This is a genomic window from Burkholderia sp. MSHR3999 (assembly GCF_000833595.1).
GTDB classification, from domain to species: Bacteria; Pseudomonadota; Gammaproteobacteria; order Burkholderiales; family Burkholderiaceae; genus Burkholderia; species Burkholderia ubonensis.
In genome coordinates this window covers 956,935-1,012,283 of sequence record NZ_JRFO01000006.1, presented here as the reverse complement: position 1 = coordinate 1,012,283, position 55,349 = coordinate 956,935, and the positions used below count along the sequence as shown (strand labels likewise).

Genomic DNA, 55,349 nt, shown 5'->3' with positions numbered 1-55,349 from the left:
GCGAGCCGCGCGGTGATCAGCGAGCCGGAACGCGGCGCGGCCTCCACGACGAGCGCGCCGCTCGCCAGCGCGGCGATCAGCCGGTTGCGCTGCGGGAAGTGCGCGGCGCGGGCCGGCGTGCCGAGCGGCCACTCGGAGACGATGGCGCCGTGCGCGGCGATCTCGTGTGCAAGCGCGCGGTGCCGCGCCGGATAGACGAGATCGGCGCCGGTGCCGATCACCGCGATCGTGCTCGAGCGGCCGTCCAGCCCGCCCCGGTGCGCGGCGCCGTCGATGCCGAGCGCCAGCCCGGAGACGATCGCGAGCCCGGCGTCCGACAGGATGCGCGCGAAGCGCGTCGCATCCGCGAGGCCCTGAGGCGTCGCGTGCCGGCTGCCGATGATCGCGATCCCGCGCGCGTGCAGCAGCGCGACGCGCCCCTTTACATATAGCAGCGGCGGCGGGTCGTGCAGGTCGAGCAGCCGCGGCGGATACGCGGGATCGCCGAGCGGGACGATGCAGTTGCCGGGCGCGTCGCGCCACGCGAGCGCCGCGGCGGCCCGTGCGTCCAGGTCGGCGCGCTCGCTCGCGCGCACGGCCTGCGCCGCCGCCGGGCTGCTCGCGGCGGCGATCGCGTCGTCCGGCGCGTCGATGAGCGCGCGCGGCGAGCCGAACGCGTCGAGCAGCACGCGCAGCACCGCGGGCGTCAGTCCGGGCGCTTCGGCGAGCTGCAGCCAGGCGCGCAGCGCGGCGGCGCTCAGCGGGTGCGGCGACATGAGGAAACCGTCGAATGCGACGGCCAGCGAGACGCGTGTCGCCATGTTAAAATTTTCATCATCCGAAATAATCCGATGGGGCTGCGCGCAGGCGCGCGGCCGGTTGCAGGTCGCGTGATACGCGGGCGTTGATTCGCCGCGCATCCGCCTCATCTTCGTCGCATCCCCGCGGCTGGGCCAGTCGGCCGGATGGCCGACGCGAACCGCCGATTTACCGATTACCGAACGCCATGGCTTTGCTGAACATCATTCATTACCCCGACAAGCGGCTGCACAAGGTCGCCAAGCCCGTCGACAAGGTCGACGACCGGATCCGCAAGCTCGTCGCCGACATGGCCGAAACCATGTATGCCGCGCCGGGCATCGGCCTTGCCGCGACGCAGGTCGACGTGCACGAGCGCGTGATCGTGATCGACGTCTCGGAAGACAAGAGCGAGCTGCGCGCCTTCATCAATCCGGAGCTCGTGTGGTCGAGCGACGCGAAGCAGGTCTACGAGGAAGGCTGCCTGTCGGTGCCGGGCGTCTACGACGAAGTCGAGCGTCCGGATCGCGTGCGCGTGCGCGCGCTCGACGAAAAGGGCGAGACGTTCGAGCTCGACTGCGAGGGCCTGCTGGCCGTGTGCATCCAGCACGAGATGGATCACCTGATGGGCCGCGTGTTCGTCGAATACCTGTCGCCGCTCAAGCAAAGCCGCATCAAGTCGAAGATGAAGAAACTCGAACGCGCGATGTGACGCGTGTTCGCCCTGCCTGACCACGATCCGTTGTCATGACACATTCGTTGCGCGTCATTTTTGCCGGCACGCCGGAATTCGCCGCGGCCGCACTCGCCGCGATCCACGAGGCGGGGTTTCCGGTGCCGCTCGTCCTTACGCAGCCTGACCGCCCCGCCGGGCGCGGGATGAAGCTGCAGGCGAGCGCCGTGAAGCGCTATGCCGTCGAGCACGGCATCCCCGTCACGCAGCCGCCGTCGCTGCGCCGCGCGGGCAAGTACCCGGCCGAGGCGGCCGACGCGATCGAGCTGCTGCGCGCGACCCCGCACGACGTGATGGTGGTTGCCGCATACGGCCTGCTGCTGCCGCAGGAGGTGCTCGACATCCCGCGCCACGGCTGCATCAACATCCATGCGTCGCTGCTGCCGCGCTGGCGCGGCGCCGCGCCGATCCATCGCGCGATCGAGGCGGGCGACGCTCAGACGGGCGTCACGCTGATGCAGATGGATGCCGGGCTGGACACCGGCGCGATGCTGCACGACGCGCGCGTCGCGATCGCGCCCGACGACACGACCGCGACGCTGCACGACCGGCTCGCAGCGGAAGGCGCGCGCCTCATCGTCGACGCGCTGGCGCAGCTCGAGCGCACCGGCAGCCTGCCGGCCACGCCGCAGCCGGCCGACGGCGTGACGTACGCGGAGAAGATCGGCAAGCACGAGGCCGCGCTCGACTGGCGCGAGCCCGCGGACGTGCTGGCGCGCCGGGTGCGCGCGTTCGATCCGTTCCCGGGCGGCGTCGCGACGCTCGACGGCGCGGCGCTCAAGCTGTGGGCGGCGGCGCCCGTGGACGCGCGCGGCGACGCGGCGCCGGGGACGATCGTCGACGCGGGCCCGGAGGGCGTGATCGTTGCGTGCGGCAGCGGCGCATTGCGCGTCACGCAACTGCAGAAACCGGGCGGCAAGCGGCTGCCGGCGCGCGAATTCCTGGCCGGCGCGCCGCTGGCCGCGGGCCAGCGGTTCACGCTTCCCGACGCGTCCTGAGCGTCATTCGACACGGCTCGCCGGCGGCGCGCAATCGGCCGAACGGCCGAGTCGCAACGCACGGCGCGCGCGCGTAGAATTTCCCTGCGCTTTCCCGGCTCCGAGGTTTTCATGCTTGGCATCACCCATTTCGGCTTCTTTCTCCTGGCGGTGTTCCTGCTGAACGTCACGCCCGGTCCCGACACCGCGTACATCATCGGCCGCAGCGTCGCGCAAGGCCGCGGCGCCGGGCTGATGTCCGCGCTCGGCATCTCCGCCGGCTGCTGCGTGCACGCGCTCGCCTGCGCGTTCGGCCTGACTGCGCTGCTGGCCGCGTCGGCCACGGCGTTCACGGTGATCAAGCTGGTGGGCGCGGCCTACCTGATCTACCTGGGCGTGCGGATGATCCTCGCGAAGCCGGCGGCCGGGGCCGATACGGCGCGGGCTGCGCCGGTCGCGGCCGCCAAGCCGTTGCGCCAGCTGTTCATGCAGGGCTTCTGGACGAACGTGCTGAACCCCAAGGTCGTGCTGTTCTTCGTGTCGTTCTTCCCGCAGTTCGTGTCGGCCGGCAGCGCGCACAAGGCACTGGCGTTCCTGACCCTCGGCGCGGTGTTCGTCGTGATGAGCACGATCTGGAACAGCATGCTCGCGTGGGTCGCGGGCAGCGTGACGCGCCGTTTTTCCGGCAAGCCGGGCGTGAAGAAGTGGCTCGACCGCACGGTCGGCAGCGCGTTCGTCGGACTCGGCCTCAGGCTCGCAGCTTCGCAACGCTGAGATTGAATTTTTCTGATACGCCCTTATCTAACAGATCGCTTACAACCTTCCGCCGCGCCCCTCGAGGCATCCGGCGGGTGCTGCATTCGGACAAGGAGTGGACGTATGTTCAATTGGGTCAAAACCGCGATGCTGATGGCCGCGATCACGGCCCTGTTCATCGTGATCGGCGGGATGATCGGCGGCTCGCGCGGCATGACGATCGCGCTGCTGTTCGCGCTCGGCATGAATTTCTTCTCGTATTGGTTCTCCGACAAGATGGTGCTGCGCATGTACAACGCGCAGGAAGTCGACGAGAGCACGGCGCCGCAGTTCTACCGGATGGTGCGCGAACTGGCGACGCGCGCGAACCTGCCGATGCCGCGCGTGTACCTGATCAATGAAGACGCGCCGAACGCGTTCGCGACGGGCCGCAACCCCGAGCACGCAGCCGTCGCGGCGACGACGGGCATCCTGCGCGTGCTGTCGGAGCGCGAGATGCGCGGCGTGATGGCGCACGAGCTCGCGCACGTGAAGCACCGCGACATCCTGATCTCGACGATCACCGCGACGATGGCGGGCGCGATCTCGGCGCTCGCGAATTTCGCGATGTTCTTCGGCGGGCGTGACGAGAACGGCCGTCCGGCCAATCCGATCGCGGGCATCGCAGTCGCGCTGCTCGCGCCGATCGCCGGCGCGCTGATCCAGATGGCGATCTCGCGGGCGCGCGAGTTCGAGGCGGACCGCGGCGGCGCGCAGATTTCCGGCGATCCGCAGGCGCTCGCGTCGGCGCTCGACAAGATCCATCGCTACGCGGCGGGCATCCCGTTCCCGGCGGCCGAGGAGCATCCGGCCACCGCGCAGATGATGATCATGAATCCGCTGCACGGCGGCGGCCTGCAGAACCTGTTCTCGACGCACCCGGCCACCGAGGAGCGCATCGCGCGCCTGATGGAAATGGCGCGCACGGGCCGTTTCGACTAAGCGTCCCTGCCGCCTCGTGCGCGGCAATGGACGCACACGCTTTGCCTCACCCCGCATGCGCTGCGCTGCGGGGTGTTCCACTTGTGCGTCCCGAAAAGGGGCGCGTATGCGCCCACGCTACAATGCGCGGTTTGGGATCGCGGCGGCCACGCAGCCGCCGCGGCTCCCGTTGCTTGCCGACGCCTCGATCCGATGACACGAAACCGCACCTCCGCCAAACCTTCGTCCGGCCGCCCGGCTCGCCTGTCCGCACTGCATCTCGCGCCCGAATCGCTCGGCTTCGCGCTCGATGCGGCCGCGCAGGCGGTCGACGCGGTGCGCCGCGGCACTGCGTTGCCGGCCGTGCTGGCGACGGTGTTCGCGGGGATGGCGTCCGGCGCGCAGGCGCTTGCGCGCGGCGCGACGCAGGACGTCGCCTACCGGACGATGCGCCGCCTCGGCAGCGCCGACTGGCTGATCGGCCGGCTCGTCAGCAAGGCGCCGCCCGCGCATGTCCAGGCCGTCCTCGCGTGCGCGTTCGCCCTGCTGCTCGATGAAGGCGACGCCGCCGCGTATCCGGCGTTCACCGTCGTCGACCAGGCCGTGACCGCGATCGGCGCGCGTCGCGAGGTCGCGTTCGCGAAAGGGATGGTCAACGCGGTGCTGCGGCGCTTCCTGCGCGAGCGCGATGCGCAGGTCGCGGCGATGCAGGACGATCCGGTCGCGCGCTGGAACTACCGTGCGTGGTGGCGCGACGCAGTGCAGGCCGCGTGGCCCGACGGCTGGCAGGCGATGCTCGCGGCCGGCGACCGTCCCGGCCCGCTGACGCTGCGCGTGAATGCGCGCCGCACGACCGTCGACGCGTATCTCGATACGCTGCGCACGCACGGCATCGACGCGGCCGCGATCGGCAAGCATGCGGTGCGGCTCGCCTCGCCGCTGCCGGTCGAACGCATTCCAGGCTTCGCCGACGGCGTCGTCTCCGTTCAGGACGCGGGCGCGCAGCTTGCCGCCGAATGGCTCGGCGCGGCCGACGGGATGCGCGTGCTCGACGCCTGTGCAGCGCCCGGCGGCAAGACCGGGCATATCCTCGAGCTCGCCGACGCGGAAGTCGTTGCGCTCGAAAGCGACGCCACCCGCGCGACGCGCATCGGCGAGAATCTCGCGCGGCTGTCGCTGGTCGCGGACGTGCGCGTCGGCGACGCGGGCGCGCCCGGCGAATGGCACGACGGCCGGCCGTTCGACCGCATCCTCGCCGACGTGCCGTGCTCGGCCTCCGGCATCGTGCGCCGTCATCCCGACATTCGCTGGCTGCGCCGCGAGGCCGACATTCCGGCGCTCGTCGCCGAGCAGCGCCGCATCCTGTCGGCGCTGTGGCCGCTCGTGAAGCCGGGCGGCGAACTGCTGTACGTGACCTGTTCGATCTTTCCGGAAGAGGGCGAGCTGCAGGCGCGCTGGTTTGAAGCGGCTTGTGAAGATGCGGTACGATTGGACGCGCCCGGCCAGCTGCTGCCGCGCGCCGCCTCGGGCGGGGCGCAGGCAGGCGCGGCCGGTCCCGACCAGAACACCGATCACGACGGATTTTTCTACGCGCGGTTTCAGAAACGGTGACGATCAAACACCTTTTTCCACTTCGGCTCGCGGCCGTGCTGATGGTCGCATTGGCCCTGTGCCTCGCGGTCGCGAGGCCGGCGCGCGCCGAATCGATCGCCGTGCAGCGCGCGTCGCTGCAGTCCGACGGCAGCGGCTGGAGCCTCGACGCCCGCTTCGACTTCGAGCTGAATTCGAACCTCGAGGACGCCGTCAACAAGGGCATCCCGCTTTACTTCACGACCGATTTCGAGCTGAGCCGCGCGCGCTGGTACTGGTTCGACGAACAGCCGGTGTCGGTGTCGCAGACGATCCGCCTGTCGTTCCAGCCGCTCACGCGCGAATACCGCGTGTCGACGGGCGGCCTGCAGCTCGGCTTCGGCACGCTGAAGGACGCGCTCGCGGTCGTCAGGCACATCACGTCGTGGCACGTGATCGACCGGAACCAGGTGCGCCAGGGCGAAACCTATACGGCCTCGGTGCGGATGCAGCTCGATACGGCGCTGATGCCGAAGCCGTTCCAGGTCGACGCGGTGAACAACCGCGACTGGACGCTCGGGTCGGACTGGAAGCGCTTTACCTTCACGGTGACCGAACGTGCTAAATAGAGTGCGCCGCGCGGCCAGCGGGAAGAGCCTGCTCGTGCGCGTGATCGTTTCGACCGTTGCCCTTACCGCGCTGCTGCTGCTCGTGCTGCTGGCGGCCGCGAGCGCGAACACCGAATTCTTCGATCGCTACTACTCGTGGCTGTACGCGACCAACATCGTCGTCGCGCTGGTGTTCCTGCTCGTCGTGCTCGGCCTGATCGGCATGATCGTCGTGCGCCTGAGGAAGGGCAAGTTCGGCACGCGGCTGCTTGCGAAGCTCGCGGTGTTCTTCGCGCTCGTCGGCGTCGTGCCGGGCGGCATCATCTACATCGTGTCGTACCAGTTCGTGTCGCGCAGCATCGAATCGTGGTTCGACGTGAACGTCGAAACCGCCTTGACCGCCGGCCTGAACCTCGGCCGCGGGATGCTCGACGCATCGCTGTCCGACCTGCAGACGAAGGCGCGCCTGATGTCCGACCAGCTCGCGAGCGCCGATACGAACACGAACGGCACGACGCTCACGCTGCTGCGCCTGCGCGACCAGTTCGGCGTGCAGGACGCGACGATCGTCGAGCCCGGCCGCAGCGGCCCGGGCGCCGCGCCCGACCTGCACATCGTCGCGCAGGCGTCGGGCAATTTCGCGGCGCTGATCCCCGACGACCTGCCGACGCCGCTGATGCTGAACCAGGCGCGCGAACGCGGCGCGTACGCGGCGATCGAGGGCGAGGTCGACGGCGATCCGCATGCGCACGGCGCGAAGGGCGCGCTGCGGTTGCGCGTCGTGCGGCCCATCCCGGATGCGTCCACGTCGCTGCTGCAGCCGGCCGAACGCTTCCTGCAGCTCACGCAGCCGGTGCCGCCGACGCTCGCGCACAACGCGGACGCCGTGCAGCGCGCGTATCGCGAATACCAGGAAAAGGCGCTCGGCCGCACGGGCCTGCGCAAGATGTACATCGGCACGCTGACGCTCGCGCTGTTTCTCGCGACCTTCATCGCGATGATGCTCGCGCTCGCGCTCGGCCAGCAGCTCGCGCGGCCGCTGTTCCTGCTCGCGCAGGGGACGAAGGAAGTCGCGGAAGGCGACTACACGCCCAAGCGCGAGATCAAGTCGCGCGACGAGCTCGGCTTCCTCACGCAGGCGTTCAACGCGATGACGCGCCAGCTGTCCGAGGCGCGGCTCGCGGTCGAGAACAACCGCATCGCGCTCGAGCATTCGAAGGCCTATCTCGAGAGCATCCTCGCGAACCTGACCGCGGGCGTGTTCGTGCTCGACCGCCAGTTCAGGCTGACGACCGCGAACCGCGGCGCCGAGCGAATCTTCCGGCAGCCGTTCGATGCGCTGATCGGCGCGACGCTCGACCAGGTCGGCGTCGTCGCGGAATTCGGCGCGATGGTGCGCAAGGCGTTCGCCGATCGCGAGGCGGCGTCCGACGGCGGCAGCGGCGATCACGGCCATTGGCAGCAGCAGTTTGCGGTCGAAGTGCCGGGTGAAGCCGATCCGCTGACGCTGCTCGTGCGCGGCGCGCGTCTCGTGTCGACGGTGGAAGGACAGGCGGACGATCCGCAGACGTCCGGCTACGTCGTCGTGTTCGACGACATCTCCGACGTGATTTCCGCGCAGCGCTCGGTTGCGTGGGGCGAAGTCGCGCGGCGGCTCGCGCACGAGATCAAGAACCCGCTGACGCCGATCCAACTGTCGGCGGAGCGGCTGCAGATGAAGCTGTCCGACAAGCTCGCGCCGACGGATGCGGACGTGCTGAAGCGCGGCGCGACGATGATCGTCAACCAGGTCGCGGCGATGAAGCGGATGGTCGACGATTTCCGCGAATATGCGCGCACGCCGCCGGCGGTGCTCGCGAACCTGCAGCTCAACGAGCTGGTGAGCGAGGTGCTCGGGCTCTACGGCGTCGGCGAGGGCAAGAGCACGATCGTCGTCGAGCTCGCGCCGCTGCCGGTGATTCGCGGCGACGCGACGCAACTGCGCCAGGTGATCCACAACCTGCTGCAGAATGCGCAGGATTCGGTTGCGGAAGTCGCGCAGCCGCGTGTGTTGATCGAAACCAAGACAGTAGAATATGGCGATCCCGACACCGAGGGCAAAACGCGTGTCGCGGTTCGCCTGACCGTGTCCGACAACGGTCCGGGCTTTCCGGCGCGCATCCTGACCCGCGCGTTCGAGCCTTACGTGACGACGAAGGCGAAGGGCACGGGCCTCGGGCTGGCTACGGTGAAGAAAATCATCGACGAGCACGGCGCGCGGATCGACCTGCGCAATCGCATGCACGGCGAGGTCGTCGAGGGTGCGCAGGTGTCGATCCTGTTCCTCCAGCTGGCGAGCGATGCGCCGGACGCCGGGCATGGCGTGCAGGGCGTGCAGGGCGTGCAGGGCGTGCAGGGCGGGACGGCCCCCGCAAAGACAAAAGCAAGTGTGCAGACAAAGGCAGCGTAAATGGCAACCATCCTGGTGGTAGATGATGAAATGGGCATCCGGGAATTGCTCTCGGAGATCCTCAGCGACGAAGGACATGTCGTCGAGGCGGCGGAGAACGCGCAGGCCGCGCGTGACTACCGCCTGAATCAGACGCCCGATCTCGTGCTGCTCGATATCTGGATGCCCGATACCGACGGCGTCACGTTGCTCAAGGAATGGGCGGCGCAGGGGCTGCTGACGATGCCCGTGATCATGATGTCCGGGCATGCGACGATCGACACGGCCGTCGAGGCGACGAAGATCGGCGCACTCGATTTCCTCGAGAAGCCGATCGCGTTGCAGAAGCTGCTGAAGGCGGTCGAACACGGGCTCGCGCGCGGCGCGGCGCCGGCGACCGTCAACGCGGTGGCGAAGCCGGGGGCAGGGCCGGCCGCGGGGCCGGCGGCGATCGCGTCCGCGGCCGCGTTGCCGACGCTCGGCGACGACACGGTCGCGACGCTCGGCCTCGTGGGGCAGACGGCGGCGATTCCGTTCGACATCCCGTTGCGCGAGGCGCGCGACGCGTTCGAGCGCGCGTACTTCGAGTACCACCTCGCGCGCGAGAACGGCAGCATGACGCGCGTCGCGGAGAAGACGGGCCTCGAGCGCACGCACCTGTATCGCAAGCTCAAGCAGCTCGGCGTCGAGCTCGGCAAGAAGCCGCCGGAGGGCATCGCGTAAAAAACTTCACGAAAGTGCTTGCGCAACGCCAGATAACTCGATATACTTTCTCTTCTTCGTTGGCCCGGTAGCTCAGTTGGTAGAGCAGCGGATTGAAAATCCGCGTGTCGATGGTTCGATTCCGTCCCAGGCCACCAGCATTTCGAACCCCAAGAATCGCTAGATTCTTGGGGTTTTTCGTTTGTGGTGGCGTGCGCTGCCCGGCGGCATTTGCGGCGACGTGATAAAATCCGTGCCCGCTCAATGACTTAGCGCGTCGCTTCGTGTGCATCGCGAAGCGGGCGGTCCGGCATCGCGCCGCTTTGAGGCGCCGATGTCGCGCGATGGGCGGCATAAGCGTCCCGTCGTCTTTGAGGCAGGCGGCCCCGCCTATACTGGTCGAGCCGGCACGCGCCGGGCGGCCCTCGCGACAGCCGGTCGCCCGGGCGCGGCGCGAGCCTACACATTCACGGAGTATCACGGTGATTCGGACAGACGCTAAAGACGGCGCGCTCGTGTTGTTTTCCGGCGGGCAGGACTCGGCCACGTGCGTGGCGTGGGCCCTCGAACGCTATCAGACGGTCGAGACCCTCGGCTTCGACTACGGCCAGCGCCATCGCGTCGAGCTGGAGTGCCGCGAAGGCGTGCGCGACGCGCTGAAGCGCCAGTTTCCCGCGTGGGCCGGCCGGCTCGGCGACGATCACATGATCGACCTGTCGGTGCTCGGCGCGATCAGCGACACCGCGATGACGCGCGCGATCGAGATCGAGACGTCGGCGAACGGCCTGCCGAACACGTTCGTGCCGGGCCGCAACCTGCTGTTCATGACGATCGCCGCGGCGATCGCCTATCGCCGCGGGCTGCGCGTGCTGGTCGGCGGGATGTGCGAGACCGACTTCTCCGGCTATCCGGATTGCCGCGACGACACGATGAAGGCGCTGCAGGTCGCGCTGAACCTCGGCATGGACACGCGCATCGTGCTCGAGACGCCGCTGATGTGGCTCGACAAGGCGCAGACCTGGCAGCTCGCCGAGCAGCTCGGCGGCCAGGCGCTCGTCGAGCTGATCCGCGTCGAGACGCATACGTGCTACGTCGGCGAACGGGCGGAACTGCACGACTGGGGTTTCGGCTGCGGCGAATGCCCGGCGTGCAAGCTGCGCAAGCGCGGCTACGAGGCCTACCTGAAGGGCGAGCGCGTGACCGAAGCGCCGCTGTGACGCCCGCGCGCCGGCGGCGCACAATGATGAACTGATCGAGAACGAACGGCGCGAGCCGGATCCAGGACGATGACTTACGCGGTCAAGGAAATTTTCTACACGTTGCAGGGCGAGGGCGCGAACGCGGGCCGTCCGGCCGTGTTCTGCCGGTTCGCCGGCTGCAATCTGTGGTCGGGCCGCGAGGAAGACCGCGCGCAGGCGGCGTGCCGCTTCTGCGACACCGATTTCGTCGGCACCGACGGCGAGAACGGCGGCAAGTTCAAGGACGCGGCGGCGCTCGCCGCGCAGGTCGCGAGCCTGTGGCCGGACGGCGAGGCGCACCGCTTCGTCGTCTGCACGGGCGGCGAGCCGATGCTGCAGCTCGACCAGCCGCTCGTCGACGCGCTGCATGCGGCAGGCTTCGAGATCGCGATCGAAACCAACGGCTCGCTGCCGGTGCTCGAGTCGATCGACTGGATCTGCGTGAGCCCGAAGGCCGACGCGCCGCTCGTCGTCACGAAGGGCAACGAGCTGAAGGTCGTGATCCCGCAGGACAACCAGCGGCTCGCCGACTATGCGAAGCTCGACTTCGACTATTTCCTCGTGCAGCCGATGGACGGCCCGTCGCGCGACCTCAATACGAAGCTCGCGATCGACTGGTGCAAGCGCCATCCGCAGTGGCGCCTGTCGATGCAGACGCACAAATATCTGAACATTCCCTGATTCACCGGCTTTTGACATCGTGCTGATTACCCGAAAACTCGAATTCGACGCGGGACACCGCATTCCCGATCACCGCAGCCAGTGCAGGAACCTGCACGGCCATCGCTACGTGCTCGAAATCACGTTGCGCGGCGATCTCGTCGATACCGAGGGCGCGCCCGACCGCGGCATGGTGATGGATTTCGCCGACGTGAAGGCGCTCGCGATGGAGCATCTGGTCAGCAAGTGGGATCACGCGTTTCTCGTCTACGCGCGCGACGAGGTCGTGCGCTCGTTCCTCGAGCAGATGGCCGATCACAAGACCGTCGTGATCGACCGGATTCCGACCGTCGAGAACCTCGCGGCGATCGCGTTCGACATCCTCTCGAACGTCTACGACGCGCATTACGGGATCAACCTGCGCCTCGAGCGCGTGCGCCTGTACGAAACGCCGAACTGCTGGGCCGACGTCGAGCGCGAGCCCGGCCGCTGAGCTTCCCGGCGCGGCAGCTCCGCCCGGTCGGCGCGGACTGCCGCCGCGGTCCATGGCGGTAATCCCCTAGCCCCGCTCCTTCCCACATTCCGCCGCACGCCGCGCTATGATCGTTGCGTGGCGTCGCAGAACGCGTCGGCGTTTCTGCGCCGGCGCCGCCGCTGAACGGTTCCGCCGGCGCAGCCCGGCGTGTCGCGCCCCGTCCCGCCCGTTGCTTGTCCCTTTCGAATGCCCGTCCGTCTGGAGGCCGTTTCGATGAGCACGCTGACCAATTCCCTCAAACAACGCCTGCACGACGGCGACGACCCGCTGTACGGCCTGTGGCTGACGCTCGCGAGCGACGCCGCTGCCGAGGCGCTCGCTCACGCCGGCTACGACTGGCTCTGCATCGACATGGAGCATGCGCCGAACGACAGCCACGACGTCGCGTCGCAGCTGCGGGCGCTGGCCGCCGCCCATCTGCCGAGCGAACCGGTCGTGCGCGTGCCGGCGCGGGAGCCGTGGCTCGTCAAGCGCGCGCTCGATGCGGGCGCGCGCACGGTGATGTTTCCGAACATCGAAACCGTGGAAGACGCCGCGCACGCGGTGCGGCTCACCCGCTACCCGTCGCCGGAATCGCCGGACGGGCTGCGCGGCGTGGCGGGCATGGTGCGCGCGGCGGCGTTCGGAATGCGGCGCGATTACCTGCAGACGGCGAATGCGCAGGTTGCGGTGATGGTGCAGATCGAATCGGCGCGCGGCGTCGACGAAGTCGAGCGGATCGCCGCGATACCGGGCATCGACTGCCTGTTCATCGGTCCCGCCGATCTCGCGGCGAGCCTCGGGCATCTCGGCGACATCCGGCATCCGGCCGTCGAAGCCGCGATGGCGCGCGTGCTCGCGGCGGGCCGGCAAGCGGGCGTCGCGGTCGGCATCTACGCGGCCGATACGGCCGCGGCGCGGCAATACCGCGACGCCGGCTACCGGGTCATTTCGCTGTCCGCCGACGTCAGCTGGCTGCTGCGCGCGACGCGGCAGGCATTGCAGGAGGTGCGGTCATGAACGCAAGCGCCGGCGCGTGTCGCCGCAACTGCGCGCGCGCGCTGCGGGCGGGCGGCGCGGCGCTCGGCCTGTGGGCCGTCTGCGGCGCGGTGTTCGCGCAGGGCGCGCGAGCGCAGCCGGAGCCGGCGCGCGAGACGGAGTCCGCGATCGCCGATTACAACGCGGGCAATTTCCGGGCGGCGCTCGTGCAGTTTCACGATGCGGCCGAGCGCGGCAACCGTCTCGCGCAGTTCAATTACGCGATGATGCTGATCACGGGCGAGGGCGTGACGGCGAACGTCGACGAGGGGCTGCGCTGGCTGAGGCGCGCGGCCGACGCGAACATGTCGCACGCGCAGTACGTGTACGGCCGGATGCTGGACGACGGCGATTTCGTCTCGCGCAATCCGGCCGAGGCGCATCGCTGGTTCCTGAAGGCGGCGAAGCAGGGCCACGTGCAGGCCGCGCTGTCGCTCGCGAACCAGTTCCTCGACGGGCGCGGCACGCCGCGCGACAACCGTCAGGCGTTCGTCTGGTACAAGCAGGCCGCCGATGCGGGCGATCCGACCGCGCAATACGTGACCGCGTCGTTCTACGAGCGCGGCGGCGACGGCGTCGAGCAGAACCTGAACATCGCGCGCGCGTACTACGCGGCGGCCGCCGCGCAGGGCGACGAGACTGCGGGACTCAAATTCAAGGAACTCAGCGAACGCGTGAAGGCGCAGGGCCCGGCGAGCGGCGGCGGTGCCGGCGCGGCGCCGCCGCAATGATGAAGCGGCGCACGAGGCGCCGCCGCAATGACGAAGCGGCGCACGAGGCGCCGCCGCAATGACAAAGCGGCGCATCATGCGCCGCTTCGGATTGATTTTCCGCGCGGGTCAGGTCTTCATCAGCCGCCTTTGCCGGCCGACGCTCATGATCATCCCGATCGCGATGCCGAGCGTCGTGAGCGCGGTGCCGCCGTAGCTCATGAACGGCAGCGGCACGCCGACGACGGGCAGCACGCCGCTCACCATCCCGATGTTGACGAACGCATAGACGAAGAACGCCAGCGTGAGCGACCCGGCGAGCAGCCGGCCGAATTGCGTCGCGCCCTGCGCGGCGATGTACAGCCCGCGCGCGATCAGCGCCATGTACAGCGTGAGCAGCACGAGGCCGCCGGCGAGGCCCCATTCCTCGGAGAACACCGCGAAGATGAAGTCGGTGTGCTTTTCGGGAATGAATTCGAGGTGCGCCTGCGTGCCCTTCAGGTAGCCCTTGCCGAGCGCGCCGCCCGAGCCGATCGCGATCACCGCCTGGATCGTGTGGAAGCCCTTGCCGAGCGGGTCGGACGTCGGGTCGAGCAGCGTGCACACGCGGTGCTTCTGGTAGTCGTGCATCAGCGGCCATTGCACTTCCGGCTGGCAGATCCGCTCCTCGAACACCGCGATCGAGCCGACCGCGATCACGCCGGCGATCAGCACCGGCACGATCAGCTTGAACGACAGGCCCGCGAGATAGATCACGAAGAAGCCTGCCGCGAACACGAGCAGGCCGGTGCCGAGGTCCGGCTGCTTCGCGATCAGCCCGACCGGCACCAGCAGGATGCCGAACGCGGCGATGAAGTCGTACCAGCGCACGCCGCCTTCACGGCGCTGGTAGTACCACGCGAGCATCAGCGGCGTCGCGATCTTCAGGATCTCGGACGGCTGGATCACGACGCCGACGTTCAGCCAGCGCTTCGCGCCCTTCTTGGTCATCCCGAACAGCGCGACCGCGATCAATAGCGCGACGCCGAACGAATACAGCGGGACCGCGAAGCGCATCAGCGTCGTCGGCGGGATGTTGGCGATCACCCACATCAGCACGAACGTCAGCAGGATGTTGCGCAGCTGGTCCTCGACCCGGCCCGGCATGTCGATGCTCGCGCTGTACAGCGTGACGATGCCGACGCACAGCAGCAGGAACACGATGAGGGCGAGCGGGCGGTCGAAGCCCGCGAACATCTGCTTGATCTTGTCGAGCCAGGCGCGCTTGTCGAATTGCATGCCTTTCTCCGTCAATGAGCGGTGCCCGCGTCCGCCGCCTTCGCGGTGGGCGCTGCACGGTTGTCGTTGCGTGGCGCGGCGGCGAGCGGCTGCGCTTCGCCGGCCGGCTTGTGCGGCCGATGCGGCATGCGCCGGAACGGCGGCATGCTCGCGGCGGCCGGCGCCGCGGCGCTTGCCGTGACGGGCGCGGAAAGCTCGGCGGCGTTCGCGCCCGATGCGGGATTCGCGCCCGGCGCTGATGCGCCCGACGCCGCTTGCGCCGCGCTGGCCGCGCCCGGCACGACCGGCTGCGGCAGCATCTTGAAGCCGGCCGCGACGGTGACGGCCTTCGACGCGTCGCCGATCACCGGCGCGTTGATCGGCTCGGTCGCCGAGGCCGCGGCGGCCACCGCGGCCGCCTCGTTCTCCGGTTTCTGGCGCTCGACGAGGTAGAAGTCGAGCACGCGGCGCGCGATCGGCCCCGCGGACTGCGCGCCCCAGCCGCCGTTCTCGACGATCAGCGCGAGCGCGATCTGCGGATGGTCGACCGGCGCGTAGGCGATGAACAGCGCGTGATCGCGCAGGTGCTCGGCGAGCAGGTGGCCCTTGTAGTTGCCGCCCTGCAGCGAGAACACCTGCGCGGTGCCGGTCTTGCCGGCCGCGAGGTACGGCGCGCCGCGGAACACCTTGTACGCGGTGCCGGACGGGTTCTCGATCACGTTCTCCATCCCGCGCTTCACGACGTCGATGTCGCCCTGCTTGAGCGGGATCGTGTCGCTTTCCTTCGGCACGGTCAGGCGGCGCCCGCGCGAGATCGGATCCTCGACTTCCTTCACGAGGTGCGGCTTCATCACGACGCCGTCGTTGGCGAGCGTCGCGGTCGCGTGCGCGAGCTGCAGGATCGTGAACGAGTTGTAGCCCTGGCCGATCCCGAGGCTGATCGTCTCGCCGTCGAACCACTTCTGCTGCGCGGCCTTCTTGAAGGTCTTGCGCTTCCAGTCCGGCGACGGCAGGATCCCGCGCGCCTCGCCCTGGATGTCGATGCCGGTGATCTGGCCGAAGCCGAACGGCTTCATGAAGTTCGCGATCGCGTTCACGCCGAGGTCGCGGGCGAGCATGTAGAAGTAGGTGTCGTTCGACACCATGATCGCCTTGTTCATGTCGACGAAACCCTGGCCCGCGCGCACGTCGTTGCGGAACGTATGGCCGCCGAACGTGAAGTAGCCGGGATCCTGGATGCCCCAGCTCGGCGTGCGCTTGCCGAGCGTCAGGCCCGCGAGCGCCATGAACGGCTTGTAGGTCGAGCCCGGCGGGTAGGTGCCGTGCAGCGGCCGGTTCAGCAGCGGCTTGTCGGGCGAGTTGTTCAGCTCGTCCCAGGTCTGCTGGTCGATCCCGTCGACGAACGAGTTCGGGTCGAAGCTCGGCGACGACACGAACGCGAGCACGTCGCCCGTCTTCGGCTCGATCGCGACGAGCGCGCCGCGCTTGCCGGCGAACGCCTGCTCGGCGACCTGCTGCAGCCCGATGTCGAGCGACAGCACGAGGTTGTTGCCGGGCGTCGCCTGCGTGCGCGACAGCGTGCGCACCGGCCGGCCGCCCGCCGTCACCTCGACTTCCTCGAAGCCGGTCAGGCCGTGCAGCTCGGTCTCGTAGCTCTGCTCGACGCCGATCTTGCCGACGTAGTCGGTGCCCTTGTAGTTGTTCGCGTCGCGGCGCGGATCGTAGTGCTCCGGGTCGCTGTCGTTGTCGTCGCTCATCGCGTCGATCTTGTCCTGGTCGCGCTTCGAGATGCGGCCGATGTAGCCGATCACGTGCGCGGCCGTCGTGCCGAGCGGGTACTGGCGGAACAGCCGCGCGCGCACGTCGACGCCGGGGAAGAGGAAGCGCTGCGCGGTGAAGCGCGCGACTTCGTCGTCGGTGAGCCGGGTGCGGATCGGCAGGCTTTCGAAGTTCTTCGAGTCTTCCTGCAGCTTCTTGAAGCGGCGGCGGTCGCGCGCGTCGATCTGGACGATCGTCGCGAGCTTGTCGATCGTGTTCTCGAGCGTGTCGGTGAGCTTCGACGGCGTGATTTCGAGCGTGTACGCGGAGTAGTTCTTCGCGAGCACGACGCCGTTGCGGTCGGTGATGATGCCGCGGTTCGGCACGATCGGCGCGACCGAGATGCGGTTTTCCTCGGCCTGCAGCGCGTACTTGCCGTGCTGCCAGAGCTGCAGGTAGAAGAAGCGGCTCGCGAGCAGCCCGAAGCAGACGAACACGAACACGCCCGCCGCCGCGACGCGCAGGCGGAACCTCGAGAGCTGTTGCTGGGTGTCGTTGAATTCGGTCATGCGGTCAGGGGCGAGCGGAGCCGCGCGCGAAAGTCCGGCGGGCGAAAGGGCGGCGGGGGTTCAAGGCGGGGTCCTGGCGGCGCGGCTGCGGCTCAGATGGGGCGCGTGTCGTCCGGATCGACCGGACGGCGCTGCGGCATCAGCAGCAGGTGGCTCGCGATCGGCCACAGCGCGGCCTCGACGAAACCGTCGACCAGGTAGCGCCAGCCGGGGAACGCGGCGCCCATCAGCAGGCGGATCACGAACGGCACGAGCTGCGCGACGACGAGCAGCGGCGTGACGTACAGCACCTGCACGCCGATCGGCATCCACAGCACGCGGCGGTGGAGCGTGATCGCGCCGTACGACAGCAGCGTGTAGGCGAGCGCATGCTCGCCGAGCAGGCCCGCTTCGTGCACGTCCATCAGGATGCCGAGCGCGAATGCGACGCCCATCCCGACCTTGCGCGGCTGGTGGATGTTCCAGAACAGCAGCACGAGCGCGACGAAGTCGGGCACGCCGGGCAGGTGGCCCCACGGCATCAGGTTCAGCAGGAACGCGGCGGCGAGGCTGAAGACGATGAAGTACGGGTTGACCGGCTGCAGGATGTATTGCGGACGATTCATCGCTGGGCTCCTGATTGCCCGGCGGCGGGCTTCGCGGGCGCGGCGGGCTTGGCCGTTGCGGCTGGGGCCGCAGGGGCGGCGGGCGCAGCCGGCGCGCCGGGCTGGGCCGCGGCGCCGGCCGCCGGCTTCGCGCCCGCGTCGGCCGCCTTGTCGCCTTTGTCACCCTTTTCGCCCTTGGCGGCGCCCTTCGCGGCCTTCTTGCCGCCCTTCGCGTTCTTGTCGGCCGACTCCGGCTCGGCCGGGCGCGGCGGAATGGCGTTCTGGTAGTGCAGCACCAGCATCTGGCGCGCGCCGCGCACCGCCGCGACCGGCGCGCAGGTCACGCGTGCGAACGCGGTGTCGGCGAGCTTGTCGACGCGCATGACCTTCGCGACCGGCAGGCCGGGCGGATAGACGCCGTCGAGGCCGCTCGTGACGAGCTCGTCGCCGGCGACGACGTCGGCGCTCGTCGGCACGAAGCGCAGGTCGAGCGAATCGCCGCGCGGGGTGCCGTAGATCACGCTGCGCAGGCCGGTGCGCAGCACCTGGACCGGAATCGCGAGATCGCGGTCGGTGATCAGCGTGACTTCGGCCTGCAGCGGGAACACGCGGGTGACCTGGCCGACCACGCCGTCCTCGCTGACGACGGGCGCGCCGCCCTGGATGCCTTGCTGCATGCCCTGCCCGATCACGATCTTCTGCGTGAACGGGTCGGCGGTGTCGTACTGGATCTCGACGGGCGTCGACTGCGTCGCGATGTGCTGGCGCAGCTCGAGCAGCGCGCGCAGATGCGCGTTTTCCTGCGTGAGCACGGCGGCCTGGTTGGCCTGCGTCGACAACTGCAGGTTGCGGGCGCGCAACTGGTCGTTCTCGTGGCGCAGCGTGGCGCCGGTGGTTGCGATTTCGGCCGCGCCCATGAACAGGTCGCGCGGCACGAGCGCCACGCGCTGCAGCGGATACAGCACGGTGCCGAGCACCCCGCGGACGATTTCGAGCGTGTTGAAGCGCGCGTCCGACACGAGGAGCGCGATGGCGACCGTGACGAAGAAAATGAGCCGCGCGAGGGCGGGCGGACCTTGCTTGAAGAGGGGCGGCGGACTGTATTCCATGGTCGGCGCCGGGCGCGAATGATCGGTTAAATGATGCTCAGACGCGCAAACGGCGCGGCGGTTCGTTCTGAACGAGCGAGCCGGCCACGCCGCGGGTGCGTCATGTCAGGAGACTGCCTAGACGATCACTCGTACGAGAAGATGCTGCCCAGCTTGTCCATGCGCTCGAGCGCCATGCCCGAGCCGCGCACCACGCAGGTGAGCGGATCTTCGGCGACGAGCACCGGCAGGCCGGTCTCTTCCGCGAGCAGGCGGTCGAGGTCGCGCAGCAGCGCGCCGCCGCCCGTCAGCATCATCCCGCGTTCGGCGATGTCCGCGCCGAGTTCCGGCGGAGTCTGCTCGAGCGCGATCTTCACCGACGACACGATCTGGTTCAGCGGATCGGTGAGCGCCTCGAGGATTTCGTTGCTGGAGATCGTGAAGCTGCGCGGGATGCCTTCCGACAGGTTGCGGCCCTTCACTTCCATTTCCTTGACTTCGGAGCCAGGGAACGCGGAGCCGATTTCCTTCTTGATCGCCTCGGCCGTCTGCTCGCCGATCAGCATCCCGTAGTTGCGGCGGATGTAGTTGACGATCGCCTCGTCGAACTTGTCGCCGCCGACGCGCACCGAGCCCTTGTAGACGATGCCGCCGAGCGAGATCACGCCGACTTCGGTCGTGCCGCCGCCGATGTCGACGACCATCGAGCCCGTCGCTTCCGACACCGGCAGGCCGGCGCCGATCGCGGCCGCCATCGGCTCCTCGATCAGGTAGACCTGCGATGCGCCGGCGCCGTGCGCCGCTTCCTTGATCGCGCGGCGCTCGACCTGGGTCGACCCGCACGGCACGCAGATGATGATGCGCGGCGACGGCGAGAACATGCGCGACTCGTGGGCCGTCTTGATGAACTGCTTGATCATCTGCTCGGTGACGGTGAAGTCGGCGATCACGCCGTCCTTCATCGGGCGGATCGCCTCGATGTTGCCCGGCACCTTGCCGAGCATCTGCTTGGCTTCCTTGCCGACCGCCTGGATCGTCTTCTTGCCGTTGGGGCCGCCTTCCTGGCGGATCGACACGACGGACGGCTCATCGAGCACGATGCCCTTGCCGCGCATGTAGATCAGGGTGTTTGCGGTGCCGAGGTCGATCGCGAGATCGTTGGAGAAGTAGCTGCGCAAAAAACCGAACATTCTTCAGAATCCTGTTTCGCTCTGGGCCAGCCCTGCGATGCGAGTGCTCGGGGCGGCAGCGGAAAAAATAACAGCCTCGGATCGTGGCGGAAGCGGCCGCCGCGGCGCTCGAAGCTGCGAGTGAAATCTACCGGGGGTCGCACGAAGCCCGCATGGCTTGCCGAGAAGGGGCTCAGCGGTACGGGAAAAGGCTGCCGGGTTTGGGTCGAACGCGTAATGATACCTTATAATTTCGCCGTATTTGAATCGAAACGGACGGTATTTTTCCCGCTTCGTACCCGATTTTTGAGGGTGGGATCGCACCCTCCAACCCCTGCCGCAGCGCCGCTGTTCGCGCGCTGCGCCGCCTTGTTTTCCGGTGATTGCATGGCTCTGACCCTGACCGACGTAAAACGCATCGCGCACCTTGCGCGCCTCGAAATGGCCGACGCCGACGCCGAGCATACGCTCGGCCAGCTCAATGAATTCTTCGGCCTCGTCGAGCAGATGCAGGCGGTCGACACCGCCGGCATCGCGCCGCTCGCCCACCCGATCGAACAGATCCAGGAAGTCGCGCAGCGCCTGCGCGACGACGCCGTCACGGAAACGGTGAACCGCGACGACAACCAGCGTCCGGCGCCGGCCGTGCAGGACGGCCTGTATCTCGTGCCGAAGGTGATCGAGTAAGCGTTCGATGACAAGCGTGCGCGCCGCTTCACGCCGCACGCGCCCCAGAATTCCCAGGAAAACCACTCAATGCACGCAAAAAGCCTGACCGAACTGCGCGCCGCGCTCGCCGCCAAGGAATGCTCGGCCGTCGAGCTGGCGCAGCACTATCTGAAACGAATCGACGCCGCGCAGGACCTGAACGCGTTCGTCCACGTCGACGCCGATCTGACCCTCGCGCAGGCGAAGGCCGCCGACGCCGAGCTCGCGCGCGGCGCGGCCGGCCCGCTCGCCGGCCTGCCGATCGCCCACAAGGACGTGTTCGTCACGCGCGGCTGGCGCTCGACCGCCGGCTCGAAGATGCTCGCGAACTACGCGAGCCCGTTCGACGCGACCGTCGTCGCCCGCCTGTCGGCGGCCGGCATGGTCACGCTCGGCAAGACCAACATGGACGAGTTCGCGATGGGCTCGTCGAACGAGAACTCCGCGTTTGGCCCCGTGAAGAACCCGTGGGATACCAACGCGGTGCCGGGCGGCAGCTCGGGCGGCAGCTCGGCCGCCGTCGCCGCGCGCCTCGCGCCGGCCGCGACCGGCACCGACACCGGCGGCTCGATCCGCCAGCCGGCGTCGTTCGCCGGCGTGACCGGCATCAAGCCGACCTACGGCCGCGTGTCGCGCTACGGGATGATCGCGTTCGCGTCGTCGCTCGACCAGGGCGGCCCGATGGCGCAGAGCGCCGCCGACTGCGCGCTGCTGCTCAACGCGATGGCGGGCTTCGACGAGCGCGACTCGACGAGCCTCGAGCGCGCCGACGAGGATTTCACGCGCCACCTCGGCCAGCCGTGGGCGCCGGGCAACGACGCGGGCAAGCCGCTCGCGGGCCTGCGCATCGGCCTGCCGAACGAATATTTCGGCGACGGCCTCGCCGCCGACGTGCGCGCGGCGGTCGACGCGGCGCTCAAGGCTTATGAAGCGCTCGGCGCGACGCTCGTGCCGGTGTCGCTGCCGAAGACCGAGCTGTCGATCCCCGTTTACTACGTGATCGCGCCGGCCGAGGCGTCGTCGAACCTGTCGCGCTTCGACGGCGTGCGCTACGGCCACCGCGCCGCCGAATACGGCGACCTGCTCGACATGTACAAGAAATCGCGCGCCGAGGGCTTCGGCCCCGAAGTGAAGCGCCGCATCCTGATCGGCACCTACGTGCTGTCGCACGGCTACTACGACGCGTACTACCTGCAGGCGCAGAAGATCCGCCGCATCATCGCGCAGGATTTCCAGGAAGCATTCAAGTCCTGCGACGTGATCATGGGCCCGGCGTCGCCGACGGTCGCCTGGGACATCGGCGCGAAGGGCGACGATCCGGTGCAGATGTATCTCGCGGATATCTATACGCTGTCGGTGAGCCTCGCGGGCCTGCCCGGCATGAGCGTGCCGTGCGGTTTCGGCGCGGGCGCGAATGCGAAGCGCCCGGTCGGCCTGCAGATCATCGGCAACTATTTCAACGAAGCCCGGATGCTGCAGGTCGCCGACGCGTTCCAGCGCGCGACCGGCTGGCACAAGCAAGTTCCGGCGGGGGTGTAAGCAATGACTCAGTGGGAAGTCGTCATCGGTCTCGAGACGCACGCGCAGCTGTCGACCGTCTCGAAGATTTTCTCCGGCGCGCCGACGCAGTTCGGCGCGGAACCGAACACGCAGGCGTGCCCGGTGGACCTGGCGCTGCCGGGCGTGCTGCCGGTGCTGAACCGCGGCGCGGTCGAGCGGGCGATCCGCTTCGGCCTCGCGATCGGCTCGACCATCGCGCCGCGCAGCATCTTCGCGCGCAAGAACTACTTCTACCCGGATCTGCCGAAGGGCTATCAGATCAGCCAGTACGAGATTCCGGTCGTGCAGGGCGGCCAGATCACGATCCAGGTGCCCGCCAATGAAAAGGCCGGCAAGCAAGCGTATTCGAAGACGATCAACCTGACCCGCGCGCATCTGGAAGAAGATGCGGGCAAGTCGCTGCATGAAGACTTCGCGGGGATGACGGGCATCGACCTGAACCGCGCGGGCACGCCGCTGCTCGAGATCGTCACCGAGCCGGAAATGCGCAGCGCGGCCGAGGCGGTCGCCTATGCGAAGGCGCTGCACGGCCTCGTCGTGTGGCTCGGCATCTGCGACGGCAACATGCAGGAAGGCTCGTTCCGCTGCGATGCGAACGTGTCGGTGCGCCCGGTCGGCCAGGAGAAATTCGGCACGCGCGCCGAGATCAAGAACCTGAACTCGTTCCGCTTCCTCGAGGAGGCGATCAACTATGAAGTGCGCCGCCAGATCGAGCTGATCGAGGACGGCGGCGAAGTCGTGCAGGAAACCCGCCTGTACGACCCGGACAAGCGCGAGACGCGCTCGATGCGCAGCAAGGAAGACGCGCACGACTACCGCTACTTCCCCGATCCGGACCTGATGCCGCTCGTGATCGGCGCGGACTGGGTCGAGCGCGTGAAGGCCGGCATGCCCGAGCTGCCGGCCGCGATGCAGCAGCGCTTCGTCGAGCAGTACGGCGTGTCCGCCTATGACGCGGGCGTGCTGACGTCGAGCAAGGCGATGGCCGCGTACTTCGAGGCGGTGGTCGCGAAGGCGGGTGCGGCGAACGCGAAGAGCGCCGCGAACTGGCTGATGGGCGACGTGTCGTCGCAGTTGAATCGCGACGGCATCGAGATCGACGCGATCCCCGTGTCGGCCGCGCAGCTCGCGCTCGTGCTGCAGCGGATTGCGGACGGCACGATCTCGAACAAGATCGCGAAGGAAATCTTTGCGATGATCTGGGACGAGAAGGCGACCGACGAAGGCGCCGCCGACCGCATCATCGACGCGAAGGGCCTGAAGCAGATCTCCGACACCGGCGCGCTCGAGGCGATCATCGACGACGTGCTCGCGGCGAACGCGAAGTCGGTCGAGGAATTCCGCGCCGGCAAGGAAAAGGCGTTCAACGCGCTGATCGGCCAGGCGATGAAGGCGACGAAGGGCAAGGCGAACCCGCAGCAGGTCAACGAACTGCTGAAGAAGAAGCTCGGGTAAGCGGCGCACGCGCCTGAATCGCGCTTGACCACGGGCCGCCGCCGAACCTGTTCGGGGCGGCCCGTTGCAACTGGTGCGCACGCGGCGTGCGCGCCGTCACACGGAGGAACGCATGGCGAAACAACCGTCGCTCGACGATTACCGGGTGCCGTACCACACGCGCGAGAAGGACGCGGCAGCGTTCTCGCTCGGCGCATACGATCCGTCCGCGAAGCCGTTCTCGTCGGGCGCGAAGGAAGCCGACCGCGAGCGGCTGTCGTCGATCTCGATGGAGCTCGACGTGCAGCAGGAGCGGCTGCACACGCAGCAGAAGAAGCGCGTGCTGCTCGTGCTGCAGGGGATGGACACGAGCGGCAAGGACGGCACCGTGCGCGCGGTGTTCCGCGAGGTCGACCCGCTCGGCCTGCGCGTCGTGCCGTTCAAGGCGCCGACGCCGATCGAGGCCGCGCACGATTTCCTGTGGCGCGTGCATGCGCAGGTGCCGGCGGCCGGCGAGCTCGCGATCTTCAACCGCAGCCATTACGAGGACGTGCTCGTGCCGCGCGTGCTGGGCGCGATCGACGAGAAGGAGTGCGAGCGTCGCTACCGGCAGATCCGCGATTTCGAGACGATGCTCGTCGAAAACGGCACGACGGTCGTCAAGTGCTTCCTGCACATCTCGAAGGACGAGCAGCGCGATCGGCTGCAGGCGCGCATCGACGACCCGGTCAAGCACTGGAAATTCGACATCTCGGATCTCGACGCGCGCAAGCACTGGGATGCGTACCAGGACGCGTACCGCGACGCGCTCGCCGCGACGTCGGCCGAGCATGCGCCGTGGTACGTGATTCCGGCGAACTCGAAGACGCACCGCAACGTGATGATCGCCGAGCTGCTGCTGCGCACGCTGACCGACATGAAGCTGGAATTCCCGCCGGCCAAGCCCGAGCTGGAAGGCGTGAAGATCCGGTAAGCGTGGCCGGCGAGGCGCTACGATCCAAACTTGAGAATACAGAACGGAAACCCGACATGATGCGAGTGATTACCGCCAACCTGAACGGCATCCGCTCCGCCGCGAAGAAAGGCTTCTTCGAATGGCTCGGCGAGCAGAACGCCGATTGCGTGTGTGTGCAGGAGATCAAGGTGTCGGCCGACGACCTGCCGGCCGAATTCGTCGAGCCGCACGGCCTCAGGAGCTATTTCCACCACGCCGAGAAGAAGGGCTACAGCGGCGCGGGGCTGTACAGCCGCCGCGAGCCCGATGATGTGATCATCGGCTTCGGCAGCAGCGAATTCGATTCCGAGGGGCGCTACGTCGAGGCCCGCTACGGCAAGCTGTCGGTCGTGTCGGTGTACGTGCCGTCCGGCTCGAGCGGCGACGAGCGCCAGCAGGCGAAGTACCGCTTCATGGACGAATTCATGCCGCACCTCGCCGAGCTGAAGAAGAAGCGCGAAGTGATCCTGTGCGGCGACGTGAACATCGTCCACAAGGAAATCGACATCAAGAACTGGAAGAGCAACCAGAAGAATTCCGGCTGCCTGCCGGAAGAGCGCGCGTGGCTCACGCAGCTGTTCGACGACGTCGGCTACGTGGACGTGTTCCGCACGCTCGATCCGCGTCCCGAGCAGTACACGTGGTGGAGCAACCGCGGCCAGGCGTATGCGAAGAACGTCGGGTGGCGGATCGATTACCAGATCGCGACGCCGGGCGTGGCCAGCACCGCGAAACGCACGTCGATCTTCAAGGACATCAAGTTCAGCGATCACGCGCCGCTGACGGTGGATTACGACTACAAGAAGTGATGCGCGCCGCGCGTGGCGCGGGCGTCGGATGCAAAACGGGCTGCGAATTGCAGTCCGTTTTGTTTGCCGCTTGCTGCTTACGCCTTGATCGACGCCATATCGATCACGAACCGATACTTCACGTCGCTCTTCAGCATCCGCTCGTAAGCGGCATTGATCTGCTGCATCGGAATCGTTTCGATATCCGACGTGATCCCGTGCTCCGCGCAGAAATCGAGCATTTCCTGCGTCTGCGCGATCCCGCCGATCAGCGAGCCGGCCAGGCGCCGCCGCTTGAAGATCAGGTTGAACACCTGCGGCGACGGGTGGTCGTGCTCGGGCGCGCCGACCAGCGTCATCGTGCCGTCGCGCTTCAGCAGGTGCAGGAACGGGTTCAGGTCGTGCTGCGCGGCGACCGTGTTCAGGATGAAGTCGAAGCTGTTCAGGTGTGCGCTCATCTGCGCTTCGTCCTTCGAGATCACCACTTCGTGCGCGCCGAGCCGCTTGCCGTCCTCGACCTTCGACGGCGACGTCGTGAACAGCACGACCTGCGCGCCCATCGCGCGCGCGAGCTTCACGCCCATATGGCCGAGGCCGCCCAGGCCGACGATGCCGACCTTCTTGCCCGGGCCGGCGTTCCACTGGCGTAGCGGCGAATACGTGGTGATTCCCGCGCACAGGAGCGGCGCCGCGCCGGCCGGATCGAGCGTATCGGGCACACGCAGCACGAACGCCTCGTCGACGACGATCTGCGTCGAATAGCCGCCGTACGTCACGTCGCCGCTGACGCGGTCGCGGCCGTTGTAGGTGCCGACGAAGCCGTTCTCACAATACTGCTCGAGCCCTTCCGCGCAGCTCGGGCAAGTGCGGCACGAATCGACGAGACAGCCGACGCCGACCAGCTCGCCGACCTTGAAGCGCGACACCTGCGGGCCGGTCGCGCTCACGCGGCCGACGATTTCATGGCCCGGCACGACCGGGTAGATCGTGTTCCGCCATTCGTTGCGCGCCTGATGGAGATCGGAGTGGCAGACGCCGCAATAAAGAATCTCGATCTGCACGTCGAGATCGCGCAGCGCGCGCGGCTGGAATTCGAACGGGGCAAGCGGCGACTGGGCGTCGGTCGCGGCAAAGGCATAGGTTGTGCTCATGCGGGGCTCCTTGTTCGGCAAAAGTCACTGCCGTCGCGCCATGTGGCGGCGCGGCGAGACAGGACGCCATCGTACGGAGCGCGGCGTCGCCGTGAAATACCTGAAGGTCTCGAAGATTTGCCTATTTCTCTCGAAGTGCGGCCAACACCCCGCTAAAAAAGCGCCAAAGTGCTACATTGCAAGCCTGTTTCTCTTGCCGTCCAGGATTGCGTCGATGAGCTTCCAGCCCCTTTTCGCCGATGCCGGCGACCGCGTGCAGCGCCGCATGATCGACCTGCTCGCGCGTCTCGCGCCGAACGAGGGCTTTACGCATGCGGATATGGAAGGCGTGCGCTTCATCCGCGCGAACCGGCCGGTGCCGCGCATGCCGGTGCTGTACGAGCCGAGCATCGTCGTCGTCTGCCAGGGGCGCAAGCACGGCTATCTCGGCGATCAGTCATTCATCTACGACGCGCAGCAATATCTGGTGCTGTCGGTGCCGCTGCCGTTCGAATGCGAGACGTTCGCGAGCGAGGACGAGCCGTTTCTCGCGATCTCGATCCGGGTCGATCTCGCGGTGATCGCGGAACTCGCGATCCTGCTCGACGAAACCCGCGGCGTTGCCGTCAGCGAGCCGCGCGGCGTGTATTCGACCCCGCTCGACGCGCCGCTCGCGGACGCGGTGCTGCGCCTGCTCGAAGCACTCGCGTCGCCGCACGACACGCGCGTGCTCGGGCCGTCGATCAGGCGCGAGATCGCCTATCGCGTGCTGACCGGCGCGCAGGGCGACGCGATTCGCGCGGCGCTCGTCCAGCAGCATCAGTTCGGCCGCATCGCGAAGGCGCTGCGCCGCATTCACGCGGACCTGACCGGCGACCTCGATGTCGACACGCTCGCGCGCGAGGCCGGCATGAGCGTCGCGGTGTTCCATGCGCAGTTCAAGAGCGTCACCGCGACGTCGCCGATGCAGTACGTGAAGACGACGCGCCTGCATCAGGCGCGGCTGATGATGGTGCAGGACGGCGTCGGCGCGGGCGCGGCGGCGGCGCGGGTCGGCTACGCGAGCGCGTCGCAGTTCAGCCGCGAGTTCAAGCGATTGTTCGGCCGCAGCCCCGGCGACGAGGTGCGCTGGATGCGCGAGACGGGCGGCCGGACGATCGGCGGCGGGGCGGTCATCGACTACTGGACGGACGAGCGAGAGGCCGGTGCGTAACGCGGCAGGCGAGATCGGGCCGGCGGGTGTCGGCGAGCGGCGTACGCCGCGCCATCCGCTCAGCGCCGCGAGACCTTGCGCCGCTGCGCGCTGATTCCCGCGTAGTCGGGCAGCGCGTCGACGCGCCTGGCCGTAGCCTTTGCGTACAGCGGCAGCAGGTCCGGCAGGCGATTCAGCAGGTCCTGGCGGCGCGCGGCGTCGTACGGGTGCGTGTAGATGAAGCCCGATTCCCTGTTCGCGCGCGTCGCGGCGGCGAGCTTGTCCCACAGCGTGATGGCGGCGCGCGGGTCGAAGCCGGCGCGGGCGGCGATGTCGCCGCCGATCACGTCGGCCTCGGTTTCGTCGGTCGGGTCGTAGCGCAGCGTCTGCAGACGCTCGTCGAGGTTCAGCGGCTGCGGCAGCGGATCGCCGACGCCGAACAGCGGCGGCAGCGCCGCCGCGCGCAGCGACGTCTGCGACGTATCGCTGAAGCTGCTGCGCGCGTGTTCGCGCAGCGCATGCGCGATGCCGTGCGCGAGCAGCACGCCGAGCTCGTCGTCGTTCAGGCGGACGCGGTCGAGCATCCCGCCATAGACGAGGATCTTGCCGCCGGGCAGGCACGATACGCGGATGTCGCGCGAACGGATCGCGTTGACGTCCCACGCCCACGTCTTGACCCGGTCGTTCCATTTCACCGAATACGGCGCGAGCTTCGCGACGATCGCGCGCAGGCGCTTCACGCGCGGCTGGTTCGCGGGGAGCAGGCGGTTGTTCTGCGCCGCCGCCTGCACGATCTGCGCGTATTCGTTCGCGGTCAGCTGCTCGAGGAGCGGCGACGGAATCAGCGTGCGGAACGCCACCGCATTGCCGAAGCGGACTTGCTGCGGCGTCGGCGTGTAGGCTTTCGCGGACGCGGCGGCGCCCGTCGGCTGCGCCGCCTCGGCGGTCGCGGACGGGTTGGCCGACGGCGCGGGCGTGGCCGACGGCGCCGAGCCGGGCGCCGCCGCGGAACCCGTGTCGCCTGCGTGCGCGACGTGCGGGCCGAGCGCCGCGATGCCGACGCTCAGCGATGCGGCCAGGTGCGCGATGCGGCGCAAGCGGTCACTGCGCACGGGTCGCCTCGCCATTGCGCGCGTCGCCGCGCCACGGCGCGATCTTGAACAGCAGCATCATGCCGGGGATTGCGAGCACGGTGCACAGCAGGAAGTAGTCGAACCAGCCGGTCTTCGCGACGATGAAGCCGCTCGCCGCGGACGCGAGCGTGCGCGGCACCGACGCGAGGCTCGTGAACAGCGCGAACTGCGTCGCGGTGTAGCGGGGGTCGGTCGTGCTTGCGATGTATGCGACGAACGCGGCCATCGTCAGGCCGGTCGTGAAGGTCTCAAAGCCGTAGACGAGCGCGAGCGCCACCGTCATCGGGCTGAGCTGCGGCGTGACCCCGATGCCGACGACCGACAGCACCGACGCGATCGCGTGGCTCGCGGCGACCGTGAAGTCGTAGAGCATCGCGAGCACCGCCGAGCCGGGGCCGACCTGCGCGAGCCACGCGAAGCCGAGCGTCGACACCATCTGCAGCGCGCCGAAGATCCACAGCCCGCGGCCGATGCCGATCTTCACGAGCCAGACGCCGCCGATGATCCCGCCGGCGACGCTCGCGACGAGCGCGGTGGTCTTCGCGACGATGCCGATTTCCGTGCGCGAGAAGCCGATGTCGAGGAAGAACGACGTCGACAGCGTCGTCGCCATCGTGTCGCCGATCTTGAACAGGAAGATGAACGCGATCACGAGCAGCGCGCCGGCCCAGCCGTCGCGCTGGATGAATTCGCGGAACGGCAGCACGATCGCGTCGCGCAGGTTGCGCGGCGGCGCGCCGACCACTTCCGGCTCGCGCACGAGCAGCGTCATTACGATGCCCGGCAGCATGAATGCGCCGGTGATCGCGAACACGACGTCCCACGGCAGGTGATCGGACAGGATCAGCGCCAGCGAGCCGGGGATCAGCGCGGCGAGCTTGTACGCGTTCACGTGCACCGCGTTGCCGAGGCCCTGCTCGGTGTCGCGCAGCAACTCGCGGCGATACGCGTCGATCACGATGTCCGCGCTCGCGCCAAAGAACGCGACGAGCGTGGTGAGCGCGGCGACCGTCCAGATCGAGTCGCGCGGCGACACGAAGCCGAGCGCGGCGATCGCGCCCGCGACGAGCAACTGCGTGAGCAGCATCCAGCCGCGCCGGCGCCCGGGCCTCCAGCCGGGCAGGTGCGGGAGGTAGCGGTCCATCAGCGGCGCCCACAGGAACTTCCACGTATACGGGAACTGGATCAGCGCGAACAGGCCGATTTCCTTCAGGTTCACGCCTTCCGAGCGCAGCCATGCCTGCACGAGGTAGACGAGCGTGAAGAGGGGCAGACCCGACGTGAAGCCGAGAAACACGCAGATCAGCATGTGCGTGTTCAGGAAGGCTCGCCAGCCGGGGTGATCCTCGTGAGCGGTGAGTGCGGGCGCCTCGTGTGGCGTTTTCGACATGGAATGGAACTGGGTAGCGTTGACGTGATGGCGGCGGCAGCGCGCGGGAGCGGCCCCCGCGGCGCGGCCTGACGGCCGTGCCTTGACCGGCCGTGCCGCCTGTCAACGGCGCTCCGGCTCAGCTGCGCTTGACGCGGTAGACAGCAAGACTACCACGCCAGTTCGCTCCCCATCGAATCGGCTGCCCTTCGTGCAGCACGACGCGGTCGAGGATCGTGACGCCGACCTCGGGCGCGAGCGCTTCGAAATCCTTGATCGTCAGCACCCGGACGTTCGGCGTGTTGTGCCACTGGTAAGGCAGCGACTTCGACACCGGCATCCGGCCGCGCAGCACCGACAGCCGGTGCGCCCAGTAGCCGAAATTCGGGAACGACACGATGCATTCGCGGCCGACGCGCGCGGTCTCGCGCAGGATCGCGGCGGTCTGGTGGATCGTCTGCAGCGTCTGCGACAGGATCGCGATATCGAAGCTGTGATCCTCGAACAGGCGCAGCCCGTCCTCGAGGTTCTGCTGGATCACGTTGATGCCGTTCTTCGCGCTCGCGAGCACGCCCGCGTCGTTCAGTTCGATGCCGTAGCCGGAGACGTCCAGTTCTTCCGTCAGCAGCGACAGCAGCGAGCCGTCGCCGCAGCCGAGATCGAGCACGGTCGAGCGCGGCTCGACCCAGCGGGCGATCGTGCGGAAGTCCGCGCGCGCGGACAGGGAGTTCAGCGCCTGCTGGTTCATGCACCCACCTCGTTGGCGATTCGTTCGTAATACGCGCGGATCAGGTTGTGATAGCGCGCGTCGTCGAGCAGGAACGCGTCGTGGCCGTGCGGCGCGTCGATCTCCGCGTAGCTCACGGTGCGCTTGTTGTCGAGCAGCGCCTTCACGATCTCGCGCGAGCGCGCGGGTGCGAAGCGCCAGTCGGTCGAGAAGCTCGCGATCAGGTATTTCGCCTTGGTGTGCGCGAGCGCGGCCGTCAGGTTGCCGTCGAACGCCTTGGCCGGATCGAAGTAGTCGAGCGCGCGCGTGATCAGCAGATAAGTGTTCGCGTCGAAGTAGTCGGCGAACTTGTCGCCCTGGTAGCGCAGGTACGACTCGACCTCGAACTCGACGTCGAAGCTGAAGTTGTACGCGTCGAGCGCGCCGTCGGCGCGGCGCAGCGCGCGGCCGAATTTCTCGGCCATGTCGTCGTCCGAAAGATACGTGATGTGGCCGATCATCCGCGCGACGCGCAGGCCGCGCTTCGGCTTCACGCCGTGCGCGTAGTAGTCGCCGCCGTGGAAGTCCGGGTCGGACAGGATCGCCGAGCGCGCGACCTCGTTGAACGCGATGTTCTGCGCGGACAGCTTCGGCGTCGATGCGATGTCGATGCAGTGCGCGACGCGCTCCGGGTACATCAGGCTCCACGCGAGCGCCTGCATCCCGCCGAGGCTGCCGCCCATCACCGCGGCGAAGCGCTCGATGCCGAACGCGTCGGCGACGCGCGCCTGCGCGTGCACCCAGTCCTCGACGGTGACGACCGGAAAGCGCGCACCGTACGGCTGGCCGGTCGACGGATCGATGCTCATCGGGCCGGTCGAGCCGAAGCACGAGCCGAGATTGTTCACGCCGATCACGAAGAAGCGGTTGGTGTCGAGCGGCTTGCCCGGCCCCACCATGTTGTCCCACCAGCCGGTGCTGCGCGGATCGTCCGCGTAGACGCCGGCGACGTGATGCGACGCGTTGAGCGCGTGGCAGACGAGCACCGCGTTCGAGCGCGCGGCGTTGAGCTCGCCGTACGTCTCGACGACGAGCTGATAGTTGCCGATCACGCTGCCGCTTTGCAAGCGCAGCGGTTCGGCGAAGTGCATGGTCTGTGGAGCGACGATGCCGATCGATTCCATTCGTTCCGCCTTATGCCATATGACTGGGCGGCTAAACGGTGTCGGCGAGGCGCGGAGTCGGAGATGCGCGGCTGACGACCTCTTTAGCCGCATTTGTAGTGAACCGCCGGGACGAAGACGAATCAAGGCCCCGGTCGGTTCGCGCGCCCGCAATCGAGTCAGCAAATCGGCGCGCTTCCGACCTGCCGCCGAGGGGGCGGCAGTCGGCAGAGTATAGCGGAAATCCGGCGGGCGCGAATTTCCCGGGCCTGCCGGCTACCGCACCCGTGTCACCAGCGGTATTTCGCCGCGAGCTGCCCCTTGACCACCGAGTAGTCGGACAGATTGCCCTCGACGCCGATGCTGGCGGACACCGCGAAGCGCTTCGCGATCTGGCCGGTGGCGCCGATCCGGAGCGCGGCGCGATCGCGCGGGACGCTGAACGAGAACGCGTTGCCGTCGAGCGTCAGCGAACGTGACCCGGGGCCATGCCACCAGCTCGCCTCGATGAACGGCCGCAGCTCGCGTCCGGCCGGCATCGCGGTCACGCCATGCACGCGCACGCCGACGCGGGTCGGCACGTCGGTCGAGCCCTGCCCGTCGAGACGGCTTTGCGGGCATCGACGCCGGCTGCGGCGTAGCCGTCGGTTTGCGCAGGTACGCATCGCCGAACGCGACCGAAGAAGCCCCAGGCATGAACAGCGCCGACGCGTAGTCGCCGGTCGGCCGGACATCGGTGCGAGTGAGCGCGGCGTGGATGTCGTCGTAGCTGAGGAACACGCCATGGGCGTAGTCGCCGCCGGTGCGGACCTGCGTGTCGGCGACGTTCACGATCGCGCCGGGCGCGTAGTTCACCGCGATGCCGCAGGCTTCGATCCCGCGCGTCACGATTGCGCTGCCGGCCAGATCGACGCGGCTGCCGCTGTCGTCGACATAGACGCCATGCGCGCTCCTGCCGCCGGTATCGATGGAGATGTTCTCGGCAAGCGCGCTGCCGCCCATGCGGACGTCGATGCCCTTGCCGACGAAGCCGCGGGCGCGGATCTCGGTGTCGCGCAGTTCGATGCGCGAGCCGGCGCCGGAGGCCGCCGCGCCCAGCGAACCGGGGCCGGACGAGAACAGGCGCGTCTTGCCGGTAGCGGTCGGCACACCGCCGTTGACCGCGGAAAACACCGGTTGGTCGTAGCTGGTCGTCGACTAGTCGCCGGGCGCTACCTCGAGCGCGACGCCTTCCGCGCGCGGCGCGGACGACGGCGGATGGCACAGCCCGGCAACGGCACGCCGTCTGCCGGGGACAGCTTGAGAAAGCAGGAGTTTGCGATTCACCCGTTCACCCATTTGTCTTGAGCAGGTGAAAATTAAGTCGAATGAATGCGCTGGATGGAATTGGACGAGTTCGATTTTCGACGCTCGCAGCGTCGTTCGGCTTCGGCGACGCATGCGCCGGCCGCACGCGTCATGTCATACGCAGATCACTGAAGGATCAGCCGCAACTGCGCGTCGGCCTGCTCGCCGGGCGCTTTCGAGAAGCCGCTTTTCGCGAAGCGGTGCCAGCGTCCGATCACGTAGCTGACGAGCAGGCTCGCACGCACGGCCGGATCGTAGCCGCTCGGCAGCGATGCAACGGCGGCCGCGCCGTCCTGCTGCGCGTTCGCTTCCATTCGCGCGACCCGCAGGCATTGCTTGAGGGTCGCCTCGAGGCGGTCGAGCATCTGGTTGACGCGCTCGGCGAGGCGCTCGTGCTCGCCGACGAGCGCCTCGCCCGTCAGCACGCGGGTCATGCCGGGATTCTTCGCGGCGAAGTTGAGCATCATCAGCGCGATCGCGCGGGCCTGCGTCACGCCGTCGGGCTCTTTCGCGACGATCTGGTTGACGAGGCCGAAGAACGTCTGCTCGATGAATTCGATCAGTCCTTCGTACATCTTCGCCTTGCTCGCGAAGTGCCGGTACAGCGCGGCCTCCGACACGTCGAGCCGGGCCGCGAGCGCGGCGGTCGTGATCTTCTCGGGCTTCGGGGCCTCGAGCATGGCCGCGAGCGCCTGCAGGATCAGCACACGCCGCTCGCCCGGTTTCGGGCGCACGCGGGTGCGGGTGGGTGGAGCCTGGTCGTCCGTTACCGCTTGGTCCTGCGGGTGAGTCGGCTGCATTTCTGTCGCCCCGATCGAGTGCCCAGTCGCAGCGATTTTAGCGAACGAATGCGCTGGTCGACATAAAGCGGGCGCCCGACGTTCGGCAGGTGGCCCGGCAGATGGCCGGTGATCCACACGGTGCCGATGCCGAAGCGCTTGTAGCGCTTCAGGTGGCTGCGCGTGTCCTCGACGAGGATCGCGTCGGCCGGCCGCGCGTGCGCGGCGCGCAGCGTCCGGCGCAGCATCGTGTAATCGGGCTTCGCGCGCCACGCGCGGCGGTCGCGCATGTGCTCGATCGCGATCACGCGCTCGAACAGCCGCTCGATGCGCAGCTCGCGCAGCACCGCGCGCGCGTAGTTCTCCGGCGCATTGGTCAGCACGAACTTGCGGCCGGGCAGCGCGGCGACGATCCGTGCGAGGCCGCGCTCCGCGCGCAGCATCGCGGGCAGGTCCGCGAACGTGTGGACGACGCGCAGGAAGTCGTGCGGATCGATCCGGTGGTGGCGGGTGAGGCCGAGGAGCGCCGCGCCGTAGCGCACGGTGTAGTCGTTGCGCAGGCGGTCGGCTTCGGCGCGCCCGACCTGGAGCGCGTCGACGATGTATTGCGTCATCGCGCGGTTGATCTCGGGGAAGATCGCGTGCGATGCGTGGTGAAGGGTGTTGTCGAGATCGAACAGCCACACCGGCACGCCGGCGCGGGGCCGGCTGCGCGAGATGCGCCGGCGCCGCAGGGCGGCCGGCAGGTCCGGGGAGGGTGGCTGGTGGCGGCGGGCGCTCAATGCGAGCGGATCATCGTGCCGAACGGCTGCTCGGTCAGGATTTCCAGCAGCACCGAGTGCTCGATCCGGCCGTCGACGATGTGCACCGACTTCACGCCGCTCTTCGCGGCGTCGAGCGCCGACGAGATCTTCGGCAGCATGCCGCCCGAGATCGTGCCGTCCTCGAACAGCGCGTCGATCTCGCGCGCCGACAGGTCGGTCAGCAGGTTGCCGTCCTTGTCCATCACGCCCGGGATGTTGGTCATCATCAGCAGCTTCTCGGCGTTGAGCACCGTCGCGAGCTTGCCGGCGACCAGGTCGGCGTTGATGTTGTACGAGAGGCCGTCCTCGCCGAAGCCGATCGGCGAGATCACCGGAATGAACGCGTCGTCCTGCAGCGCCTTCACGACCGCCGGGTTGATCGCCTCGACTTCGCCGACCTGGCCGATGTCGATGTACTGGCCCGGATTGTCGCGGTCCGGCATCAGCAGCTTGCGCGCGTGGATCAGGCCGCCGTCCTTGCCCGTCAGGCCGACCGCGTGGCCGCCGAAGTGGTTGATCAGCATCACGATGTCCTGCTGCACTTCGCCGCCCAGCACCCATTCGACGACTTCCATCGTCTCCTCGTCGGTGACGCGCATGCCCTGGATGAAGGTGCCCTGCTTGCCGATCTTCTTCAGCGCCTGGTCGATCTGCGGGCCGCCGCCGTGGACGATCACCGGGTTGATGCCGACCAGTTTCAGCAGGATCACGTCGCGCGCGAAGCCTTGCTTGAGCCGTTCTTCCGTCATCGCGTTGCCGCCGTATTTGATGACCACGGTCTTGCCGTGATAGCGGCGGATGTACGGCAGCGCCTCCGCGAGGATTTCGGCTTTCAGCGTGGGGGCGATCTGCGAGAGGTCGATGGGCTCGGACATGGCGGCGGCTCTGGCTGGGAACGGTTGAAACAGGGCGAATTGTACAGGAGTGGCGCAGCGCAGCATCGGGGATTTTGGGCGGGCGGGGACGGCCGGCGGCAGGGGGGCGGCGCAACGGGCGGTCAGGCTGCGCGGCCCGGCCGGCGCGGGAAAGCCGGAGGTGGAGGCGGCGCCGGGGAGGGCGCGAAACGCGCCGTTCGCTCGCCCGTCCCGCGATTGCTGCCCTCGACGTCGGCCGTTCGACCGACCCGCAAAATCCGGCCGCCGCGTTATGCTTGTTTCGTTGGGCGCCGCCACGCCCGTTCCCCGCCGCCCCGTCATGACCGAAACCGCCGCCGATCGCCGCTCCGCCCCGCGAAGCGCGCGCTGCCCGCGTTGCGGCCGCAGCTTCGACTGCGGCGCGCGCACGCAGCCATTCGACTGCTGGTGCATGTCGATGCCCGGGCTGCCCGACGGCGCGCAGCCGGCCAGCGGCGCGCGTTGCCTGTGCCCGGAATGCCTTGCCGACGAGATCGCCCGGCGCGTGGCGGGAAAGCCGGCATAGCGGGGATGGCCAGGGGCACGCTGTCCGGCGTTCGCGTTCTGGCCCCTTGCTAGGGTCGCCCCTGGTTAAACGGGTAAACTGGGCGAATGCAACGAATCACCACTACCGGCCGCGTCAACCTCAGCCATCTGTTCTGGTTGCGCAATCTCGCGATCATCGGCCAACTCGCGACGATCGGCGTCGTCCAGACCTATTTCGGCGTGCATCTGCCGCTGCCGGCGATGCTGATGGTCATCGCGCTCGAAATCGTTTTCAACGCGTTGACCTGGGTGCGGGTGCTGCGCGCGCGGCCCGAGACCAATTTCGAGCTGCTCGGTCAGCTGTGGGTGGATCTCGGCGCGCTGTCGGCGCTGCTGTTCCTGTCCGGCGGTACGACCAACCCGTTCGTGTCGCTGTACCTGCCGTCGCTCGCGATCGCGGCGGCCGTGCTGCCGTGGCACCTGATGATCTGGCTCGCGGCGTTCGCGGTCGCCTGCTATGCGGCGCTCGGCTTCGATTCGGTGCCGCTCAACATGGACAATCCGGCGAACCTGTTCGACTACTACCGCACCGGGATGTGGGTGAACTTCATGGTCAGCGTGGGCCTGATCGCATGGTTCGTCGCGCGCATGTCGAACGCGCTGCGCCAGCGCGACGCGGCGCTCGGCGAGGCGCAGCAGCGGCTCTTGCGCGACGAGCGGGCGGTCGCGCTCGGCGTGCAGGCGGCGACGGTCGCGCACGAGATGGGCACGCCGCTGTCGACGATTGCGATGCTGACCGAGGAGCTGCGCGACGCCGCGCGCACCGATGCCGGCCTCGCGCGCTACGACGCCGACCTGAAGGTGCTCGACGAGCAGATGACGCTCTGCACGTCCGCGCTCGCGCGCCTGCGCAGCCGAGCGAGCGCGCCGGCGAGCCGCCAGCCCGTCGACGACTGGCTCGACACGTTCGTCGAGCACTGGCGGCTGCGGCATCCGCACGTGCAGTTCGAGCTGCTCGGCGCGCGGCCGGCGGGCGTCGCGCTCGACGACCCCGTCGCCGCCGGCCAGATCCTGACGATCCTGCTCGACAACGCCGCACGCGCGAGCCCGCAGCACGTGACGCTCGCGGCGAAGGTCGCGCACGACGGCAAGTCGGACGAGATCGAATTCGAAGTACGCGACGATGGTCCGGGCATTCCGGCCCCGCTGCGCGAGTCGCTCGGCGCGATGCCGGTCGACAGCACGCAGGGCGGGCATGGGGTCGGCCTGTACCTGGCGTTCAGCGCGGCGGCGCGGCTCGGCGGCCACATCGAGCTGTCGGACGCGAAGCCGCGCGCTGCGGCGGCCGCCGCAGCGGGCTTGCCGGGCGGCGCATCCGACGGTCATGCGCCGGAAGCGGCCAACGGAGCCGCACGCTCCGGCGGCCGCCCGGCCGGGGCCTCCCCCGGCCGCGGCACGCGGGCCGTGCTGCGCCTGCCGGTGACGCGCCACGCGGCGTAGTTCGCCCCCAACCAACATGTAGACGGAGAAACCACATGAGCGACAACAACTTCCTGGTGATCGACGACAACGAGGTGTTTGCGGGCACGCTCGCGCGTGGCCTCGAGCGCCGCGGCTATGCGGTCCAGCAGGCGCACGACAAGGAGACGGCGCTCAAGCTCGCCGCGGCGGGCAAGTTCCAGTTCATCACCGTCGACCTGCATCTCGGCAACGACTCGGGGCTGAGCCTGATCGCGCCGCTGTGCGACCTGCAGCCGGACGCGCGGATTCTCGTGCTGACGGGCTACGCGAGCATCGCGACGGCGGTGCAGGCCGTGAAGGAAGGCGCCGACAACTATCTCGCGAAGCCGGCGAACATCGAGTCGATCCTGGCCGCGCTGCAGACCAACGCGAGCGAAGTGCAGGCGGACGAAGCGCTCGAGCACCCGGTCGTGCTGTCGGTCGACCGGCTCGAATGGGAGCACATCCAGCGCGTGCTCGCGGAGAACAACAACAACATCTCGGCGACGGCCCGCGCGCTGAACATGCACCGCCGCACGCTGCAGCGCAAGCTCGCGAAGAAGCCGGTTCGGCAGTGAGGTGAGGGGCGCTGGCCAATCAGTCCGGCCGGCGTCTTTTCGCACAAACCGGCGTGGAACGGGAGACGACACATCGTCCGCGCGGGTCCTCCGACTCGGAGGGATTCATTTCCTGGGAGCAAATGCCACAGATGAAAGACACTTCGGGTTGCGCTCCTTGAAGCTGAAAGACAGTTCGCCCCACTGGAGGGCGGCTGTATGCGAAGTGACTTCGCTGGGCCGAGCGGCGCAGTGGCTCGGGACGCGCCCGCGCCGAACGGTTGCTTGATCGCTGGTGGCACCGGCTCCGGCGCGACTAGCCGAAGTCGAGAATGCCGATCCAACGCAACGCGCCTGCGCGCTCGGTACGCGTCGCTCAGCCGCCAGTGCAAACTGGATGCACTTCCTTATCCCTCGGTTCGGTCATCCAGTCTCTCGATATGGCTGTTGTGTCTGCTTCGACAAGCACTAGCCGAAACGATGCAGGCCGAAGAGGAGACGGCCAATTGGACCTGTACGAAAGATCGGGCGCGGTTTTTTTGAATCAAGAATCCGCAGCCTCGAGCGGGTGCGCATCGTACGCACCCGCAAAAAGAAACGGGCGGCATCGCCGGAGCCGCCCGTTTCCCGTTCGATGCCGCGTGGCGCTTACAGCACGTAGCGCGACAGGTCCTCGTCCTGCGACACCTCGCCGAGCGCGCGATCGACGTATTTCGCATCGATCGTCACGCATTCGCCGGCGTGGTTGCCGGCCGCGAACGACACTTCCTCGAGCAGCTTCTCGATCACCGTGTACAGGCGCCGCGCGCCGATGTTCTCGGTCTTCTCGTTGACCGCGTACGCGATCTCCGCGAGGCGGCGGATACCGTCTTCGGCGAATTCGAGCTGCACGTCCTCGGTCGCGAGCAGCGCCTGGTACTGCTTGACGAGGCTCGCGTCGGTCGCGACGAGGATCGCCTCGAAGTCCTTCACCGACAGCGATTCCAGTTCGACGCGGATCGGGAAGCGGCCCTGCAGCTCCGGAATCAGGTCGCTCGGCTTCGCGAGATGGAACGCGCCGCTCGCGATGAACAGGATGTGATCGGTCTTCACCATCCCGTACTTCGTGTTGATCGTCGTGCCTTCGACGAGCGGCAGCAGGTCGCGCTGCACGCCCTGGCGCGACACTTCGCCGCCGCCGCCTTCGTTGTTGCGCGACGTGATCTTGTCGATCTCGTCGAGGAACACGATGCCGTTCTGCTCGACGTTCTGCACGGCCTTCGTCTTCACTTCCTCGTCGTTCAGCATCTTCGCCGCTTCCTCGTCGGTCAGCAGCTTCAGCGCTTCGCTGATCTTCACCTTGCGGCGCGTCTTCTTGCCGGAACCGAGGTTCGAGAACATCGAGCGGATCTGCTCGGTCATCTCTTCCATCCCGGGCGGCGCCATGATGTCCATGCCGATCGTCGGCTGCTCGAGGTCGAGCTCGATTTCCTTGTCGTCGAGCTGGCCTTCGCGCAGGCGCTTGCGGAACGTCTGGCGCGTCGCGTTGTTGTCGTCGTTCGCGTGCTCGGCGCTCGCGCCGAACCCGACCGCGCGCGGCTGCGGCAGCAGGATGTCGAGGATGCGGTCCTCGGCCTGGTCGGTCGCCTTGCTGCGCACCTTGCGCATCTCGGCTTCGCGCGTCTGCTTGACCGAGATGTCGATCAGGTCGCGCACGATGCTGTCGACGTCGCGGCCGACGTAGCCGACTTCGGTGAACTTGGTCGCCTCGATCTTGATGAACGGCGCGTCGGCGAGCTTGGCCAGGCGCCGCGCGATTTCGGTCTTGCCGACGCCCGTCGGCCCGATCATCAGGATGTTCTTCGGCGTGATTTCGGTGCGCAGCGGATCGGCGACCTGCTGGCGGCGCCAGCGATTGCGCAGCGCGACGGCCACCGCCTTCTTCGCCTTGTCCTGGCCGATGATGTGCTTGTCGAGTTCCGAGACGATCTCGGCAGGGGTCATGGTGCTCATGTTTCGTTCCTTACTCGATCGTTTCGATCACGCGGTTGTGGTTCGTGTAGATGCACATGTCGCCGGCGATCTCGAGCGATTTCTCCACGATCTCGCGCGGCGACAGCTCGGTGTTCTCGACGAGCGCGCGGGCCGCGGCCTGCGCGTACGCGCCGCCCGAGCCGATCGCGCAGATGCCGCCTTCCGGGTCGAGCACGTCGCCGTTGCCCGTGATGACGAGCGTGGTGCTCGCGTCGGCCGCGATCAGCATCGCCTCGAGACGGCGCAGCATCCGGTCGGTGCGCCAGTCCTTCGCGAGCTCGACGGCCGCGCGGGTCAGGTTGCCCTGGTGCTTCTCGAGCTTCGCCTCGAAGCGGTCGAGCAGCGAGAACGCATCGGCGGTGCCGCCCGCAAAGCCGACCAGCACCTGGTTGTTGTAGATCCGCCGCACTTTCCGCGCGCCACCCTTCATGACGATGTTGCCGAGCGTCACCTGGCCGTCGCCGCCGAGCGCGACCTGGTTGCCGCGCCGGACCGAAACGATGGTCGTGCCGTGAAATTGCTCCATCTGCGTTCCTTGAGAAAAACGGGGAAGAGGCGGCGGCGCGCCGCGCCGCCGCGTGAATCGCGGTGCGCCGGGGAGCGGCCCGGCGCGCATTCGTTTCATTTTAGGGCGCGCGCGGGGATATCAAGAGCAGGGGCGGGAATTCGCCCGCCCGGAAAAACAAAAAGCGCGCGGCAGGCCGCGCGCTTTCGGGAAGCAGCGTGTCTGGGCGGAACGCCGGCTGCTCAGTCGCCGAACAGCTTCTGGCGCAGCTCGCGGCGCTCCTGCGCCTCGAGCGACAGCGTCGCGGTCGGCCGCGCGAGCAGGCGCGGAATGCCGATCGGCTCGCCGGTTTCCTCACACCAGCCGTAATCGCCGGATTCGATGCGGGCGAGCGACTGCTGAACCTTCTTGAGGAGCTTGCGCTCGCGGTCGCGCGTGCGCAGCTCGAGCGCGTGCTCTTCCTCGATCGTCGCGCGATCGGCAGGATCGGGCACGATCACCGTCTCGCGGAGGTTCTCGGTCGTCTGGCCCGCATTGTGGAGAATTTCCGCCTGCAATTGTTCGAGCCGAGCTTTGAAGAAGGCGAGCTGATCCTCATTCATGTAATCCTTGTCGCTCATCTTCAGGATTTCGGCTTCGGTCAAGAGTTTCTTCGTCATCTGCTTGCTTCTTCAATGTGCGGCAAACGAAACATATTGCCTGCACTTTGGGATTACCCGCAACTGCGCTTGCAATCATTTGCGTTTGGCGACTGCGGGGCCGAAAGCCTCTGGAAAAACCGGTTCTCAAATACCAGGACGGGCCTGGCGCCGACTGCGTGCGCGGCGAACCGGTTTGCTGCGCGGCAGATCGCATCGGACGCGGCCTGGCCGGATGCGGTACTGTTGCGATGCCCGGCGATGCTCTACTGCAAGAACCGGGTCTGTCTTTTACCGTACTCCAGCGGGCACGTATTGTAACTGAATCGCAAGTCTGCGCCGTATCGGGTCGATCCCCGTCGGCTGCGCCGATATCTTTGAAATATAACCTGCAAATCGCGAAAAAGCGATGACGGCGAAACCCTTGCCGGACGCGGCTTCCGGCCGCCGCCGGCAGCGGTCGGCGGCCGGCGGCCAAGCGGCGTGGATGCGTGCTCAGGCGAGGCAGGCGTCGAGGCCGTCGGTGATCAGGTCCTGCGGCAGATCGACGCCGATGAACACCATCTTGTTGGTTTTCTTCTCGATCGGCAGCCATTTCGCGGCGAGGTCGCTGCCCATCATCTGGTGCACGCCCTGGAACACGACCTTGCGGTCGACGCCCTTCATGTACAGCACGCCCTTGTAGCGCAGCATCCGCTCGCCGTAGATCTGCAGGATGCCGCCGAGGAAGTCCTCGAGCTTGTTCGGATCGAACGGGCGGTCGTTGCGATACACGAACGACTTGATCTTGTCGTCGTGGTGCGCGTGGTGGTGATGGCCGTGCGCGTGATCGTGGTCGTGATCGCAATGGCCGTGATCGTGATCGCAATGCGCGTGGTCGTGATCGTGGTCATGGCCGTGGTGCGCGTGCTCGTCTTCCGCGAGGAAGTCCGGATCGATCTCGAGCTTCGCGTTCAGGTTGAAGCCGCGCAGGTCGAAGATTTCCTTGATCTCCGCGTCGCCGAAATTCACGACCTTGACCGCCGCCCGCGGGTTCATGTGCACGAGGCGGTGCTTGAGCTCGGCGAGCGTCTCGTCGTCGACGAGGTCCGACTTCGTGATGAACAGGCGGTCGGCGAAGCCGACCTGGCGCTGCACGACCTCGTGCTCGTCGAGCTGCGCGTCGGCATGCTTCGCGTCGACGAGCGTGATGATCGCGTCGAGCAGGAAATCGTCGGCGATCTCGCTGTCGATGAAGAACGTCTGTGCGACCGGGCCCGGGTTCGCGAGGCCGGTCGTCTCGATTACGATGCGGTCGAAGTCGAGCTTGCCGTCGCGCTTCTTCGCGGCCAGGTCGCCGAGCGCGCGCGCGAGGTCGCCGCGGATCGTGCAGCAGATGCAGCCGTTGCTCATCTGGATGATCTGCTCGTTCGTATCCTGCACGAGGATTTCGTTGTCGATGTTCTCTTCGCCGAACTCGTTCTCGATCACGGCGATCTTCATGCCGTGCTGTTCGTTCAGGATGCGCTTGAGCAGCGTCGTCTTGCCGCTGCCGAGGAAGCCGGTGAGGATGGTGACGGGAGTGGCCATGTCGGTCGCCTGTGGTTCGTGAATCGGGGTCAAAACCAGGATGTGCGTCGCGCCCGGCAATCCGGGCGCACAACCATTCATTGAAACATATCTGTCAAGCCCCCGCCCTTCGGCCAATCGGCCGGGCCGGCGGGAGCGGCTGCGCGGGAAGATCGGGGCGATCAGACGATTTGCAACAGCAGGCCTTTCAGATATTCGCCTTCCGGGAACGCGGACAGCAGCGGGTGATCGACGCCCGCGCCGAGGCGCTTCAGGATGCGCGCGTCGACTTTCGCGTCGGCGGCCGCGCCGGCGACGATCTTCTGGAACAGGTCCATGTCGATCGCGCCGGAGCACGAGTAGGTGAACAGCAGGCCGCCCGGACGCAGCAGCTTGAAGCCGCTCAGGTTGATGTCCTTGTACGCGCGGGCCGCGCGGTCGACGCTGTCGCGGGTCGGCGCGAACTTCGGCGGATCGAGCACGACCAGGTCGAAGCGCTCGCCTTCGTCGACGAGGCGGCGCAGCGTCTTGAACGCGTCGGCGTCGAGCCAGCTCGCGCGCGCCGGGTCGAAACCGTTCGCGACGACGTTCTGCTGCGCGAGCGCGAGCGCGTCGCCCGACGAATCGATCGACACCACGCGCGCAGCGCCCCCCTTCAGCGCGGCGAGCGAGAAGCCGCCCGTGTAGCAGAAGCAGTTCAGCACGTCGCGCCCGTTCGCGTACTGCGTGACCAGCGCGCGGTTGTCGCGCTGGTCGACGTAGAAGCCCGTCTTGTGGCCGTTCGGCACGTCGACGTGATAGCGCACGCCGTTTTCGTTCGTGATCAGCGTCGCGGGCGGCGGGTCGCCGGCGAGCACGCCGGTGGTCTGCTCGAGGCCTTCCTTCTCACGGATCGACACGTCCGAGCGCTCGTACACGTTCGGGCAGCCCGTCGCGCCCACGAGCGCCGCGACGATCGCATCCTTCCAGGCTTCGACGCCGGCCGCCATGAACTGGCAGACGAGCTGGCCGCGCGGCGACGCGGCGCCCGAATCTTCGACGTAGTGATCGACGATCAGCCCCGGCAGCCCGTCGGCCTCGCCGAACACGAGCCGCACCGCGCCGGTGCCCGAGACCATCGTGTTGCGATGCGCGACCGCGCGCTGCACGCGCCGCTTGAAGAACGCGTGGTCGATCGGCTCGTTCTCGTCGAAGCTCCACACGCGCACGCGGATCTGCGAATGCGGGCTGTACGCGCCGCGCGCGAGAAAGCGGCCGTCGTGCGCGCGCACGATGACGGTCGCGCCGGGCGCGGGCTTGCCGTCGACGCGGTCGATCGCGTTGGCGTAGATCCACGGATGGCGGCGCAGCAGCGATTTGTCCTTGGACGGCTTGAGTGTGACGGTTTGCATGGCTTGATCGAATTGGGCCGCGCCCCGCGGGGACTTCGTCCGGTCGTCGGGCGCGGCGGGTAAAAACGGAAAGCGTCGGTCAGTCGCGCTTCTTCGCGCGCGGATGCGCGCTGTCGTAAATCTTCGCGAGGTGCTGGAAGTCGAGCGACGTATAGACCTGCGTGGCGGCGACGCTCGCGTGCCCGAGCAGCTCCTGCACCGCGCGCAGGTCGCCGCTCGACTGCAGCACGTGCGTCGCGAACGAGTGGCGCAGCACGTGCGGATGGACGTGCGCCGGAATGCCCGCGGTGAGCGCCGCGCGCTTCACGCGCTCGCGCACCACGCCGGGCGACATCCGGTTGCCGCGCACCGACAGGAACAGCGGATGCGGATCGTGCTTCACGAACTCGCCGCGCACCGCGAGCCACGCGTTCAGCGCGTCGATCGCCTTGCGGCCGACCGGCACCTTGCGCTCCTTGTTGCCCTTGCCGAGCACGGTCACCTCGGCCTCGGCGAGATCGAGCCAGCCGGCCGAGCGGTAGCCGTCCGCCTGCGCGTACCTGACGTCGAGCCCGATCAGCTCGGCCAGGCGCAGGCCGGACGAGTAGAACAGCTCGAGGATCGCGTGGTCGCGCAGGCCTTCGGTCGTGCCGGGCAGCGGCGCGTCCATCAGCGCCGTCGCGTCGTCGACCGACAGCGCCTTCGGCAGCGTCTTCGCGCGCTTCGGCGCGCGCACCGCGGCGACCGGGTTCGCGGGCATCTCGATGCGCTGCGCGAGCCAGCGGTAGAACGCGCGCCACGCGGACAGCCGGTGCGAGATCGAGCGCGCGGACAGCCCGGCCGCGTGCGCGCGGGCGACCGCGCCGCGCATGTCGACGGCGCTCAGCGCTTCGAGCGGCCGGCCGGCGGCGAGCTTCTTCAGTTCGTCGAGCTCGTGCGTGTACGCGCGCAGCGTGTGATCCGACAGCTGCCTGACGTGCTTCAGGTTCGACAGGTAGGCGGCGATCGGATCGTCGGACATCGCGGGAATCAGTGCGGCAGCAGGCGCGTCAGCGCGGCGCTCGCGAGCGTCGCGATCTGCGCGAGGAAGTCGGTGGCCATGCCTTCGTGGAAGCGGCGCGGGTCCGGCGAGCCGAGCACCAGCAGCCCGAACGCGGGCGCATCGGCGCCGGCCTGCGGCGCGCGCAGCGCGAGCAGCGCGACCGACGCGGCCGCGCCGTCGCCGGCCGGGGCCGTGTCGCCGCCGTCCGTCGCGTTCGCCGGCGCGGCGACCGCGGGCGCGAGCCATTGCGCGGCCTCGAAGCCCGTGTTCGCGCCGCAGTACGGCGTCGCGAGCCCGTTCGTGAAGAGGCGCACTTCCTCGCCGACCTGGCGCGCGAAGTCGGCCTGCGCGTAGGTGGCGGCGACGTCCCACACGCGCAGCGCGGTCTGCGGCACGTCGAATACGTCGACGAGGCCGTCGGCGATCGTGCGCGGCAGCGCGTACGGGTCGCGCTCGGCGATCACGCGCGCGGTCCAGCGGCTGAACTTCGCGGACAGGCTGTCGTTTTCGTGGCCGTAGCGCACGAGCTCCGCGAGCCGGCGCTCGAGATGCTTGTTCTTGTCGCGCAGCATTTCCATCTGCCGCTCCTGCAGCGAGATCGCCGCCTTGCCGTGCGGGTTCGCAAGGCGGATCGTGGCGAGCAGTTCGGCGTGCTGCGCGAAGAATTCGGGGTTGGCGAGCAGGTAGTCGGCGACTTCGCGATCGTTCATGGGGCGGGAGCGTTCAATCAGGACAGTGAATGGGTCAGGCAGCCAGGTCGATCTCGCCTTCGAAGACAGTCGCCGCGGGGCCCGCCATCATCAGCGGCGCGGCTTCGTCGCGCGCGCCGTCCCAGCTGATCGTCAGCGTGCCGCCGTGGGTGTGCACGGTCACGGGCGAATCGAGCAGGCCGCGCCGGATGCCGGCCGCGACCGCCGCGCATGCGCCGGTGCCGCACGCGAGCGTCTCGCCCGCGCCGCGCTCGTAGACGCGCAGCTTCACTTCCGAGCGCGACACGATCTGCATGAAGCCGGCGTTGACCCGCTGCGCAAAGCGCGCGTGACGCTCGATCAGCGGGCCTTCGACGAGCACCGGATAGCGTTCGGCGTCGTCGACGACCTGCACCGCGTGCGGGTTGCCCATCGACACGGTCGAGATCCAGTGCGTGGCGCCGTCCACGTCGAGCGGCCAGAGCGTGTCGCGGCCTTCCGGGCGACCCGCGAGGCCGGCCGTTTCGAACGGCACCTGCGCCGGCTCGAACACGGGCGCGCCCATGTCGACGACGACCTCGCCGTTCTCCTGCATCGTCAGCGTGATCAGGCCCTTCATCACTTCGACGCGCACGCTGCGCTTGTCGGTCAGGCGCTTGTCGAGCACGAACTTGACGAAGCAGCGCGCGCCGTTGCCGCAGTGTTCGACCTCGCCGCCATCGCAGTTGAAGATCCGGTACTTGAAGTCCGCGCCGTCGACGGTCGGCTTCTCGACCAGCAGCAGCTGGTCGGCGCCGACGCCGAAGTGGCGGTTGGCGAGCGCGCGCACTTGCGCTTCGGTGAGCGGCGGCAGCGCGCTGGAGTAGCCGTCGAGCACGACGAAGTCGTTGCCGGCGCCATGCATCTTGGTGAACGAGAGCTTCACGGGTCCCGGGATTCCATTGCAAACAGGGTGCTCAGCGCGGCAGGCTCGTCGCGGCGCGGTGCCGGACGGCCGTTTGCGTCACGCTGATCTCAAGCGCGAATGATACATGCAGCCGTCATGGCCGTCCCGCGCGATCCTGACGCGACGCGGTTCGTACGGGCTCCGGAGTGGGTCGCGACGGCCGATCGGCCGTCTTGTCGGGGGATGGGCGCCGGTTTTAGGCTGGCTGGGCGTGGCGTGCTCGTGCGTGCGGGAAGTGATTCATCGATCCCGGCGCGTTTGACATGTCGGGCAGAGGATGCGTATGGTGAGGCTATACGCTATACAGGCGAGGCCGCCGGCCATCGCGACTCGAGTGCAGGAGGTCCATGATCAAGTCATGGCAACACAAGGGGCTGGAAGCGTTTTTTCTCGGCGGGAGCAAGGCGGGCATCCGGCCCGATCATGCGCCCAGGCTGGGGCGGCAGCTGGCCCGGCTCGACCTGGCGAGCGCGCCGCTGGACATGAATGTGCCGGGATGGCGGTTCCACTGGCTCGAAGGTTCGCTCGTCGGCCACTACGCGGCCAGCGTCAACGGCAACTGGCGATTGACCTTCAGGTTCGACGGGCCGGACGCCGTCCTGGTCGATTACTAGGGTCTGTTTACATACGGAACGCACATGCGTTGCCACGAGAACGGCCGCTCGCGAGGCGTGCGACGCCGCGAATACTGGACGTATTCGCAAGGAGCACAACGCGGCGAGCGGCCGTTCTCGTGGCAACCCCAAATTAAAAAATTCATTCCAGGGGAATGCCCGAAATCGCCCGCATGGCGGCGTCGCGCGTCGCTTGTTTGGCTCGGCCAAACGGCGCTCCTTCCTCCTTGCCCTGCGGGCGATTTCGGGCATTCGCATGTGCGTTCCGTATGTAAACAGACCCTAGGACTACCACTGAGGTCGCTCAAAGGCATGACACGCATTTTCAATCCGCCGCATCCGGGCGAAGCGCTGCGGGAGGATGTGCTTCCGGCGCTCGGCCTGACCGTGACCGAGGCCGCGGCCCAGCTCGGCGTGACGCGCGCGGCGCTGTCCCGCGTGCTGAACGGCCGCGCGGGCATTTCACCGGAAATGGCGCTGCGCATCGAAGGGTGGCTCGGCGTGGAGAACGGCGGGCGCGCGGATCTCTGGCTGGCCCAGCAGGCCGCCTACGACCTCTGGCAGGCGCGCGCGAAAGGCATGCCGAAGGTGGTGCGGGCGCACGCGCGGACGTGACGGCCGGGCGTGCGCGCCGGATCAGTACAGGCCCGGCTCGCCGGGCGGGCGGGTCTTGAAGCGCTTGTGGACCCAGTAGTACTGCTCGGGCATCAGCGGAATCTGCTCTTCGAGGAATGCGTTCATCCGGCGGGCGTCGAGATCGTCGTCGCCGGTCGGATAGTGGTCCCACGGCTTGAACACCTTCAGCCGGTAGCCCTGGTAGTTCGGCAGCACCTCGCCGATGAACGGCACCACCTGCGCGCGGCCCGTCTTCGCGAGCCGGCCGACCGCCGTCAGCGTGCACGCGGGCACGCCGAAGAACGGCACGAACGTCGAATTGCGCAGCCCGTAATCCATGTCGGCGCCGAGCATCACCGGCTTGCGGTCGCGCAGCCAGCGCAGCACGACGCGCGCGCTGTCCGCGCGGCCGACCATCTCGGCGTCGAAGCGGCCGCGCGCTTCTTTCGCCGCCTCCTCGAGCACCGGGTTCGTGAACGGCTGGTACAGCGACCCGCAGCGGCGCTGCAGCGAACGATTGAGCCAGATCGAGCCGGCCTCGATGCCGACGAAGTGCAGGCCGAGGAACAGTGTCGGCGGCAGGTCCGGATCGGTGAGGTCGATCGCGCTGTCGACCTGGATCAGCTTCTCGAGCTTCTTCGCGGAGCCGAACCACTGGACGCTGCGCTCCACGTAGCTGCGGATCGCGTGGCGGAAGTGCTGCCCGGCGACTTCCTCGCGGCGCGCGTCGCTCCATTCAGGAAAGCAGAGGGTCAGATTAGTGTGCACGATGCGCTTTCGCCGGCTGGGAATCTGGTAGAGCAGCCAGCCGAGGCCGTCGCCGAGCCGCGCGGTCAAGCCGTACGGCAGCAGCGCGAGCAGTTTCAGGAAGCCGATGGCGAGATGCGTGCCGAGGCGGCCTAGCATGCGAAACCTCCGTGATTCCGGCGGGCCGGCACATGGGGAACAGGGTTGAAAGACAGCGGGACATGCGGCACGGGCAACGCTCTGTGACAATTCCGGAAAGCCGCTATAATACGGGCTTCGCCGAGTTAACTGACAACTTGCGGGGCGAAGCCGGCTGGCGCGAAGCGCGCTGCCCGGTACTGGTAATCCGCTAAAGCGTCGCCACTTCGGGCTGCTAGAAGAAGATGGCTACGTGAAGCCAACCGTAACCACACAAGGAGCCTCAAAAAGTGGCAAACGATTATCTCTTTACGTCCGAGTCCGTCTCCGAAGGCCATCCGGACAAGGTCGCGGACCAAATCTCGGACGCGATTCTCGACGCCATCCTCGCTCAAGACAAATACTCGCGCGTTGCGGCTGAAACGCTGTGCAACACGGGTCTTGTCGTCCTGGCCGGTGAAATCACCACGACGGCCAACATCGATTACATCCAGATCGCGCGCGACACGATCAAGCGCATCGGCTACGACAACACCGACTACGGCATCGACTACAAGGGCTGCGCGGTGCTCGTCGCGTACGACAAGCAGTCGCCGGACATCGCGCAGGGCGTCGACCGCGCGCACGACGACAACCTCGACCAGGGCGCGGGCGACCAGGGCCTGATGTTCGGTTACGCGTGCGACGAAACGCCGGAACTGATGCCGCTGCCGATCTACCTGTCGCACCGTCTGGTCGAGCGCCAGGCGAGCCTGCGCCGCGACGGCCGCCTGCCCTGGCTGCGTCCGGACGCGAAGTCGCAGGTCACGATCCGCTACGTCGACGGCAAGCCGGATTCGATCGACACCGTCGTGCTGTCGACCCAGCACGCGCCGGACATCGAACTGCCCGCGCTGCGCGAGGCCGTGATCGAGGAAATCATCAAGCCGACGCTGCCGGCCGAGCTGATCAAGGGCGACATCAAGTTCCTGGTGAACCCGACCGGCCGGTTCGTGATCGGCGGCCCGCAGGGCGACTGCGGCCTGACGGGCCGCAAGATCATCGTCGACACGTACGGCGGCGCCGCGCCGCACGGCGGCGGCGCGTTCTCGGGCAAGGACCCGTCGAAGGTCGACCGTTCGGCTGCCTACGCAGGCCGCTACGTCGCGAAGAACATCGTCGCGGCTGGCCTCGCATCGCGCGCGCTGATCCAGGTGTCGTACGCGATCGGCGTCGCCGAGCCGACCTCGGTGATGGTCAACACGTTCGGCACGGGCCGCGTGTCGGATGCGACGATCACGCAGCTCGTGCGCGAGCACTTCGACCTGCGTCCGAAGGGCATCATCAAGATGCTCGACCTGCTGCGCCCGATCTACGAGAAGACCGCCGCCTACGGCCACTTCGGCCGCGAAGAGCCGGAATTCTCGTGGGAAGCGACCGACAAGGCGCTCGCGCTCGCGGAAGCGGCCGGCGTCGAGCCGGCGGTGCGCGTCGCGTAAGCGTCAGCCGCCCCAAACGAAAAACCCCGGCCATGCCGGGGTTTTTTATTGGTGCCGTCGCGGCGCGCGGGCGCGGCGACGTTTGCGTGCGGCGGTTTGCCGCGCGGCGATCAGCGCGCCGCGAACGCGAACCAGCCGGTGCTGGCGGCCAGGCGGCGCGGACGGTTGACCCGGCGCTGCGGGCCGCCGGCGCGGCGCAGCGCGAGCGCGCGCAGCGACGACGGCTTCTGCAGCAGCGAGCGCAGCCCGGTGCGACGTGCGAGCGCCTGCGCGCTCATCAGCGAGAAGAACGCGTGGAACCACGCGCGGATGCCGTCGAGCCGCGCGGGCTGTTGCGTGCGCACGGCGAGCGCTTGCGCACGCGCGCGGTGATGGCGCAGCGGGCGAAGGGGAACGGAGGGCACGACGCGCTTCGCAGCGCGGCTGAGACGGGAAGTCAGACGGAATGGCATGTGAATTGCGATGCTTTGCTCGAATGGATGGCGCCCTTGACGAACGCACTGGTATGTAACGGCCTCGGATGGCGCAGCGCATCGTATCCGAAGCGGCTGCGCGCCGCGCCCGCCAGAACTGACAGGCCGGGTCAGGCTACAGGGGATTCATGACGGGCAAAAGTCGCGGATAACCCTTGTGCCGCAAGGCCTGCATTACATACCGCCTGTCGCTGAGGCCAGCGCGGACGCGCACAGTTCCCTTGCTCTGGATCAAATTGCCGAACGGCAATTCCCTGCGCACGACAATGGCGCTGCGCACGTCATCCGGCGCCGTTTTACAATCGAAACATTCACAAGAAATATTTCGAGCGTCCCATGTCTTCTTTGCAGTCGGATTCGATTCGCGCGCAGGTGGCGGAACTGCGCGAGCAAGGCTTCGTCGTCGCTCGCGGGCTCGTGAGCGCCGAGCAGTGCGCGGCGCTGAAGCGCGTCGCCGAGCGACAGTTGCAGGAAGCCGCGCAGCCGATCGAGTTCGAGGCCGACCTGCGCTATCCGGGCGCGCCCGAGTCGAAGCATGCGCCGGGCGGCCACACGGTGCGGCGGCTGCTCGATGCATACGCGCGCGATCCGGCGTTCGCCGAGCGCGCGATCGCGCCGGAAATCGGCGCGTGGATGCGGGAGTATTTCGGCGAGCGGCCCGTGCTGTCGCGCGCGCATCACAACTGCATGATGACGAAGCATCCCGCGTACGGCAGCCTCACCGGCTGGCACCGCGATTTCCGCTACTGGTCGTTCGAACGCGCGGACATGGTGTCGGTGTGGCTGGCGCTAGGGGCGGAAACGAACGAGAACGGCGCGCTGTGGCTGGTGCCGGGCTCGCATACCGCCGAATTCGGCGGGCAGGCGTTCGACGACGCGAAGTTCTTCCGCGGCGACCTGCCGGAGAACCGGAAGCTGATCGACGCGGCCGTGTGTCCGCCGCTCAATGCCGGCGACGTCGTGTTCTTCCACTGCAACACGCTGCATTCGGCGGGGCAGAATCGCTCGGACCAGGTCAAGTTCTCGCTCGTGTTCACCTATCACGGCGAGAGCAACCGGCCGATTCCGGGCACGCGTTCGGCGGCGAAGCCGGAAGTGCGGTTCTAGCCGCCGGCCTGCGGCCGCTGCGTCGGACGATTCGTCGCCGCGGAGCGCGCGTCAGCGCTTGCCGCCCGGCATCGCGAGGCCGATCAGGCCGACCAGCGACGCGACGGCGCCGCCCGCAATCAGCAGGATCGTCTTCGTCGCGGGCGACCCGGTGAAGAAGCGCGACACGTCGTCGTTGATCGAGTGGAACGACTGCCCGCCGAAATACAGCAGCACGACGCCGCCGACGAGCAGCGCAACCGAGATGACCCGGGTCATACAAACCTCGCTGAAACGGTGATTCGAGACGCCGCAGTGTAGGCGAGCGTCGCGGCCGCGTCCATTGCCGTGCGCGCATCGGCCGCGTTCGCTACCATATCCGTCCTGCGTTTCCTTCGCCGCCGGCGCGCCGCGCGCGGTGCCGGCGCGCGTCCGCCCTCCGACGTCCTGACGGGATTACTCATGGCCTACGAAGCTGCTTCCGAACGTTATGCCGACATGCAATACCGCACGTGCGGCCGATCCGGGCTCAAACTGCCCGCCCTGTCGCTTGGCCTGTGGCACAACTTCGGCGATGCGACGCCGATCGCGACGCAACGCGAGATCCTGCGCACCGCGTTCGATCTCGGCATCAACCACTTCGATCTCGCGAACAATTACGGGCCGCCGTACGGCAGCGCTGAAACCAACTTCGGGCGACTGCTGAAGGAGGATTTCCGGCCGTATCGCGACGAGCTGCTGATCTCGACGAAGGCCGGCTGGGACATGTGGCCGGGGCCGTACGGCAGCGGCGGCGGCTCGCGCAAGTACGTGCTCGCGAGCCTCGACCAGAGCCTCGCGCGGATGGGGCTCGACTACGTCGACATCTTCTATTCGCACCGCTTCGACGCGCATACGCCGCTCGAGGAAACGGCCGGCGCGCTCGCGACCGCGGTGCAGCAGGGCAAGGCGCTGTACATCGGCATTTCGTCGTATTCGGCGGCGAAGACGCGTGAGATGGCCGCGCTGCTCGCGCAGTACAAGGTGCCGCTGCTGATCCATCAGCCGTCCTACAACCTGCTGAACCGCTGGGTCGAGCACGAGCTGCTCGACACGCTCGACGAGGTCGGCACGGGCAGCATCGCGTTTACGCCGCTCGCGCAGGGGCTGCTGACGTCGAAATACCTGAATGGCGTGCCGGCCGACGCGCGCGTCAACCGGCCGGGCGGCGGCTCGCTGAAGGAGGACCACCTGAGCGCCGACAACCTCGAGCACGTGCGCAAGCTGAATGCGATCGCCGAACGGCGCGGGCAAAGCCTCGCGCAGATGGCGCTCGCGTGGGTGCTGCGCAACGGGCGCGTGACGTCCGCGCTGATCGGCGCAAGCCGCGCGGAACAGGTGCGGGAAAACGTCGGAGCACTGAAGAACCTCGCGTTCTCGGCAGACGAGCTCGCGGAGATCGATCGCTACGCGACGGAAGGCGGCATCAATCTGTGGGAAAAGCCGTCCACCGATCAGGCGATCTGACCGGCATGCGATGCGGCGCGCGACGTAGCCGCCGCATCGTATCGACAGTCCGTTCCGCCGGCGCGGCGCAACGGGGGCATACGCAGCGCCGCTAGATCAGCGCAGGCAGCCCTTCGACCAGCAGCACCGCGACGCCGACGCCGAGCATCGCGCCCAGCACGCGCAGCAGGTTGTGACGGAAGTTGGTTGCGCACGGCACCGCGCCGAGGAAGAGCGCGCCGGCGAGCGCCATCGGGATCAGCAGGATGAAGTCACCAATCGTGAAGTAGGTGGTCATTGCGTGTCTCCTTGTCGACCGGAGCTGCACTTGCTCCGGACCCATGCTTGGGCAGTCTCGTTTTGCTCCGACCCGATTGCGAGAAGGGTGGTTAGTACGAGTATAGGAAACGCCGCACGCTTTTCGCTATCCGAACCATTAAAAAAGCAGCAGAAATCTCAAGAAAGCATCGGTTCGGACGCGAATCAGACGGCCGTCTTGCGAGTTTCTTTCCATTTCCTTTCTGCTTTCGCGGGGCCGCCCGCCGTCGCAGGCGGGCGGCCCCGCCAGGTCACGCGCGACGTGCGGGCGAACGGAACACGAGCACGAGCCCCGCAATGATCGCGCCCATTCCGGCCAGCGCGAGCGGCTCGGGGCGATTGCCGAGCCAGAGCGCATCCATCAGCGCGGTGACGACCGGCACGAGATAGAACAGGCTCGTCACGTTGACGAGATCGCCGCGCTGCATCAGCCGATAGAACAGCAGCTGCGCGACCACCGAGATCACGATGCCGAGCCACGCGAGCGGCACGACGAACGCCCAGGCCGCGTCGAATGCGATCGGCCGGAACGGCACGATCGCCGCGCACAGCGCGAGCCCGATCGCGTTCTGCAGCGGCAGCACGTCGGCGGGCGCCGAGCGCACGCGCTTGTGCAGCAGCGCGCCGACGGTGAGCGCGACGAGTGCGGTGAGCGCGCAGGCGATCCCCGCGACCGGCAGGTCGGCGCCGCCGACGCCGCGGCAGACCACGAGCGCAAGCCCGGCCAGCGCAAGCGCGAGCCCTGCGATGCGCGTGGCCTGCCTGCGCCGTTCGACCCACGCGAGCGTGAGGATCGGCTGCACGCCGAGGATCGTCGCGAGCACGCCGGGCGTGACCCCGCGTTCGAGCGCGAGCAGATAGAAGATCGAGTAGCCGCCCATCAGCAGCACCCCGGTGACGACCGCGATGCGCCGCTCGCCCGGCGCGGGCAGCCAGCGCCCGCGCGCGGCGGACAACGCGAGCAGCACGAGCGACGCGAGCGCGAAGCGCGCGGTGAGGAAGACGAA

Annotated in this window: 56 protein-coding genes and 1 tRNA gene (2 of these 57 only partly in view); 29 read left to right on the top strand and 28 right to left on the bottom strand. The window is 68.0% G+C overall.

What is annotated here, in order from left to right:
- Positions 1 to 800, bottom strand: the 5' portion of a protein-coding gene (dprA, locus tag KY49_RS21970; RefSeq protein WP_042586597.1) for a DNA-processing protein DprA. 406 nt of this gene lie to the left of the window's left edge; the window shows 800 of its 1,206 coding nt (coding positions 1-800); the start codon lies at positions 798 to 800; the stop codon falls past the left edge of the window.
- Positions 801 to 985: 185 nt separating this feature from the next.
- On the opposite strand from dprA, the gene def reads away from it, so the two are divergent.
- The 14 genes from def (at position 986) to KY49_RS21900 (ending at position 13,691) form a co-directional block, all read left to right on the top strand.
- Positions 986 to 1,489 carry a peptide deformylase gene (def, locus tag KY49_RS21965; RefSeq protein ID WP_042586596.1) on the top strand — a complete coding sequence of 168 codons (504 nt, stop codon included), beginning with the start codon at positions 986 to 988 and terminating at the stop codon, positions 1,487 to 1,489.
- A gap of 35 nt (positions 1,490 to 1,524) precedes the next feature.
- Positions 1,525 to 2,508, top strand: coding sequence for a methionyl-tRNA formyltransferase (gene fmt / locus KY49_RS21960; protein WP_042586595.1), 984 nt, complete (start codon positions 1,525 to 1,527; stop codon positions 2,506 to 2,508).
- Between the two features lie 111 nt (positions 2,509 to 2,619).
- Positions 2,620 to 3,261 (top strand): LysE family translocator, encoded by a 642-nt coding sequence (locus KY49_RS21955; RefSeq protein WP_042586594.1) that lies wholly within the window; start codon positions 2,620 to 2,622, stop codon positions 3,259 to 3,261.
- A gap of 105 nt (positions 3,262 to 3,366) precedes the next feature.
- A complete protein-coding gene (gene htpX, locus KY49_RS21950; RefSeq protein WP_042586593.1) occupies positions 3,367 to 4,224 on the top strand; it encodes a zinc metalloprotease HtpX in 858 nt (285 codons plus the stop codon).
- Positions 4,225 to 4,416: 192 nt separating this feature from the next.
- Complete coding sequence (gene rsmB, locus KY49_RS21945; protein WP_042586592.1) at positions 4,417 to 5,814, top strand: 16S rRNA (cytosine(967)-C(5))-methyltransferase RsmB; 1,398 nt, start codon at positions 4,417 to 4,419, stop codon at positions 5,812 to 5,814.
- Positions 5,811 to 6,401, top strand: coding sequence for a DUF4390 domain-containing protein (locus KY49_RS21940; protein ID WP_042586591.1), 591 nt, complete (start codon positions 5,811 to 5,813; stop codon positions 6,399 to 6,401). The genes rsmB and KY49_RS21940 overlap by 4 nt, the downstream gene beginning before the upstream one ends.
- Entirely contained in the window at positions 6,391 to 8,829 is a 2,439-nt protein-coding gene (gene esaS, locus KY49_RS21935) for a sensor histidine kinase EsaS (protein ID WP_042586590.1), read from the top strand. Before KY49_RS21940 ends, esaS begins: the two co-directional genes overlap by 11 nt.
- Complete coding sequence (gene esaR, locus KY49_RS21930; protein WP_042586589.1) at positions 8,830 to 9,531, top strand: response regulator transcription factor EsaR; 702 nt, start codon at positions 8,830 to 8,832, stop codon at positions 9,529 to 9,531.
- A 61-nt stretch (positions 9,532 to 9,592) separates the two neighbouring features.
- Positions 9,593 to 9,668, top strand: a tRNA-Phe gene (locus KY49_RS21925).
- 324 nt (positions 9,669 to 9,992) lie between these two features.
- Positions 9,993 to 10,727 (top strand): 7-cyano-7-deazaguanine synthase QueC, encoded by a 735-nt coding sequence (gene queC, locus KY49_RS21920; RefSeq protein ID WP_042586588.1) that lies wholly within the window; start codon positions 9,993 to 9,995, stop codon positions 10,725 to 10,727.
- Between the two features lie 69 nt (positions 10,728 to 10,796).
- Positions 10,797 to 11,429: a 7-carboxy-7-deazaguanine synthase gene (queE, locus tag KY49_RS21915; protein ID WP_042586587.1), complete on the top strand. Its 633-nt coding sequence runs from the start codon at positions 10,797 to 10,799 to the stop codon at positions 11,427 to 11,429.
- Between the two features lie 19 nt (positions 11,430 to 11,448).
- Positions 11,449 to 11,901, top strand: a complete 453-nt coding sequence (queD, locus tag KY49_RS21910) for a 6-carboxytetrahydropterin synthase QueD (RefSeq protein WP_042586586.1) — start codon at positions 11,449 to 11,451, stop codon at positions 11,899 to 11,901.
- A gap of 255 nt (positions 11,902 to 12,156) precedes the next feature.
- Complete coding sequence (locus tag KY49_RS21905; protein ID WP_042586585.1) at positions 12,157 to 12,942, top strand: HpcH/HpaI aldolase family protein; 786 nt, start codon at positions 12,157 to 12,159, stop codon at positions 12,940 to 12,942.
- Entirely contained in the window at positions 12,939 to 13,691 is a 753-nt protein-coding gene (locus tag KY49_RS21900) for a tetratricopeptide repeat protein (protein WP_042586584.1), read from the top strand. The genes KY49_RS21905 and KY49_RS21900 overlap by 4 nt, the downstream gene beginning before the upstream one ends.
- 108 nt (positions 13,692 to 13,799) lie before the next feature.
- Here KY49_RS21900 and rodA read toward each other — a convergent pair whose 3' ends face one another.
- From rodA to KY49_RS21875, 5 genes are all read right to left on the bottom strand, one after another.
- The gene (rodA, locus tag KY49_RS21895; protein ID WP_042586583.1) at positions 13,800 to 14,948 is read right to left on the bottom strand and encodes a rod shape-determining protein RodA; all 1,149 of its coding nucleotides are present in this window, start codon (positions 14,946 to 14,948) and stop codon (positions 13,800 to 13,802) included.
- An 11-nt stretch (positions 14,949 to 14,959) separates the two neighbouring features.
- Positions 14,960 to 17,254 (bottom strand): penicillin-binding protein 2, encoded by a 2,295-nt coding sequence (mrdA, locus tag KY49_RS21890; RefSeq protein ID WP_042586582.1) that lies wholly within the window; start codon positions 17,252 to 17,254, stop codon positions 14,960 to 14,962.
- Between the two features lie 92 nt (positions 17,255 to 17,346).
- Positions 17,347 to 17,859 (bottom strand): rod shape-determining protein MreD, encoded by a 513-nt coding sequence (mreD, locus tag KY49_RS21885; protein ID WP_042586581.1) that lies wholly within the window; start codon positions 17,857 to 17,859, stop codon positions 17,347 to 17,349.
- Positions 17,856 to 18,947 (bottom strand): rod shape-determining protein MreC, encoded by a 1,092-nt coding sequence (gene mreC, locus KY49_RS21880; RefSeq protein WP_042586580.1) that lies wholly within the window; start codon positions 18,945 to 18,947, stop codon positions 17,856 to 17,858. The genes mreD and mreC overlap by 4 nt, the downstream gene beginning before the upstream one ends.
- A 125-nt stretch (positions 18,948 to 19,072) precedes the next feature.
- On the bottom strand, positions 19,073 to 20,116 hold the full coding sequence (locus KY49_RS21875) for a rod shape-determining protein (protein WP_004189550.1): 1,044 nt from the start codon (positions 20,114 to 20,116) through the stop codon (positions 19,073 to 19,075).
- Between the two features lie 366 nt (positions 20,117 to 20,482).
- Here KY49_RS21875 and gatC point away from each other — a divergent pair, with 366 nt between their 5' ends.
- The 5 genes from gatC to KY49_RS21850 all read left to right on the top strand — a co-directional run bounded on the left by gatC (position 20,483) and on the right by KY49_RS21850 (position 25,600).
- Positions 20,483 to 20,782 (top strand): Asp-tRNA(Asn)/Glu-tRNA(Gln) amidotransferase subunit GatC, encoded by a 300-nt coding sequence (gene gatC, locus KY49_RS21870; protein ID WP_042586579.1) that lies wholly within the window; start codon positions 20,483 to 20,485, stop codon positions 20,780 to 20,782.
- A gap of 69 nt (positions 20,783 to 20,851) precedes the next feature.
- Complete coding sequence (gene gatA / locus KY49_RS21865) at positions 20,852 to 22,342, top strand: Asp-tRNA(Asn)/Glu-tRNA(Gln) amidotransferase subunit GatA (RefSeq protein ID WP_042586578.1); 1,491 nt, start codon at positions 20,852 to 20,854, stop codon at positions 22,340 to 22,342.
- 3 nt (positions 22,343 to 22,345) lie between these two features.
- Entirely contained in the window at positions 22,346 to 23,818 is a 1,473-nt protein-coding gene (gatB, locus tag KY49_RS21860; RefSeq protein WP_042586577.1) for an Asp-tRNA(Asn)/Glu-tRNA(Gln) amidotransferase subunit GatB, read from the top strand.
- A gap of 112 nt (positions 23,819 to 23,930) precedes the next feature.
- The gene (locus tag KY49_RS21855; protein ID WP_042586907.1) at positions 23,931 to 24,770 is read left to right on the top strand and encodes a polyphosphate kinase 2 family protein; all 840 of its coding nucleotides are present in this window, start codon (positions 23,931 to 23,933) and stop codon (positions 24,768 to 24,770) included.
- Between the two features lie 56 nt (positions 24,771 to 24,826).
- Positions 24,827 to 25,600 (top strand): exodeoxyribonuclease III, encoded by a 774-nt coding sequence (locus KY49_RS21850; protein ID WP_042586576.1) that lies wholly within the window; start codon positions 24,827 to 24,829, stop codon positions 25,598 to 25,600.
- A 77-nt stretch (positions 25,601 to 25,677) separates the two neighbouring features.
- Here the strand turns inward: KY49_RS21850 and KY49_RS21845 are convergent, their stop codons facing one another.
- The gene (locus KY49_RS21845) at positions 25,678 to 26,730 is read right to left on the bottom strand and encodes an NAD(P)-dependent alcohol dehydrogenase (protein ID WP_042586575.1); all 1,053 of its coding nucleotides are present in this window, start codon (positions 26,728 to 26,730) and stop codon (positions 25,678 to 25,680) included.
- 214 nt (positions 26,731 to 26,944) lie between these two features.
- On the opposite strand from KY49_RS21845, the gene KY49_RS21840 reads away from it, so the two are divergent.
- On the top strand, positions 26,945 to 27,922 hold the full coding sequence (locus KY49_RS21840) for an AraC family transcriptional regulator (protein WP_042586574.1): 978 nt from the start codon (positions 26,945 to 26,947) through the stop codon (positions 27,920 to 27,922).
- Between the two features lie 59 nt (positions 27,923 to 27,981).
- Here KY49_RS21840 and KY49_RS21835 read toward each other — a convergent pair whose 3' ends face one another.
- The 5 genes from KY49_RS21835 to KY49_RS38680 form a co-directional block, all read right to left on the bottom strand.
- The gene (locus tag KY49_RS21835; protein ID WP_042586906.1) at positions 27,982 to 29,013 is read right to left on the bottom strand and encodes a M48 family metallopeptidase; all 1,032 of its coding nucleotides are present in this window, start codon (positions 29,011 to 29,013) and stop codon (positions 27,982 to 27,984) included.
- Positions 29,003 to 30,424, bottom strand: a complete 1,422-nt coding sequence (locus KY49_RS21830) for an AmpG family muropeptide MFS transporter (RefSeq protein WP_042586573.1) — start codon at positions 30,422 to 30,424, stop codon at positions 29,003 to 29,005. Before KY49_RS21830 ends, KY49_RS21835 begins: the two co-directional genes overlap by 11 nt.
- Before the next feature lie 118 nt (positions 30,425 to 30,542).
- Complete coding sequence (gene metW, locus KY49_RS21825) at positions 30,543 to 31,151, bottom strand: methionine biosynthesis protein MetW (protein ID WP_042586572.1); 609 nt, start codon at positions 31,149 to 31,151, stop codon at positions 30,543 to 30,545.
- Positions 31,148 to 32,293, bottom strand: a complete 1,146-nt coding sequence (gene metX / locus KY49_RS21820; RefSeq protein WP_042586571.1) for a homoserine O-succinyltransferase MetX — start codon at positions 32,291 to 32,293, stop codon at positions 31,148 to 31,150. The genes metW and metX overlap by 4 nt, the downstream gene beginning before the upstream one ends.
- Positions 32,294 to 32,562: 269 nt before the next feature.
- Positions 32,563 to 32,937, bottom strand: a complete 375-nt coding sequence (locus KY49_RS38680; RefSeq protein ID WP_157639000.1) for an autotransporter outer membrane beta-barrel domain-containing protein — start codon at positions 32,935 to 32,937, stop codon at positions 32,563 to 32,565.
- Positions 32,938 to 33,055: 118 nt separating this feature from the next.
- Here KY49_RS38680 and KY49_RS37530 point away from each other — a divergent pair, with 118 nt between their 5' ends.
- Positions 33,056 to 33,619 (top strand): hypothetical protein, encoded by a 564-nt coding sequence (locus KY49_RS37530; RefSeq protein ID WP_156162578.1) that lies wholly within the window; start codon positions 33,056 to 33,058, stop codon positions 33,617 to 33,619.
- A 125-nt stretch (positions 33,620 to 33,744) separates the two neighbouring features.
- Here the strand turns inward: KY49_RS37530 and slmA are convergent, their stop codons facing one another.
- Genes slmA through argB form a run of 3 tightly spaced genes read right to left on the bottom strand, consistent with a single transcriptional unit; the run spans position 33,745 to position 36,076 of the window.
- Positions 33,745 to 34,419, bottom strand: a complete 675-nt coding sequence (gene slmA / locus KY49_RS21805) for a nucleoid occlusion factor SlmA (RefSeq protein ID WP_042586568.1) — start codon at positions 34,417 to 34,419, stop codon at positions 33,745 to 33,747.
- Complete coding sequence (locus tag KY49_RS21800) at positions 34,386 to 35,180, bottom strand: pyrimidine 5'-nucleotidase (protein ID WP_042586567.1); 795 nt, start codon at positions 35,178 to 35,180, stop codon at positions 34,386 to 34,388. Before KY49_RS21800 ends, slmA begins: the two co-directional genes overlap by 34 nt.
- Positions 35,177 to 36,076: an acetylglutamate kinase gene (gene argB, locus KY49_RS21795; RefSeq protein WP_010090348.1), complete on the bottom strand. Its 900-nt coding sequence runs from the start codon at positions 36,074 to 36,076 to the stop codon at positions 35,177 to 35,179. The genes KY49_RS21800 and argB overlap by 4 nt, the downstream gene beginning before the upstream one ends.
- 319 nt (positions 36,077 to 36,395) lie before the next feature.
- Between argB and KY49_RS21790 the strand changes: the two genes are divergently transcribed.
- The 3 genes from KY49_RS21790 to KY49_RS21780 all read left to right on the top strand — a co-directional run bounded on the left by KY49_RS21790 (position 36,396) and on the right by KY49_RS21780 (position 38,658).
- Complete coding sequence (locus KY49_RS21790) at positions 36,396 to 36,620, top strand: cysteine-rich CWC family protein (protein ID WP_010090349.1); 225 nt, start codon at positions 36,396 to 36,398, stop codon at positions 36,618 to 36,620.
- 86 nt (positions 36,621 to 36,706) lie between these two features.
- The gene (locus KY49_RS21785) at positions 36,707 to 38,080 is read left to right on the top strand and encodes an ATP-binding protein (RefSeq protein ID WP_042586566.1); all 1,374 of its coding nucleotides are present in this window, start codon (positions 36,707 to 36,709) and stop codon (positions 38,078 to 38,080) included.
- 35 nt (positions 38,081 to 38,115) lie between these two features.
- Entirely contained in the window at positions 38,116 to 38,658 is a 543-nt protein-coding gene (locus tag KY49_RS21780; RefSeq protein ID WP_010090351.1) for a response regulator transcription factor, read from the top strand.
- Between the two features lie 627 nt (positions 38,659 to 39,285).
- Here KY49_RS21780 and hslU read toward each other — a convergent pair.
- The 8 genes from hslU to dapF all read right to left on the bottom strand — a co-directional run bounded on the left by hslU (position 39,286) and on the right by dapF (position 47,367).
- A complete protein-coding gene (gene hslU / locus KY49_RS21775; protein ID WP_042586565.1) occupies positions 39,286 to 40,629 on the bottom strand; it encodes an ATP-dependent protease ATPase subunit HslU in 1,344 nt (447 codons plus the stop codon).
- A gap of 10 nt (positions 40,630 to 40,639) precedes the next feature.
- On the bottom strand, positions 40,640 to 41,176 hold the full coding sequence (hslV, locus tag KY49_RS21770; protein ID WP_042586564.1) for an ATP-dependent protease subunit HslV: 537 nt from the start codon (positions 41,174 to 41,176) through the stop codon (positions 40,640 to 40,642).
- Positions 41,177 to 41,397: 221 nt separating this feature from the next.
- Positions 41,398 to 41,814, bottom strand: coding sequence for an RNA polymerase-binding protein DksA (dksA, locus tag KY49_RS21765; RefSeq protein WP_010090354.1), 417 nt, complete (start codon positions 41,812 to 41,814; stop codon positions 41,398 to 41,400).
- A gap of 474 nt (positions 41,815 to 42,288) precedes the next feature.
- Positions 42,289 to 43,443, bottom strand: coding sequence for a CobW family GTP-binding protein (locus KY49_RS21760; protein ID WP_071774506.1), 1,155 nt, complete (start codon positions 43,441 to 43,443; stop codon positions 42,289 to 42,291).
- 80 nt (positions 43,444 to 43,523) lie between these two features.
- Positions 43,524 to 44,732: a class I SAM-dependent rRNA methyltransferase gene (locus tag KY49_RS21755; RefSeq protein ID WP_042586562.1), complete on the bottom strand. Its 1,209-nt coding sequence runs from the start codon at positions 44,730 to 44,732 to the stop codon at positions 43,524 to 43,526.
- A gap of 79 nt (positions 44,733 to 44,811) precedes the next feature.
- Positions 44,812 to 45,732 carry a tyrosine recombinase XerC gene (gene xerC, locus KY49_RS21750; protein ID WP_042586561.1) on the bottom strand — a complete coding sequence of 307 codons (921 nt, stop codon included), beginning with the start codon at positions 45,730 to 45,732 and terminating at the stop codon, positions 44,812 to 44,814.
- Positions 45,733 to 45,740: 8 nt separating this feature from the next.
- Complete coding sequence (locus KY49_RS21745) at positions 45,741 to 46,463, bottom strand: DUF484 family protein (RefSeq protein ID WP_042586560.1); 723 nt, start codon at positions 46,461 to 46,463, stop codon at positions 45,741 to 45,743.
- 34 nt (positions 46,464 to 46,497) lie between these two features.
- The gene (gene dapF, locus KY49_RS21740; protein ID WP_042586559.1) at positions 46,498 to 47,367 is read right to left on the bottom strand and encodes a diaminopimelate epimerase; all 870 of its coding nucleotides are present in this window, start codon (positions 47,365 to 47,367) and stop codon (positions 46,498 to 46,500) included.
- Between the two features lie 368 nt (positions 47,368 to 47,735).
- Here dapF and KY49_RS21735 point away from each other — a divergent pair, with 368 nt between their 5' ends.
- Together KY49_RS21735 and KY49_RS21730 are read left to right on the top strand one after the other, a co-directional pair.
- Positions 47,736 to 48,002: a type II toxin-antitoxin system RelE/ParE family toxin gene (locus KY49_RS21735; protein ID WP_042586558.1), complete on the top strand. Its 267-nt coding sequence runs from the start codon at positions 47,736 to 47,738 to the stop codon at positions 48,000 to 48,002.
- Positions 48,003 to 48,314: 312 nt separating this feature from the next.
- Positions 48,315 to 48,617, top strand: a complete 303-nt coding sequence (locus KY49_RS21730; RefSeq protein ID WP_042586557.1) for a HigA family addiction module antitoxin — start codon at positions 48,315 to 48,317, stop codon at positions 48,615 to 48,617.
- 21 nt (positions 48,618 to 48,638) lie between these two features.
- Here the strand turns inward: KY49_RS21730 and lpxL are convergent, their stop codons facing one another.
- Entirely contained in the window at positions 48,639 to 49,613 is a 975-nt protein-coding gene (gene lpxL / locus KY49_RS21725; RefSeq protein WP_256098630.1) for a lauroyl acyltransferase LpxL, read from the bottom strand.
- Between the two features lie 179 nt (positions 49,614 to 49,792).
- On the opposite strand from lpxL, the gene metK reads away from it, so the two are divergent.
- On the top strand, positions 49,793 to 50,980 hold the full coding sequence (metK, locus tag KY49_RS21720) for a methionine adenosyltransferase (RefSeq protein WP_042586555.1): 1,188 nt from the start codon (positions 49,793 to 49,795) through the stop codon (positions 50,978 to 50,980).
- Positions 50,981 to 51,090: 110 nt separating this feature from the next.
- On the opposite strand, the gene KY49_RS21715 is transcribed toward metK, so the two are convergent.
- Positions 51,091 to 51,432 (bottom strand): hypothetical protein, encoded by a 342-nt coding sequence (locus tag KY49_RS21715; protein ID WP_042586554.1) that lies wholly within the window; start codon positions 51,430 to 51,432, stop codon positions 51,091 to 51,093.
- A 357-nt stretch (positions 51,433 to 51,789) separates the two neighbouring features.
- Here KY49_RS21715 and KY49_RS21710 point away from each other — a divergent pair, with 357 nt between their 5' ends.
- On the top strand, positions 51,790 to 52,560 hold the full coding sequence (locus KY49_RS21710) for a phytanoyl-CoA dioxygenase family protein (RefSeq protein ID WP_042586553.1): 771 nt from the start codon (positions 51,790 to 51,792) through the stop codon (positions 52,558 to 52,560).
- Positions 52,561 to 52,611: 51 nt separating this feature from the next.
- Here KY49_RS21710 and KY49_RS21705 read toward each other — a convergent pair whose 3' ends face one another.
- On the bottom strand, positions 52,612 to 52,818 hold the full coding sequence (locus KY49_RS21705; RefSeq protein ID WP_042586552.1) for a DUF3185 family protein: 207 nt from the start codon (positions 52,816 to 52,818) through the stop codon (positions 52,612 to 52,614).
- 183 nt (positions 52,819 to 53,001) lie between these two features.
- On the opposite strand from KY49_RS21705, the gene mgrA reads away from it, so the two are divergent.
- Positions 53,002 to 54,045, top strand: a complete 1,044-nt coding sequence (gene mgrA, locus KY49_RS21700; protein ID WP_042586551.1) for an L-glyceraldehyde 3-phosphate reductase — start codon at positions 53,002 to 53,004, stop codon at positions 54,043 to 54,045.
- Positions 54,046 to 54,136: 91 nt separating this feature from the next.
- Here mgrA and KY49_RS21695 read toward each other — a convergent pair whose 3' ends face one another.
- Positions 54,137 to 54,322, bottom strand: a complete 186-nt coding sequence (locus KY49_RS21695) for a hypothetical protein (RefSeq protein ID WP_010090370.1) — start codon at positions 54,320 to 54,322, stop codon at positions 54,137 to 54,139.
- A gap of 271 nt (positions 54,323 to 54,593) precedes the next feature.
- Positions 54,594 to 55,349, bottom strand: the 3' portion of a protein-coding gene (locus tag KY49_RS21690) for a DMT family transporter (protein WP_042586550.1). It continues 111 nt past the right edge of the window; only the last 756 of its 867 coding nucleotides appear in the window; its start codon lies off the right edge, out of view — the gene reads right to left on this strand; its stop codon occupies positions 54,594 to 54,596.

Coding starts and splice junctions, on each gene's coding strand:
- def (WP_042586596.1), top strand. CDS start 986: ATGGCTTTGCTGAACATCATTCATTACCCCGACAAGCGGCTGCACAAG.
- fmt (WP_042586595.1), top strand. CDS start 1,525: ATGACACATTCGTTGCGCGTCATTTTTGCCGGCACGCCGGAATTCGCC.
- KY49_RS21955 (WP_042586594.1), top strand. CDS start 2,620: ATGCTTGGCATCACCCATTTCGGCTTCTTTCTCCTGGCGGTGTTCCTG.
- htpX (WP_042586593.1), top strand. CDS start 3,367: ATGTTCAATTGGGTCAAAACCGCGATGCTGATGGCCGCGATCACGGCC.
- rsmB (WP_042586592.1), top strand. CDS start 4,417: ATGACACGAAACCGCACCTCCGCCAAACCTTCGTCCGGCCGCCCGGCT.
- esaR (WP_042586589.1), top strand. CDS start 8,830: ATGGCAACCATCCTGGTGGTAGATGATGAAATGGGCATCCGGGAATTG.
- queE (WP_042586587.1), top strand. CDS start 10,797: ATGACTTACGCGGTCAAGGAAATTTTCTACACGTTGCAGGGCGAGGGC.
- KY49_RS21905 (WP_042586585.1), top strand. CDS start 12,157: ATGAGCACGCTGACCAATTCCCTCAAACAACGCCTGCACGACGGCGAC.
- KY49_RS21900 (WP_042586584.1), top strand. CDS start 12,939: ATGAACGCAAGCGCCGGCGCGTGTCGCCGCAACTGCGCGCGCGCGCTG.
- rodA (WP_042586583.1), bottom strand. CDS start 14,948: ATGCAATTCGACAAGCGCGCCTGGCTCGACAAGATCAAGCAGATGTTC.
- mrdA (WP_042586582.1), bottom strand. CDS start 17,254: ATGACCGAATTCAACGACACCCAGCAACAGCTCTCGAGGTTCCGCCTG.
- mreD (WP_042586581.1), bottom strand. CDS start 17,859: ATGAATCGTCCGCAATACATCCTGCAGCCGGTCAACCCGTACTTCATC.
- mreC (WP_042586580.1), bottom strand. CDS start 18,947: ATGGAATACAGTCCGCCGCCCCTCTTCAAGCAAGGTCCGCCCGCCCTC.
- KY49_RS21875 (WP_004189550.1), bottom strand. CDS start 20,116: ATGTTCGGTTTTTTGCGCAGCTACTTCTCCAACGATCTCGCGATCGAC.
- gatC (WP_042586579.1), top strand. CDS start 20,483: ATGGCTCTGACCCTGACCGACGTAAAACGCATCGCGCACCTTGCGCGC.
- gatA (WP_042586578.1), top strand. CDS start 20,852: ATGCACGCAAAAAGCCTGACCGAACTGCGCGCCGCGCTCGCCGCCAAG.
- gatB (WP_042586577.1), top strand. CDS start 22,346: ATGACTCAGTGGGAAGTCGTCATCGGTCTCGAGACGCACGCGCAGCTG.
- KY49_RS21855 (WP_042586907.1), top strand. CDS start 23,931: ATGGCGAAACAACCGTCGCTCGACGATTACCGGGTGCCGTACCACACG.
- KY49_RS21850 (WP_042586576.1), top strand. CDS start 24,827: ATGATGCGAGTGATTACCGCCAACCTGAACGGCATCCGCTCCGCCGCG.
- KY49_RS21845 (WP_042586575.1), bottom strand. CDS start 26,730: ATGAGCACAACCTATGCCTTTGCCGCGACCGACGCCCAGTCGCCGCTT.
- KY49_RS21840 (WP_042586574.1), top strand. CDS start 26,945: ATGAGCTTCCAGCCCCTTTTCGCCGATGCCGGCGACCGCGTGCAGCGC.
- KY49_RS21830 (WP_042586573.1), bottom strand. CDS start 30,424: ATGTCGAAAACGCCACACGAGGCGCCCGCACTCACCGCTCACGAGGAT.
- metW (WP_042586572.1), bottom strand. CDS start 31,151: ATGAACCAGCAGGCGCTGAACTCCCTGTCCGCGCGCGCGGACTTCCGC.
- metX (WP_042586571.1), bottom strand. CDS start 32,293: ATGGAATCGATCGGCATCGTCGCTCCACAGACCATGCACTTCGCCGAA.
- KY49_RS38680 (WP_157639000.1), bottom strand. CDS start 32,937: ATGCGTACCTGCGCAAACCGACGGCTACGCCGCAGCCGGCGTCGATGC.
- KY49_RS37530 (WP_156162578.1), top strand. CDS start 33,056: ATGGGCGTAGTCGCCGCCGGTGCGGACCTGCGTGTCGGCGACGTTCAC.
- slmA (WP_042586568.1), bottom strand. CDS start 34,419: ATGCAGCCGACTCACCCGCAGGACCAAGCGGTAACGGACGACCAGGCT.
- argB (WP_010090348.1), bottom strand. CDS start 36,076: ATGTCCGAGCCCATCGACCTCTCGCAGATCGCCCCCACGCTGAAAGCC.
- KY49_RS21790 (WP_010090349.1), top strand. CDS start 36,396: ATGACCGAAACCGCCGCCGATCGCCGCTCCGCCCCGCGAAGCGCGCGC.
- KY49_RS21785 (WP_042586566.1), top strand. CDS start 36,707: ATGCAACGAATCACCACTACCGGCCGCGTCAACCTCAGCCATCTGTTC.
- KY49_RS21780 (WP_010090351.1), top strand. CDS start 38,116: ATGAGCGACAACAACTTCCTGGTGATCGACGACAACGAGGTGTTTGCG.
- hslU (WP_042586565.1), bottom strand. CDS start 40,629: ATGAGCACCATGACCCCTGCCGAGATCGTCTCGGAACTCGACAAGCAC.
- hslV (WP_042586564.1), bottom strand. CDS start 41,176: ATGGAGCAATTTCACGGCACGACCATCGTTTCGGTCCGGCGCGGCAAC.
- dksA (WP_010090354.1), bottom strand. CDS start 41,814: ATGACGAAGAAACTCTTGACCGAAGCCGAAATCCTGAAGATGAGCGAC.
- KY49_RS21760 (WP_071774506.1), bottom strand. CDS start 43,443: ATGAATGGTTGTGCGCCCGGATTGCCGGGCGCGACGCACATCCTGGTT.
- KY49_RS21755 (WP_042586562.1), bottom strand. CDS start 44,732: ATGCAAACCGTCACACTCAAGCCGTCCAAGGACAAATCGCTGCTGCGC.
- xerC (WP_042586561.1), bottom strand. CDS start 45,732: ATGTCCGACGATCCGATCGCCGCCTACCTGTCGAACCTGAAGCACGTC.
- KY49_RS21745 (WP_042586560.1), bottom strand. CDS start 46,463: ATGAACGATCGCGAAGTCGCCGACTACCTGCTCGCCAACCCCGAATTC.
- KY49_RS21735 (WP_042586558.1), top strand. CDS start 47,736: ATGATCAAGTCATGGCAACACAAGGGGCTGGAAGCGTTTTTTCTCGGC.
- KY49_RS21730 (WP_042586557.1), top strand. CDS start 48,315: ATGACACGCATTTTCAATCCGCCGCATCCGGGCGAAGCGCTGCGGGAG.
- KY49_RS21715 (WP_042586554.1), bottom strand. CDS start 51,432: ATGCCATTCCGTCTGACTTCCCGTCTCAGCCGCGCTGCGAAGCGCGTC.
- KY49_RS21710 (WP_042586553.1), top strand. CDS start 51,790: ATGTCTTCTTTGCAGTCGGATTCGATTCGCGCGCAGGTGGCGGAACTG.
- KY49_RS21705 (WP_042586552.1), bottom strand. CDS start 52,818: ATGACCCGGGTCATCTCGGTTGCGCTGCTCGTCGGCGGCGTCGTGCTG.
- mgrA (WP_042586551.1), top strand. CDS start 53,002: ATGGCCTACGAAGCTGCTTCCGAACGTTATGCCGACATGCAATACCGC.
- KY49_RS21695 (WP_010090370.1), bottom strand. CDS start 54,322: ATGACCACCTACTTCACGATTGGTGACTTCATCCTGCTGATCCCGATG.